Annotated in this window: 52 protein-coding genes; 30 read left to right on the plus strand and 22 right to left on the minus strand. The window is 39.3% G+C overall.

Annotated elements, in window-relative coordinates; translation table 11 throughout:
- The first annotated feature begins 152 nt into the window (after positions 1-152).
- Both B2O97_RS02820 and B2O97_RS02825 read left to right on the plus strand, forming a co-directional pair.
- The gene (locus B2O97_RS02820) at positions 153-902 is read left to right on the plus strand and encodes a hypothetical protein (RefSeq protein ID WP_139145098.1); all 750 of its coding nucleotides are present in this window, start codon (positions 153-155) and stop codon (positions 900-902) included.
- Positions 903-918: 16 nt separating this feature from the next.
- Entirely contained in the window at positions 919-1,860 is a 942-nt protein-coding gene (locus tag B2O97_RS02825; protein WP_070570068.1) for a TIGR01212 family radical SAM protein, read from the plus strand.
- 147 nt (positions 1,861-2,007) lie between these two features.
- On the opposite strand, the gene B2O97_RS02830 is transcribed toward B2O97_RS02825, so the two are convergent.
- The gene (locus tag B2O97_RS02830; RefSeq protein WP_070570070.1) at positions 2,008-2,475 is read right to left on the minus strand and encodes a nucleoside triphosphate pyrophosphohydrolase family protein; all 468 of its coding nucleotides are present in this window, start codon (positions 2,473-2,475) and stop codon (positions 2,008-2,010) included.
- Between the two features lie 94 nt (positions 2,476-2,569).
- On the minus strand, positions 2,570-3,961 hold the full coding sequence (locus B2O97_RS02835) for a pseudouridine synthase (protein ID WP_286766920.1): 1,392 nt from the start codon (positions 3,959-3,961) through the stop codon (positions 2,570-2,572).
- Between the two features lie 242 nt (positions 3,962-4,203).
- Here B2O97_RS02835 and B2O97_RS02840 point away from each other — a divergent pair, with 242 nt between their 5' ends.
- A complete protein-coding gene (locus tag B2O97_RS02840) occupies positions 4,204-5,016 on the plus strand; it encodes a lytic transglycosylase domain-containing protein (RefSeq protein ID WP_070563224.1) in 813 nt (270 codons plus the stop codon).
- 97 nt (positions 5,017-5,113) lie between these two features.
- On the opposite strand, the gene B2O97_RS02845 is transcribed toward B2O97_RS02840, so the two are convergent.
- Together B2O97_RS02845 and B2O97_RS02850 are read right to left on the minus strand one after the other, a co-directional pair.
- Positions 5,114-5,767 carry a LolA family protein gene (locus B2O97_RS02845; RefSeq protein ID WP_070563221.1) on the minus strand — a complete coding sequence of 218 codons (654 nt, stop codon included), beginning with the start codon at positions 5,765-5,767 and terminating at the stop codon, positions 5,114-5,116.
- A 1-nt stretch (position 5,768) separates the two neighbouring features.
- Positions 5,769-8,504, minus strand: a complete 2,736-nt coding sequence (locus B2O97_RS02850; RefSeq protein WP_070563219.1) for an FtsK/SpoIIIE family DNA translocase — start codon at positions 8,502-8,504, stop codon at positions 5,769-5,771.
- A 275-nt stretch (positions 8,505-8,779) separates the two neighbouring features.
- Here B2O97_RS02850 and B2O97_RS02855 point away from each other — a divergent pair, with 275 nt between their 5' ends.
- Positions 8,780-9,289, plus strand: a complete 510-nt coding sequence (locus B2O97_RS02855; RefSeq protein WP_070563216.1) for a GNAT family N-acetyltransferase — start codon at positions 8,780-8,782, stop codon at positions 9,287-9,289.
- 121 nt (positions 9,290-9,410) lie between these two features.
- On the opposite strand, the gene tyrS is transcribed toward B2O97_RS02855, so the two are convergent.
- On the minus strand, positions 9,411-10,694 hold the full coding sequence (gene tyrS, locus B2O97_RS02860) for a tyrosine--tRNA ligase (protein WP_070563213.1): 1,284 nt from the start codon (positions 10,692-10,694) through the stop codon (positions 9,411-9,413).
- A gap of 103 nt (positions 10,695-10,797) precedes the next feature.
- Between tyrS and B2O97_RS02865 the strand changes: the two genes are divergently transcribed.
- Together B2O97_RS02865 and B2O97_RS02870 are read left to right on the plus strand one after the other, a co-directional pair.
- A complete protein-coding gene (locus tag B2O97_RS02865) occupies positions 10,798-11,481 on the plus strand; it encodes an ACP phosphodiesterase (RefSeq protein ID WP_070563210.1) in 684 nt (227 codons plus the stop codon).
- Between the two features lie 80 nt (positions 11,482-11,561).
- Positions 11,562-13,256: an amino acid permease gene (locus tag B2O97_RS02870; protein WP_070563207.1), complete on the plus strand. Its 1,695-nt coding sequence runs from the start codon at positions 11,562-11,564 to the stop codon at positions 13,254-13,256.
- Positions 13,257-13,345: 89 nt separating this feature from the next.
- Here the strand turns inward: B2O97_RS02870 and rlmF are convergent, their stop codons facing one another.
- Positions 13,346-14,257 carry a 23S rRNA (adenine(1618)-N(6))-methyltransferase RlmF gene (rlmF, locus tag B2O97_RS02875; protein ID WP_070563205.1) on the minus strand — a complete coding sequence of 304 codons (912 nt, stop codon included), beginning with the start codon at positions 14,255-14,257 and terminating at the stop codon, positions 13,346-13,348.
- 77 nt (positions 14,258-14,334) lie between these two features.
- Positions 14,335-16,281, minus strand: coding sequence for a KUP/HAK/KT family potassium transporter (locus B2O97_RS02880; protein ID WP_046671947.1), 1,947 nt, complete (start codon positions 16,279-16,281; stop codon positions 14,335-14,337).
- Between the two features lie 259 nt (positions 16,282-16,540).
- Here B2O97_RS02880 and B2O97_RS02885 point away from each other — a divergent pair, with 259 nt between their 5' ends.
- Positions 16,541-16,975, plus strand: a complete 435-nt coding sequence (locus B2O97_RS02885; RefSeq protein WP_070563202.1) for a T9SS type A sorting domain-containing protein — start codon at positions 16,541-16,543, stop codon at positions 16,973-16,975.
- 106 nt (positions 16,976-17,081) lie between these two features.
- On the opposite strand, the gene ispG is transcribed toward B2O97_RS02885, so the two are convergent.
- Positions 17,082-19,097 (minus strand): (E)-4-hydroxy-3-methylbut-2-enyl-diphosphate synthase, encoded by a 2,016-nt coding sequence (ispG, locus tag B2O97_RS02890; protein WP_175441961.1) that lies wholly within the window; start codon positions 19,095-19,097, stop codon positions 17,082-17,084.
- Positions 19,098-19,142: 45 nt separating this feature from the next.
- Entirely contained in the window at positions 19,143-20,090 is a 948-nt protein-coding gene (locus B2O97_RS02895) for a LiaI-LiaF-like domain-containing protein (protein WP_070563198.1), read from the minus strand.
- 246 nt (positions 20,091-20,336) lie between these two features.
- On the opposite strand from B2O97_RS02895, the gene B2O97_RS02900 reads away from it, so the two are divergent.
- The 3 genes from B2O97_RS02900 to B2O97_RS02910 all read left to right on the plus strand — a co-directional run bounded on the left by B2O97_RS02900 (position 20,337) and on the right by B2O97_RS02910 (position 22,852).
- Positions 20,337-21,071, plus strand: a complete 735-nt coding sequence (locus B2O97_RS02900; RefSeq protein WP_046671950.1) for an MlaE family ABC transporter permease — start codon at positions 20,337-20,339, stop codon at positions 21,069-21,071.
- 9 nt (positions 21,072-21,080) lie between these two features.
- Positions 21,081-21,839 carry an ABC transporter ATP-binding protein gene (locus B2O97_RS02905; RefSeq protein ID WP_070563195.1) on the plus strand — a complete coding sequence of 253 codons (759 nt, stop codon included), beginning with the start codon at positions 21,081-21,083 and terminating at the stop codon, positions 21,837-21,839.
- Positions 21,840-21,946: 107 nt separating this feature from the next.
- Positions 21,947-22,852 carry a class I SAM-dependent methyltransferase gene (locus tag B2O97_RS02910; protein ID WP_070563192.1) on the plus strand — a complete coding sequence of 302 codons (906 nt, stop codon included), beginning with the start codon at positions 21,947-21,949 and terminating at the stop codon, positions 22,850-22,852.
- 79 nt (positions 22,853-22,931) lie between these two features.
- Here B2O97_RS02910 and B2O97_RS02915 read toward each other — a convergent pair whose 3' ends face one another.
- The 3 genes from B2O97_RS02915 to B2O97_RS02925 all read right to left on the minus strand — a co-directional run bounded on the left by B2O97_RS02915 (position 22,932) and on the right by B2O97_RS02925 (position 27,527).
- Complete coding sequence (locus tag B2O97_RS02915; protein WP_159333400.1) at positions 22,932-24,710, minus strand: hypothetical protein; 1,779 nt, start codon at positions 24,708-24,710, stop codon at positions 22,932-22,934.
- Positions 24,711-24,793: 83 nt separating this feature from the next.
- Complete coding sequence (purU, locus tag B2O97_RS02920; RefSeq protein ID WP_286709747.1) at positions 24,794-25,636, minus strand: formyltetrahydrofolate deformylase; 843 nt, start codon at positions 25,634-25,636, stop codon at positions 24,794-24,796.
- A gap of 37 nt (positions 25,637-25,673) precedes the next feature.
- The gene (locus B2O97_RS02925; RefSeq protein WP_070563183.1) at positions 25,674-27,527 is read right to left on the minus strand and encodes a DNA topoisomerase IV subunit B; all 1,854 of its coding nucleotides are present in this window, start codon (positions 27,525-27,527) and stop codon (positions 25,674-25,676) included.
- Positions 27,528-27,694: 167 nt separating this feature from the next.
- On the opposite strand from B2O97_RS02925, the gene B2O97_RS02930 reads away from it, so the two are divergent.
- Both B2O97_RS02930 and B2O97_RS02935 read left to right on the plus strand, forming a co-directional pair.
- On the plus strand, positions 27,695-28,849 hold the full coding sequence (locus tag B2O97_RS02930; RefSeq protein WP_286766921.1) for an SPFH domain-containing protein: 1,155 nt from the start codon (positions 27,695-27,697) through the stop codon (positions 28,847-28,849).
- Positions 28,850-28,872: 23 nt separating this feature from the next.
- Complete coding sequence (locus tag B2O97_RS02935; protein WP_286766922.1) at positions 28,873-29,982, plus strand: zinc finger domain-containing protein; 1,110 nt, start codon at positions 28,873-28,875, stop codon at positions 29,980-29,982.
- Positions 29,983-30,054: 72 nt separating this feature from the next.
- On the opposite strand, the gene B2O97_RS02940 is transcribed toward B2O97_RS02935, so the two are convergent.
- The 4 genes from B2O97_RS02940 to B2O97_RS02955 form a co-directional block, all read right to left on the minus strand.
- Positions 30,055-31,050: a hypothetical protein gene (locus tag B2O97_RS02940; protein ID WP_120333221.1), complete on the minus strand. Its 996-nt coding sequence runs from the start codon at positions 31,048-31,050 to the stop codon at positions 30,055-30,057.
- A gap of 34 nt (positions 31,051-31,084) precedes the next feature.
- Positions 31,085-32,194, minus strand: coding sequence for a hypothetical protein (locus B2O97_RS02945; RefSeq protein WP_088162938.1), 1,110 nt, complete (start codon positions 32,192-32,194; stop codon positions 31,085-31,087).
- A gap of 10 nt (positions 32,195-32,204) precedes the next feature.
- The gene (locus tag B2O97_RS02950; protein ID WP_139144923.1) at positions 32,205-32,951 is read right to left on the minus strand and encodes a hypothetical protein; all 747 of its coding nucleotides are present in this window, start codon (positions 32,949-32,951) and stop codon (positions 32,205-32,207) included.
- Between the two features lie 238 nt (positions 32,952-33,189).
- Positions 33,190-33,687 (minus strand): cupin domain-containing protein, encoded by a 498-nt coding sequence (locus B2O97_RS02955; RefSeq protein ID WP_046671961.1) that lies wholly within the window; start codon positions 33,685-33,687, stop codon positions 33,190-33,192.
- 197 nt (positions 33,688-33,884) lie between these two features.
- On the opposite strand from B2O97_RS02955, the gene B2O97_RS02960 reads away from it, so the two are divergent.
- From B2O97_RS02960 to atpG, 9 genes are all read left to right on the plus strand, one after another.
- A complete protein-coding gene (locus tag B2O97_RS02960) occupies positions 33,885-36,110 on the plus strand; it encodes a helix-turn-helix domain-containing protein (RefSeq protein ID WP_070563165.1) in 2,226 nt (741 codons plus the stop codon).
- An 83-nt stretch (positions 36,111-36,193) separates the two neighbouring features.
- Positions 36,194-36,409, plus strand: coding sequence for an AtpZ/AtpI family protein (locus tag B2O97_RS25215; RefSeq protein ID WP_070563162.1), 216 nt, complete (start codon positions 36,194-36,196; stop codon positions 36,407-36,409).
- Positions 36,406-36,792 carry a hypothetical protein gene (locus tag B2O97_RS02965; RefSeq protein WP_046671964.1) on the plus strand — a complete coding sequence of 129 codons (387 nt, stop codon included), beginning with the start codon at positions 36,406-36,408 and terminating at the stop codon, positions 36,790-36,792. The genes B2O97_RS25215 and B2O97_RS02965 overlap by 4 nt, the downstream gene beginning before the upstream one ends.
- A 106-nt stretch (positions 36,793-36,898) precedes the next feature.
- Positions 36,899-38,095, plus strand: coding sequence for a F0F1 ATP synthase subunit A (atpB, locus tag B2O97_RS02970; RefSeq protein WP_070563159.1), 1,197 nt, complete (start codon positions 36,899-36,901; stop codon positions 38,093-38,095).
- 34 nt (positions 38,096-38,129) lie between these two features.
- On the plus strand, positions 38,130-38,318 hold the full coding sequence (atpE, locus tag B2O97_RS02975) for an ATP synthase F0 subunit C (RefSeq protein WP_021188666.1): 189 nt from the start codon (positions 38,130-38,132) through the stop codon (positions 38,316-38,318).
- Between the two features lie 96 nt (positions 38,319-38,414).
- Complete coding sequence (locus B2O97_RS02980) at positions 38,415-38,915, plus strand: F0F1 ATP synthase subunit B (protein WP_070563156.1); 501 nt, start codon at positions 38,415-38,417, stop codon at positions 38,913-38,915.
- Positions 38,916-38,944: 29 nt separating this feature from the next.
- A complete protein-coding gene (gene atpH / locus B2O97_RS02985) occupies positions 38,945-39,487 on the plus strand; it encodes an ATP synthase F1 subunit delta (protein WP_286766923.1) in 543 nt (180 codons plus the stop codon).
- A 54-nt stretch (positions 39,488-39,541) separates the two neighbouring features.
- A complete protein-coding gene (atpA, locus tag B2O97_RS02990) occupies positions 39,542-41,116 on the plus strand; it encodes a F0F1 ATP synthase subunit alpha (protein ID WP_070563151.1) in 1,575 nt (524 codons plus the stop codon).
- A 77-nt stretch (positions 41,117-41,193) separates the two neighbouring features.
- A complete protein-coding gene (gene atpG / locus B2O97_RS02995; protein ID WP_070563149.1) occupies positions 41,194-42,093 on the plus strand; it encodes an ATP synthase F1 subunit gamma in 900 nt (299 codons plus the stop codon).
- A 70-nt stretch (positions 42,094-42,163) separates the two neighbouring features.
- Here atpG and B2O97_RS03000 read toward each other — a convergent pair whose 3' ends face one another.
- Positions 42,164-43,210, minus strand: coding sequence for a 3-oxoacyl-ACP synthase III family protein (locus B2O97_RS03000; RefSeq protein WP_070563148.1), 1,047 nt, complete (start codon positions 43,208-43,210; stop codon positions 42,164-42,166).
- 78 nt (positions 43,211-43,288) lie between these two features.
- Here B2O97_RS03000 and B2O97_RS03005 point away from each other — a divergent pair, with 78 nt between their 5' ends.
- The 3 genes from B2O97_RS03005 to B2O97_RS03015 all read left to right on the plus strand — a co-directional run bounded on the left by B2O97_RS03005 (position 43,289) and on the right by B2O97_RS03015 (position 46,988).
- Positions 43,289-43,570 carry an ATP-dependent Clp protease adaptor ClpS gene (locus tag B2O97_RS03005; RefSeq protein ID WP_046671971.1) on the plus strand — a complete coding sequence of 94 codons (282 nt, stop codon included), beginning with the start codon at positions 43,289-43,291 and terminating at the stop codon, positions 43,568-43,570.
- Between the two features lie 99 nt (positions 43,571-43,669).
- Complete coding sequence (locus tag B2O97_RS03010; RefSeq protein WP_115046647.1) at positions 43,670-46,111, plus strand: TonB-dependent receptor domain-containing protein; 2,442 nt, start codon at positions 43,670-43,672, stop codon at positions 46,109-46,111.
- A 67-nt stretch (positions 46,112-46,178) separates the two neighbouring features.
- The gene (locus B2O97_RS03015; RefSeq protein ID WP_083295832.1) at positions 46,179-46,988 is read left to right on the plus strand and encodes a 3-keto-disaccharide hydrolase; all 810 of its coding nucleotides are present in this window, start codon (positions 46,179-46,181) and stop codon (positions 46,986-46,988) included.
- A 32-nt stretch (positions 46,989-47,020) separates the two neighbouring features.
- Here B2O97_RS03015 and B2O97_RS03020 read toward each other — a convergent pair whose 3' ends face one another.
- The gene (locus tag B2O97_RS03020) at positions 47,021-47,725 is read right to left on the minus strand and encodes a YjjG family noncanonical pyrimidine nucleotidase (protein ID WP_286766924.1); all 705 of its coding nucleotides are present in this window, start codon (positions 47,723-47,725) and stop codon (positions 47,021-47,023) included.
- A gap of 213 nt (positions 47,726-47,938) precedes the next feature.
- Between B2O97_RS03020 and B2O97_RS03025 the strand changes: the two genes are divergently transcribed.
- The 6 genes from B2O97_RS03025 (at position 47,939) to B2O97_RS03050 (ending at position 52,758) form a co-directional block, all read left to right on the plus strand.
- A complete protein-coding gene (locus B2O97_RS03025) occupies positions 47,939-48,814 on the plus strand; it encodes a sensor histidine kinase (RefSeq protein WP_070563141.1) in 876 nt (291 codons plus the stop codon).
- The gene (locus B2O97_RS03030; protein WP_070563139.1) at positions 48,804-49,511 is read left to right on the plus strand and encodes a response regulator transcription factor; all 708 of its coding nucleotides are present in this window, start codon (positions 48,804-48,806) and stop codon (positions 49,509-49,511) included. The genes B2O97_RS03025 and B2O97_RS03030 overlap by 11 nt, the downstream gene beginning before the upstream one ends.
- Positions 49,512-49,521: 10 nt before the next feature.
- Positions 49,522-50,040, plus strand: coding sequence for a hypothetical protein (locus B2O97_RS03035; RefSeq protein WP_236560284.1), 519 nt, complete (start codon positions 49,522-49,524; stop codon positions 50,038-50,040).
- Complete coding sequence (gene hemE, locus B2O97_RS03040; RefSeq protein WP_070563136.1) at positions 50,040-51,077, plus strand: uroporphyrinogen decarboxylase; 1,038 nt, start codon at positions 50,040-50,042, stop codon at positions 51,075-51,077. The genes B2O97_RS03035 and hemE overlap by 1 nt, the downstream gene beginning before the upstream one ends.
- Before the next feature lie 171 nt (positions 51,078-51,248).
- Positions 51,249-51,788 (plus strand): CopD family protein, encoded by a 540-nt coding sequence (locus B2O97_RS03045; protein ID WP_070563133.1) that lies wholly within the window; start codon positions 51,249-51,251, stop codon positions 51,786-51,788.
- A 76-nt stretch (positions 51,789-51,864) separates the two neighbouring features.
- On the plus strand, positions 51,865-52,758 hold the full coding sequence (locus B2O97_RS03050; protein WP_070563131.1) for a DUF4476 domain-containing protein: 894 nt from the start codon (positions 51,865-51,867) through the stop codon (positions 52,756-52,758).
- A 21-nt stretch (positions 52,759-52,779) separates the two neighbouring features.
- Here B2O97_RS03050 and B2O97_RS03055 read toward each other — a convergent pair whose 3' ends face one another.
- The 4 genes from B2O97_RS03055 to B2O97_RS03065 all read right to left on the minus strand — a co-directional run bounded on the left by B2O97_RS03055 (position 52,780) and on the right by B2O97_RS03065 (position 57,598).
- On the minus strand, positions 52,780-54,213 hold the full coding sequence (locus B2O97_RS03055) for an NAD-dependent succinate-semialdehyde dehydrogenase (RefSeq protein ID WP_070563128.1): 1,434 nt from the start codon (positions 54,211-54,213) through the stop codon (positions 52,780-52,782).
- A 77-nt stretch (positions 54,214-54,290) separates the two neighbouring features.
- Entirely contained in the window at positions 54,291-54,686 is a 396-nt protein-coding gene (locus B2O97_RS25220; protein ID WP_369012010.1) for a thiol-disulfide oxidoreductase DCC family protein, read from the minus strand.
- A gap of 141 nt (positions 54,687-54,827) precedes the next feature.
- On the minus strand, positions 54,828-56,042 hold the full coding sequence (locus tag B2O97_RS03060; protein WP_070563122.1) for a bifunctional 3,4-dihydroxy-2-butanone-4-phosphate synthase/GTP cyclohydrolase II: 1,215 nt from the start codon (positions 56,040-56,042) through the stop codon (positions 54,828-54,830).
- A 71-nt stretch (positions 56,043-56,113) separates the two neighbouring features.
- A complete protein-coding gene (locus tag B2O97_RS03065; RefSeq protein WP_070563119.1) occupies positions 56,114-57,598 on the minus strand; it encodes an LptF/LptG family permease in 1,485 nt (494 codons plus the stop codon).
- Positions 57,599-57,671: the final 73 nt, after the last annotated feature.

The following is a 57,671-nucleotide window of genomic DNA, read 5'->3' on the forward strand; positions in this document are numbered from 1 at the left end:
GTCAAGGGCTTCTTTCGTTTAGGTACTTTCCTTGTGAAGTATCTCGCCTGTTCTAGAACTCCCATATCTAGTTTTTTTGTATATTGCTGTAAATATTACTTACTGGCCGTATGAGAATTTGTTTGATCATCGTCTGTCTTCTCTTGTTGAATGTGAGATCAGGTATTTGCCAAGATAGACAGGATTACATTTTTGTTTCTTATCAAAACTACCTTCCAACCCCGAAGATAGGTATTATCGATTTTTATAGGCAGTTAAATGAAAAATGGAAACGTGATATGGATATGCTTAATGATGAGGCTCATGTTGGATTCGAGGTTTATAAGGATAGCACTATCAGAGTTGTTTCTAGCAATTTTGGTCATGTAGATAAGACTGAAGAAATGAATCAAAAATTTTCGTCCATATCAAAGTGGATACCGGCAAATAAAGATGGTAGATCGACCAATATAGCGCGTGAATATATCATTCATCTTGGGGAAAGGTCCTCTATTGGGGAATTGGGGACATATACGCGGAGTAAGGATACAATGGTTGTCATCGATCCAGGTCATATCCAATTTATTGGCGGCAAATGGTTGAATGCACTGTATTATCAAACACTTGATTATTTTTATACAAATGGCAGGCTAAAAAGAATTGAAATATTGGTTTCAAGAAATAGGAATAGGTTTTATGGCTATTTGTCATTTAAAGAATTTGAACAATTTTTCGTATTCTATTACGGTTTACCTACTTATTATGATAATTCTCCCAGTTTAGCTGTTAAAAGCAGTTATTTTGATTTGGAGAATGCAGTTAAGGATAGTTTGTATAAATTATCTTGGGAAGATTTTCGTGATGGCCGTATCAGTTTAACATTTGATCCTGAGAAAATAATGGTCACATATGATTTTTATTGAGTAACTTTGCAGCGGAATGGGTACATTATTGGACAACGGAATTAAACCGTATAATCATTACGGGGCTTATTTAAAGCAAAAGTATAACGGACAGAAAGTGTTTAAAGTGATTGTGGATGGTAATTTTACCTGCCCCAATCGTGATGGTAGTAAGGGCTATGGTGGTTGTACGTACTGTAATGTAGATTCTTTTACACCGGATACTGCCCGGAAAATTCCTTCTATACGCGAGCAGGTGGAATCGGGTATTGAAAGAGCACGTAATAGCTATGGCGCTGAGAAGTTTATTATTTATTTCCAGCCAAATACAAATACATATGCGCCGACTCATCTACTGAAGATGATGTATGATGAGGCTTTAAGTATTGATCCTGAAAATACTTTGGGTCTTTCTGTGGGTACACGTCCTGATTGTTTGGATTTTGAAAAGATTGCATTGTTGGAGTCTTACACAGATCGTTACGATGTAGATTTGGAGATGGGTATGGAATCTATCTACAATGATACATTGGAGCAGATCAATAGAGGCTGTTCTCACGACGAATTTGTTCAGGCCATGAATATGCTGAAAGATACTCCGTTGGAGCTTTGTGTGCATACCATCTTTGGCTTCCCGTGGGAATCTGAAGAAATGATGTTGAAATATGCAGATGAAATCAACCGCTTTCCACAAATTAAATTTGTGAAGTTGCATCACTTACATATTGTAGAGGGATCTATTATGGGCGTTAAGTTCAAACGTGAGCCTTTTGAACTTTTCTCGATAGAAGGTTATACGGAATTCTTAGCAAAGTTTATTCCTCGATTGCGTCCTGATCTGATCATTCAACGTATTTTCGGGATTGCAGATAAAGAATTGTTAATTGCTCCGAATTGGGGCTTACCGAAATCAGGTATTCAAACATACATCGATAAGGGATTGGAAGCACGTCAGGTCGTGCAGGGGAGTCTTTTTTAGCCGTTCCTAATATTTATACTCTTTTGATAGATCATTGTATGCTATCGCGTTTAATGAATATATTCAGCGCTATAAAAACAGCAAAGGCTTCTCTAATGAAGCCTTTGCTGTTTACCTACAAAAAAAGGGTACGATTACCATCTTTATTTAGCCCTCAACAATTGTTTTTAGATCGGCTGGAGAGTAATTGATGGATTTTAACGTTTTATTGTCAGCTGTTCTGAATACCAGAAATTTGCCATCAACTTCTTTATAATAGGATTCTACACCTTTTAATTTATAGTGCTCCTGTGTAGCGATGGCTTCTGCTTCGTCTTTACATGCTTTGCTCATATTGGAACGTTGAACTTCATCAAAAAGAGCAGAGAATTTATCTTTTAAACCAAATTCTAATACCGCTCCAGCAAGTACATATTGAATGTCACATAGCGCATCTGCAATCTCGACCAAATCTTTATCCCGGATGGCCTCTTCTAATTCTTTTAATTCCTCAGCGATCAACGATACCCGTAAGGCACATCTTTGTTCAGATGGAATAGTAGGCGTGTCTAGGATTGGATGTTGGAATGTTTTATGGAATTCCGCAACGGATGAAAGTGTTTTCGGATCAGTCATATTCTTTGTTTTATTATTTGAAAGAGCAAATATAAAAAATAAAGGACGCTTAACTGAATGACCGTCCTTTATTTTTATTTATCTGCTTAAGCGATTAAATCAGGTGCTTTAACTGCACGATTTCACGCTCTTCTAAATATCTCCAACGGCCACGTGGAAGGTCTTTTTTCGTTAAGTTTGCATAAACCACACGATCCAATTTAACGACTTCATATCCTAATGACTCAAAAATACGACGTACGATACGATTTTTCCCCGAGTGGATTTGGATACCGACTTCACGTTTCGATCCGCCTTGAACATAGCTCAAGTCATCTGGTTTAATTACACCGTCCTCTAATTCGATACCAAAGCTGATTTTGTTAAAATCGCCTTGTGTAAGGCTTTTGTTTAACTCGACATTGTAGATTTTGCTGATGCTGTTGCGCGGGTGTGAAAGTTTTTCAGCAAGACTACCATCATTTGTCATCAAAAGTAGTCCTGTTGTGTTTCTGTCAAGACGACCAACAGGATAGATTCTTTCTTTTGTCGCTTTAGAAACAAGTTCCATTACGGTATGACGCTCCTGCGGATCATCTGTAGTCGTGATATAATCTTTTGGTTTGTTCAACAAAACATAAACATTTTTTTCACGTTTTAGGCGTTCGTTGTTGTAACGGATTTCATCTGTTGCAGGATCCACCTTGGTACCCAATTCCGTAACAGGTTCTCCATTTACCCAAATAACACCAGCAGTGATAAGCTCATCCGCTTTACGTCTTGAACAGATACCAGCATTGGCGATGTAACGATTTAAACGAACTAAGCCGTCATCTTCTGCATCCTCTGCTTTTTTCTTTGGACGTTTAATATATTGTTTATCACCAAAGTTTTTGTTGTCGTCAAAATTTCTACTTTTATCGCCATCAAACTTTCTGTTAGAAGGTCTTGAAGAGTCATTTCTGTCTGAACGTTTGAAACTATCTCTTTTATCAAAAGAACGCTCTGAACGGTCAAAAGATCTTGAGGAATCATTTCTATCTGTACGTTTGAAACTATCTCTTTTATCAAAAGAACGTTCTGAACGGTCAAAAGATCTTGAAGAGTCATTTCTATCGGAACGTTTGAAGTTATCTTTTTTGTCAAAAGAACGTTCTGATCTATCAAATTTATTGAAGGAATCTTTTTTGTCAAAAGATCTTGAAGAATCATTTTTATCAAATGAGCGGCCTCCTCTACCAAAGGATTTTTCTGAATTATCTTTTGAACGGAAGGAATTGTTATCTCCTCGGAAGGAAGGTTTGTCTGAGAATTTTTTAGATCCGAATGATCTGTTCTCACGATTATCATCTTTTCTGAAAGAGCCTCTTTCAGATTGGTCATTCGACCCATATGATTTTTTTCCGAAACTATTGTTCTTATCGCCTCTAGATTTGAAACTATCTGAGTTGCCTCGTGACTTTCTGGAGTTGTCATCACGACTGTTCCTTTTATTGCTGAATGGCATTGTGTTTTGCTAAAATGTGAACGACAAAGTTAGGTATAATTTTGGGTTTTGCGAAAAAATCCTTATCTTTTTGTCTTTTCTTGAATTTGCTGCGTTTTTACGATAACAAAGCCGCTTTAAGTTGTCTAGAATGTAACTATTTGTTTTTTAAATAAATAGTGTTTACCTTTGTACCCTTGAATTTGAACCAAGCTATTTTTTGATCGATTGCAGTCGTGGATAGGGTAGCATTAAGGGAGTGAATGATAAGAAAGAGAGTTTTATGTAGTAGTTTGATTTTGTTTGCTTTATTGCTGTCAAAGTTATACTCAACCCCACACAACAATGCTTCAAACGGCGATAAGATCGTTGAACCGAAGCTCGTAGTAGTTCCCGTTCATCATGGGGATGAAGAAGAAAAAAAAGAAAAAAGCAATTCCTTTGAATCGTATATGAATTCATTGACATTTGCCGAAGATTCATTACCGATGGATCGTCCGCTTGTGGAAAGTAAATTGCGTAAATTTTTCAGTCGATTCTCGTTTAAAAAAACAGGATCGTACGATATGCACAAAAAGGCAGAGACCTACTTGCCTATGATTGCAAAGATCCTTAAATCACATGGTATTCCGGAAGATTTCAAGTACATTCCATTGGTGGAAAGTGGCCTTAGTAAAGCTGTTGTTTCATCGAAGGGAGCTGGTGGCTATTGGCAATTTATGCCGGCAACAGCCCGTTTGTATGGATTAAAAGTCAATGGTACGGTAGACGACCGAAAGGATCTTGTTAAATCTACGCATGCTGCAGCGAGATACCTCAAATACCTCTATGGCCAATTTGGTAACTGGACCTTGGTTGCTGCGGCGTATAATGTTGGTGATGGCAGTTTAAGAGGTTCTATAAGAAGACAAAAAAAGGACGACTATTTTGCCTTGAAATTGAATAATGAAACGGGTTCGTATGTGTACAAACTTGTTTCTATGAAGGAAATTATCGAACATCCACAGAAGCATGGCTATTCACGTTATGCCAATAAAGAAAGTGAGACGTTGGATAAGGAACCGAACATGCTGTAAAATAGTGTACTTCACAATAAAAAGGGCTTTCCACTGCATAGTGGAAAGCCCTTTTTATTTTACTGTCTTTAATCAGACCTGTAGTATTGTTCTATTTTTACCTCAGATCGACGATGTCGAAGCCTTTATAATCATTTTTGTTGAATACGAATAGACTACCGGAAAGCGCCTTATTACCTTCCTGAGAAGTTAATGTATACGTATAGCGATTACCACTTTTATCAAATACGGTGGTATCATAGATCAGACTGCTTGCTTTGTTAATGCGCAGCTTGATCTTTGAATAGTTTTTTTTGCTATCAAGAGGACTTAATTCAACAACACTTAGTGTAAGCCCTTTTACCTTTTCTGTATTGGTCAAGGTATATTTAAAACCGGTGGTATAAAAGCTGAATATATTTGTTGGATTGATCTCGTTGGTCGAATTGCTTGCTTCTGAGATTTCAACTTCTTTTTCCGCTTTCATGATATTCCACTGTGTCTTGGAATCCGATATCAATACTTGATTTTTGGTATTGACCTGGTACTTGTTGTTACTCTTGTCCAGGTATATTGTTCCGGCATCAGTATGCGAGCCGCCATTAGCTTGTTTAATATCTAATGAGAAATTGGCCTGTATTGTTTTGTATGCATTGTACTTTTGGCTTACTTTCGTCAGTAGCGCCTTGGCAGCAGCGTCATTTTGTGCATAACTGTTTTGGCTGTATGCCATGATTAGCAGACCTACAATAAACCATACTTGTTTTTTCATCTTAGTTGTCCTTTCTTAACGTCTCCAAAAATTGTTCTAATGAATACTCATCTGGATAAAGCACTTCGCGGGCCTTACTTCCTTCAAATGGACCTACAATTCCTGCAGCTTCCAATTGATCGATGATTCGTCCTGCTCTGTTATAACCCAATTTTAATTTACGTTGGATTAATGACGTAGAGCCTTGCTGATGCATGACAATCAATCGGGCAGCTTCTTCGAACAACTGATCGCGGTCTTTGGGATCAAAATCTACACTACCAGAACCATCTCCGTTTTCGTCTACGTACTCCGGAAGCATAAATGCCGAAGGATAGCCTCGTTGCGCACCGATGTAATCGGAAATTTGTTCAACCTCAGGCGTATCCACAAAAGCACATTGAATACGTATCAAATCACTTCCAGTCGCTAGAAGCATGTCACCCCGACCGATCAACTGATCTGCACCGCCTGTATCTAGAATGGTCCGTGAATCGACTTTCGACAACACACGGAATGCCAGACGTGCAGGGAAGTTGGCCTTGATTGTACCGGTAATGATATTGACAGAAGGACGCTGGGTTGCAATAACCAGGTGAATTCCTACCGCACGGGCCAATTGTGCCAATCGTGCAATCGGTGTTTCGACCTCTTTTCCTGCTGTCATCATCAAGTCGGCAAACTCATCAACAATAAGAACGATATATGGTAAGAATCGATGACCCTCCTCAGGGTTTAATCTGCGATTGATAAATTTTGCATTATATTCCTTTAAATTCCGTACCTGCGCATTTTTTAACAAATCATAACGTTGATCCATTTCTATACAGAGGGAATTTAAGGTGTTGATTACTTTCTTCGTATCGGTGATAATCGCATCTCCGTCGTCAGGCAATTTTGCAAGGAAGTGGCGCTCTACTTTTTTGAATAGAGAAAGTTCCACTTTCTTAGGGTCAACAAGGACAAATTTTAGTTCGGCTGGATGTTTTTTATACAGTAGAGAGGTCAGAATCGCGTTAATACCTACTGATTTACCTTGCCCGGTAGCCCCCGCAACCAGAAGGTGAGGCATTTTAGCTAAATCGGCAATATACACTTCATTTGAAATTGTCTTACCTAAAGCGATCGGGAGATCCATATCTGTTTTCTGAAACTTCTCCGTAGCAAGGACCGATCGCATGGACACCATTTCCGGACTGGAGTTTGGTACCTCAATACCAATAGTTCCTTTTCCGGGCATCGGTGCAATGATCCGGATACCTAAGGCCGCAAGACTTAAGGCAATGTCATCTTCCAGATTTTTGATTTTTGAAATCCGTACACCTGGTTTTGGTATAATTTCATACAAAGTCACCGTTGGTCCTATCGTTGCCTTGATGCTTTCGATCTCGATGCTATAGTTTCTCAGTGTATCAACAATCCTATTTTTGTTCGCTTCGAGTTCCTGTTGATTGATGGTAATTTTACCACCACCATAGTCCTTCAATAAATCCAATGCCGGATGTTGGTAGCCAGAAAGATCCAATTTTGGGTCATACTGTCCGAATTGGGCCACAAGATCACTGGCGGTAATTTCTTTTTCCTCTTTGATATCTTCGACCACCAGACCGGGTACTGCATCGGGTTCAATAATAGCTTCTGGCTCTCGTTGGGGTTCTGCTTCGATTTTCGGCGCTTGATATTCCTGGATTAACGGTAAGTCTTCGGCTTCAAATTCTTCATTTGGCTGATCAATTGTAAAACTGATTGAAGGTGTATTCTCTGTTCTTTCAAGCGGACTATCGTCGAAGGTGAGCACCACTTTGTCCTTCGGATCAATTTGTACTTCGGGTACAGGGTGATGCGTAAAGGCAGGACGCTGAAGTTCTTCCTGTACCTCTTTGTCCCGAGCAGATTGAAATCGCTCATTGATTGACGTTGACCGTTGGAAAGATTCTCGCACCGACTGGATGGAATCATCTTCAATATGAATTTTGTTTCTAAGATTTTGTGGAGCGTATTCATCCTCATCCTCTTCGTCCGTATCTTCAGAGAATGACTTGGATTTCCTGTTACTGAATAGGACAAATTTAAAATCGAGGTTGTAAAGTAAGATCAATGTCGTCAGGTAGGCAAAAGCCAATATACAGCCAACGCCGACAATGCCAACTTGTGCTTCCAGTAATTTATTGGTCCAAAAGCCAAATTTACCCTCGAGCATATGCGGTGTATCGGCCATAAATCCATGCAGGAAGCCTAAAGTTACCGAGATAAAAACGATAGCAACAAAAGAATAGACTACAGTACGGTACAAAGGAAGTAATGATTTCTTGAACAACAAGCGATATCCTAAAATGAATAATACGGGGATAAAAAGAAAAGATGCGACGCCAAACCATTCGTACATGAATTGGTTGGCTAGCAATGCGCCAAATTTCCCTAGTTTATTATCGACAACGGGTAGATCAACAGCTTCATCATGAATTTCTTCTGCGGATCGGAATAATGTCGACCATCCACCATTGGTTTTTGCAATATAACTTTGATCGTCTTCCCAAGTGAATAAGTAGGAGACGAAAGCTGTAGCAAATGCCAATGAAAGTAAGATCAATAAAATCCCTAATATCTTGACAGCCTTTTGCTGTGCATCAGAATAATCTCTTGGTACACTGTTTTTTTGACTTTTTTCTTTTTTAAATGTTGTCGATTCCTTTTGAGGGGCACGTTTGCCGGAAACTGAATTCCCTGTCTGCCTAAATGTATTTCCTTTATTTGACATTGAAAAGCTCACAATTATACTGCTTACAAACTTAGTTATTTTGATAGTATTTTAAAGATGCTGATCGCCTATTATTTTAAGTTTGTCGTTTTTTATGAATGAATAAATTTAGATGTAGCTAAAAAGCTTGATAGGTATAATGGCTAGCAAATACTATGCCCTGCAAGTGGGGTGGGCTAAAGAATATGGGATATGGCTAAAGATTGTTTCTGTTTTTGCCTATTCTTTAGAGTTGCTCTAAAATATGTAGTTTTACGAATAAAATAAGAGATAGCATGAACAAGTTTGAAATACGAAAAGCGACATTAGCTGATAAAGGACGGATTTGGGAAATTATACAACAAGCAATTGCCCTCAGGAAAGAACAAGGTAGCCGACAATGGCAAGATGGTTATCCGAATGAAGATGTGGTTCAGTCGGATATTGATAAGGGCTACGGGCATGTCGTTGAAGTGGAGCGTAGGATTGTAGGTTATGTTGCTATTATTTTTGATGTCGAACCTGCATATAATGATATTGACGGAAAATGGTTAAGTGATGGTTCTTATGTCGGTATACACCGACTGGCCTCGGCGCAGGATCCGCATATGAAAGGTGTGGGGACGGCTATTATGTCCGGGGTGGAAGAGATAGCCATCGATCATGGCGTTTATAGTATTAAGGTGGATACTAATTTTGACAATGGGGGTATGCTGCATGTGTTCGAAAAGTTAGGGTACCGCTATTGCGGGGAAGTACATTTTAGGGGAGCGTCACGCAAAGCATTTGAAAAACTATTAAAATAACCGAACCGATTTCTTCTGCGGAGGAAGAATAACATTGGATTTCATAAAAAAGTCCCTTTTACTTTGTTCAAAAGGGACTTTTTTATGTTTATGGATTATTAAATCAGGATACTGCTGATCATTAATCTGCAATAATCAAGTAGTAATTCTTTTTACCGCGTTGTGCAACAATATATTTATTGTTTACAAGGTGATTGTCCGTAATCGAATCTTCAATATCGGTTGCTTTTTCTCGGTTGATAGAAACGCCGCCGCCCTGAAGCATTTTGCGGGCTTCACCTTTTGACGGAAATACCTGTGTCTGAACAGCTAGTAAATCAAGAATATTGATGCCTGCTGCGAGATCTGCTTTAGCGACCTGAAACTGCGGAATGCCTTCAAATACCTCTAAAACTGCGTCGTGATCTAAGTTGTTTAAGAATTCTAAAGAGCCATTTCCAAAAAGAAATTCAGAAGTTTTGATCGCAGTTTCGTACGCTTCTTCGGAGTGGGTACGAATGGTGATATCTTTTGCCAGTGCTTTTTGAACTAAACGTAAGTGTGGCGCTGCATCATGTTCTGCAATAATGGACTCAATTTCTTCCTGAGGTTTGAGTGTAAAAATTTTGATCCAGTTTTTAGCATCATCATCTGACGTATTCAACCAAAATTGGTAGTACTTATACGGAGAAGTTTTTTTTGGATCTAACCATATGGCACCAGATTCGGTCTTTCCAAATTTCTGGCCGTCGGCTTTTTTGATTAATTGCGTCGTGATGGCATAGGCTGTTCCCTGATCTTGGCGACGGATCATTTCGCTTCCTGTTACGATGTTACCCCATTGGTCCGACCCGCCCATTTGAACTTTACAGTTGTGGTGCTTCCAAAGATAGTAGAAGTCATATCCTTGAATCAATTGATAGGTAAACTCTGTAAATGAGAGACCATTGTCGCCTTCCAGACGTTTTTTTACAGAATCTTTTGACATCATATAGTTAACGGTAATCATTTTACCGATATCACGAATAAAATCCAAAAATTTAAAATCTTTAAACCAGTCGTAATTATTAACCATTTGGGCGTCATTTTCCCCTTCTCCAAATTCAAGAAATTTGCCTAACTGCTTTTTCAGACAAGCGACATTATGCTGTAAGGTAGCTTCGTCCAACAAGTTACGCTCTGCAGATTTGAAAGAAGGGTCTCCGATCATGCCTGTTGCTCCTCCAACCAGGGCAACTGGTTTGTGGCCTGCATTTTGGAAATGGATCAACGTCATGATTTGCGTCAAGTGTCCTACGTGTAGAGAGTCGCCTGTGGGATCAAAGCCGATATAACCAGCGACTTTTTCTTTATTCAGTAAGTCTTCAGTGCCTGGCATAATATCTTGCAACATGCCTCTCCAACGTAATTCTTCTACAAAGCTCATTGTTAAATGGATTTAATTTTTTAATTTACAAGATGCAAAGATAGGAGATTAAGCGTATATTGAGCGAATAATTTCCCATAAAAGCACACGCTAATAAGCTGGTATGAATTTTTTATCACATTTCTATTTTGAACGGTTTGCAACTAATCCCGAACGTATGGTGGGTGGATTGTTACCCGATCTATTAAAAAATGCGGATAAATCCTTTATGCTAAAACCGCGTCAGTATGAAGATGAGCTCTTGGACAATCCTTTACTGGAACAATTGTACATAGGCTGGAACCGTCATATCGAGGTCGATCGTCTATTTCACAATTCACCTTACTTTTTTCATCATACACATCAGCTGAAACTAAAAATCCAGTCTAGTTTAGCCGGGCTGCCTATCCGTCCGTCCTTTATGGCCCATATTGCGTTGGAGCTATTGTTGGATCATATCCTAACACAAAATAAAGCGGTCTCCATCGATAAATTCTACGCTGCACTGGTACATGTCAATGAAGATGCTGTTCGGAAGTTTTTGAAAATTAATCAGCTGAGTGATATTCCTAAGTTTGAAAAGTTCTATCATCAGTTTATTGAGTGGGCGTATATTTATGACTATGCACAGGTAGAAAAAATCGCAGGTGCGCTTTTCAATATTTGTAAGCGATTGTGGAAATTTGAAGTTTCAGTGGAGCAAAGACAGCTTCTGACAGAACAGCTGATTTCCTATTTACATACGCAGATGACCGATTATCAAGAAATTTACCAGTATATTCAATATGAGCTGGTGGACTTTAATTAGTCTGTCAGAAAATACCAATAGTATAAGACCTTGAAAATATTTATTTTCGCATAATTTTAAGTATCAAAAACTAAATTTACATGTCACATAGACTTTTTCGGAAGAAAAGTGTTGATCAGATTCTGCATGACACTCAAAAAGAGGAGGGGACGGGCCTTGCAAAGGTATTGGGGGTAACAGATCTGGTTTCGTTGGGTATCGCCGCTATTGTAGGGGCTGGAATCTTCAGCACAATTGGATTGGCGAGTTATGAAGGTGGACCAGCGGTATCACTCCTCTTCGTTTTTACGGCTTTTGCCTGTGTTTTTACGGCATTGGCCTATGCGCAATTTGCCAGTACGGTTCCTGTGTCTGGCTCAGCATATACATACGCTTATGTGGCCTTTGGTGAGTTGTTTGCATGGATTATAGGTTGGGCATTGGTCTTGGAGTATGCTGTTTCCAATACGGTTATTGCCATTTCCTGGTCGCAGTATTTTGTCTCCATGCTGGAGGGCTTTGGACTCCACATACCGGCTTGGTTGTCCATGGCGCCAGGCTATGCTTATGATGCTGTAGAGAAGATGAACCAACATGGTGCGGCTGCACTGACCGCAATCGACCAACATGGTCTGGATGCTTTTAATAATGCACCACGAATAGGAGGACTGCCTATTATTTTCGATTTACCAGCAGGTGTCATTACATTTTTGGTTACTTGGTTGGTTTATATCGGAATCAAAGAGTCCCAGAAAGCGAGTATGATTATGGTTATGATCAAGGTAGCGATTATCCTGGCTGTAATTTTTGGGGGTATATTTTTCATTAAACCTGAAAATTGGACACCTTTTGCGCCGAACGGCCTCAAAGGTGTACTCGGAAGTGTGGCCGCGGTTTTCTTTGCCTTTATCGGATTCGATTCGATCTCCACAACTGCCGAAGAGTGTAAAAACCCGCAGCGCGATCTACCTAAGGCGATGATCTATTGCCTATTGATTTGTACTGTATTGTATGTTGCTATTACCTTAGTCTTGACGGGGATGGTTAATTACACCGAATTAAATGTGAAGGATCCGCTTGCTTTCGTGTTTAAATATGTGGGCTTTGACCATATGGCCGGAATTATATCGGTGACCTCTGTGATTGCCATCACCAGTGCCTTGCTAGTGTATCAATTGGCGCAACCAAGAATCTGGATGACGATGAGTCGGGATGGTTTGTTGTGGAAGAAGTTTGCGACCATTCACCCAAAATATAAAACACCTTCGTTTGCAACTATTGTAACGGGTTTGGTGGTTGCTATCCCTTCGTTATTTTTTAAAATGGATTTCTTTGTGGATTTAACGAGCGTCGGTACCTTTTTTGCCTTTATACTTGTGTGCGCCGGTGTATTGTATATGGATTATTCGGGTTTATCGGCAAAATCCAAATTTAAAGTTCCTTACATCAACGGTAAGTATTTGGTTGGTGCAGGGCTACTGATTGCTATTGTGTTTATTTTTAGCTATGCGCAAGAAACGATACAGGAGTGGAAATCGCTTACCATCCTTGAAATTCTAGAACATAAAATGTTGGTCATCATATTTTGGTTAACTTGGCTTGGACTGGGGATTTATAGCTTTAAAATGAACTTTTCCCTATTGCCTGTCGTTGGTATTCTGATCAATCTGTATTTAATGACGGAGCTGGGGGCAAGTAACTGGATAATATTTGTGATCTGGCTCGTGATTGGATTGGCTGTATATTTTATGTATGGCTATAAACATTCAAAGTTAAATAAACAGGCGCAAGCCTAGTATAGGAGAAGCGTCGTACAGTAATGGATCAAAGAAAAGGAGCTATCTGCATAAAAGATAGCTCCTTTTTTTTGAATATCATGGACTTATTAGAATCTCCATAAAAGGATCCGGCTTACCTTATTACCTTGTTCCATGCGGATCACTTCGGTCTCTTTTACGTTTATTTTCTTTAGTTTGTGTTGTAGAAAGCGAATGTCTTCGCGGTGGGCAACTAATGTTGTGAACCATTTTACTTGATCTTTGTGAAATTGGCTTTCAAAGATCATGCGTGACAAGAACGCTTTTTCACCACCATCGCACCATAACTCGCTTCCTTGTCCAGAAAATGCCTGTGTGACCGGTTTTTCGTCTATTTTAGCGTCTTTGATACCTGTGGTCTTACGGATGGACTGCTGTAAAGCCTCGGTCTGAGAGCTAAAAAATGGGGGATTACAGATCACCACATCATATTTTTCCCCTGGAAGAATAATGTCTTTGAATATGGCCTTCGGATTATTTTGGAGGCGGATCTGTATGCTCTTTTTTAAGCTCATATTTGTCCGTGTTATCTCGATGGCGTTTTTGTATGCGCTCTTGATGATTTCAGACCCTACAAAGCTCCATCCATACTCCTGATGTCCGATGATGGGGTAGATACAATTTGCACCAACACCGATGTCGAGGACGTGGATGTTTCCGCCTTTTGGAATTTCACCATTATTGTCCCTTGCAAGAACGTCTGCGATATAATGAATATAATCTGCCCGGCCCGGAATAGGAGGGCAAAGATTCTCTTTGGGGATATCCCAGTGTTGAATGTGGTAATATTTTTTTAGAAGTGCCTTGTTTAACGTTTTAACAGCATCGGGGTTGTTAAAATCGATGGACTTTACTTTATACGCATTTTCTATAACAAAATCTTTGAGCGAAGGTTCCACTTTGCTCAATTCTTCAAAATTGTAGTTATCGAGATGTCTATTTCTAGGATGTAATTTCTTTTTTGGATTAGCGTCTGCCATGATGTATTATTTGCAACAAAAGTAATGCAATTCTATTGAATAAAAAAGGTGATGCTTGAGCATCACCTTGAGGAGTCTTAATCTTTCCGTATGAGATGGACCTCTGAAGTCTGTGGAAAATTGAGCGGAACCCGTTCAATTGTAACAAAGCTGGAATCTAAACCAAAACCTTTTTCTTCGGACAAACTCATTTTTTTGAGGTAACCATAGATGTCCATAATTACTTTTTCTATCCATGTCATCTGGTTGGTTTTGGAGAGTACTTTTTCCAAAACAACAAACTTAAAGTCACCAGGAATATTGTGTTTACGTAGGGTGTCGTATTGACTGGTGATGTCAATTTCACCTTTTTTCACCATTTCCTCAACTACTTTTCTGAACAGTAGACTGATGCGCTGTTCCTCTCTAAAGCCAAGTTTAAAATCAACCCGTATTAACTTACCCGGGATAAGCTGATCGATTGAATATTCTTTTGTATGTGGATGATCCATCACATCAACGTGGACGAGCCAATATACATCCGCACGCTTTGGCTTTTTATTAATAATTGAATAAATAATTTTAGCCTCTATCTCGGATTTGAAATTTGCACTTGTCAGATAGACCAAATGCGACGCATAGGGAGGGACCGATTTGTCCTCGCTCAATTCGGAGATAATGGGGTAATATTTATTGATGTTAATGAAGTTAACAAAACGATTTTTAATTTTTCGCGCTGTGTACCAGCAATACATTGTTATATATAGCGCAGTGGCAAGCAGAAGAGTCAACCAACCGCCATGGGCTATTTTAACACCATTTCCTATTAAGAAAGTTAGTTCAATAACAAAATAAGCAATCAAAAATACCGCAATTAGTACACGGTTGACTTTTTTCATGGCGAGGAAGTATCCCATTAAAATCGTGGTCATCAATACCGTTAAATTGATCGCAAGACCATAGGCTGCATCCATTCGGCTTGATTCTTCAAAAACCCAGATGACAATCATACAGCCGACCCATAAAATTAAATTGATGGATGGTACATACAACTGACCTTTATGTTCACTGGGGTAGCGGATAGCCACCTTAGGCCATATATTCAACCGTACTGCTTCCGAAATTAGGGTATATGATCCGGATATCATGGCTTGACTGGCGATGACCGCTGCAATCGTCGCGATGGCGATACCGTAGCCTATAAACCAATCGGGCATGATTGAGTAGAACGGATTTTCACCTCCAAGGACACGTCCTTCCTGTGTCAATAACCAGGCTCCTTGTCCGAAATAATTTAGTATAAGTGTGATTTTTACGTAGATCCAGCTGATGCGGATATTGTTTTTACCACAGTGCCCCATATCCGAATACAATGCTTCGGCACCTGTAGTACATAAAAACACGGCACCGATCAGTAATAGCGAATGGGGGTAGGTAATCAAAATATGGAAAGCATAATAGGGGTTGATCGCTTTCATCACTTCTGGTGCGAGGTGAAGATGAGATAAACCGATTACACCAATGATTGTAAACCAGATGGTCATCAATGGGCCGAAAACCTTTCCTACAACAGATGTTCCAAATCGTTGGATAATAAACAATAAGGAAATAATTGTAACTACAATAGGTACTGTAGGTAATCCTGGGAATTTGAGATCCAAACCTTCAATAGCCGAGGATATTGTGATGGCAGGGGTGATCATTCCGTCCGCTAACAAGGTCGCTGCACCGATCATCGCCGGGAAAATTAACCAAGGGGCTCGTTTGCGTACCAATGAATAGAGGGATAGGATACCGCCTTCACCTTTATTGTCTGCCCGGAGTGTGATCCAAACATACTTTACTGTTGTCTGGAGCGTCAGTGTCCAAAAAACACAGGATAGCCCGCCCAAGACTAAGTCCTTTTGAATGGCTCCTTGTCCCATGATTGCTTTGAAAACATACAATGGAGAAGTTCCGATATCTCCAAAAACGATTCCTAAACTGATCAATAATCCGGCGAAACTCACCTTATTGATACTGTTGTGATGACTGTTGTCTGCCATTTATCAATTATTTTATTTCAAAATATACTGCAAAAATATACTTTTTGCCTGTACTTTAAGTAGGTACATTTCCTGCGCCAAATTTTAGCATTTACTTTGACATGCGCAAGAGCTGTTAAAATTTGTTAAAAGAAACTTAGAATGAATCTATTTGCTGAAAAACTTTTAAACAAAATACTAACTTTGTTGTTGATAATTCAAATAGTTAGCGTTATATTTGATTAAACCGTAACCAGTATTTGAAGTCTAATTTAACACTATGGGGAGAAATCTACTTAAAGCAGCTTGTTTAACACTTTTATCCGCACTGACATTGTGTAGCGGGTTGACTCGGGTGTATGCAAAGTCTCCTTATGACCATACTATTTCGCAACATATTTGGGACGGCAGTGAGGCATTCGGAGAAGATAATAACATCAAGGAGACAGAGAAACTTATCAATAATGTGAAGGTTTTCTACAATCCGATTGCTGAACAAATAAATCTTTCTTTTAAATTGGCAAAATCGTCGAGTGTGTCTATCAAAGTAATGGATGCATTGGGCAATGAGATTCTCCAATTAATGAATGGTAATCTGGATTCAGGAATTCAAAATCTTTCCTTTGAGCATGGTGGAAAATTAACGACAGGATTTTACTTTGTACGCGTAGTTGCAGGTTCGGAAACTGTGGTGAAAAGATTTTCTATTCGATAAGAAAGTAACATTTTTCGATAAAAAGGTAATTTGTAATGTACGTTCATTCGTATACATAAAACAGCAAAGGGGNNCCCCTTTGCTGTTTTATGTATAGCTTGATTTGTTAATTTTGGTCTTGTTGTAGTTCTTCGATCCACAGTCCATCATCTTGAATGATCTTGATCAATTCATCTAAGGCATGGGCTGAACTCACATTTTTCTTAACCACCTGCTGACCTCTATATAATGTCACTTTATCAGGGCCCGCCCCAACATAACCATAGTCTGCATCTGCCATTTCTCCAGGGCCATTAACAATACAGCCCATGATTCCAATTTTTAAGCCTTTTAAGTGATTGGTACGGCTTCGGATCATTTGCGTGGTTTCTTGGAGATCAAATAAGGTTCTGCCACAGCTTGGACAGGAAATATATTCTGTCTTGGATATTCTGGATCGTGTCGCCTGTAAAATTCCGAACGAAAGTGAGGCGATATTTTCCAATGCCGTTGCCGGAGAGTCAATCCAAATTCCTGAACCTAAACCATCGATTAATAATGCGCCTAGATCTGTAGAAGCGTACAGCTGTATTTTTGATATCGGTTCTTCGGGATTCATAAAATCACCAATGGGTCCTGAGAATTCTTCCGCCAAATAAGAACGCTTGATAATGACAGGATTGTCAATACCGATTTCCTGCAGATTTCGAAAGAACTGTCTTTGATCTGCCATACCGTGCAAGTAATCGGTTTCTACGATAAATACGACTGTTTTGTCTAGCTGTAAGGATTCAAACAATGGGGTTAATAAATCTGAATTACAGATTTTGACCATATTCAGGACTTTATCCTTATTGTCTGACTTTACGAATTCTTCTAAGGTAAAGAGCGGATGAATATTGGTTTGATCGGTAAGTTTTGACCAGGTATTATAGTTATATACTTGCTTCAGATTTGCCGGCATCGTAAAGGATGGTAAACTGTCTGCGAGATAAACAAAGTCTACAGACTGCTCACCCATGTGGTATTTATCTAATAGGATATCGTAGCGATAACCTACTTTGGTAAGGATCTGAGCGTCCTTTAGATTTTCCTTAGAAATGTCGACCACAACCCTAGGTACCAAAGAGCCGCCGATGAAAGTATTTACTTCTTGGCTGGCATAAGGAATATGTGGTGTCTCCGGAGAGAGCTGAACAATCTTTTGTTTGGGCTGACTCGCGATGTTTGCCTTTCTTTTGCTATATCTATTGACAAGTGCTATAGCGACCGGAGCTTCCCGTTCAGGCTCTTCGGTTAGCGATACACGTACCGTATCGCCCAATCCATCTTCCAACAGTGTTCCGATACCGACGGCAGATTTTACACGACCATCTTCACCGTCTCCAGCTTCAGTTACACCGAGATGTAGGGGATAGTTCATGTTTTCGGAAACCATTTTTTCGACCAGCAATCGATAGGCTTTGACCATGACCTGCGGGTTGGACGATTTCATGGAGATACAGAGATTGTAGAAACTCAGATCTTCACACATCCGGATAAACTCCATGGCAGATTCGACCATCCCTTCCGGAGTGTCACCATAATGACTCATGATTCTATCCGAAAGTGAGCCGTGGTTGGTACCAATACGCATGGCGGTACCATTTTCCTTACAGATATTTACGAGCGGAGTGAATTTTTGATAGATGCGATCTAACTCGCGCTTGTATTCAGCATCGGTATAAGATAGCTGATCAAATTTCTTCTTGTCTGCATAGTTACCGGGATTGACCCTTACTTTCTCGACGATGCGCGCAGCGACCTCGGCAGCATTTGGTGTAAAATGAATATCAGCGACTAAAGGGACCTTATAGCCTCTTCTGCGAAGTTCATCTTTTATGTTAGCTAAATTTTGTGCTTCTTTAATACTTGGAGCGGTAATACGAACGTATTCGCAGCCCGCCTCTACCATTCGAATGGTCTGCTCAACTGAGCCCATCGTATCCATTGTATCTACCGTAGTCATACTTTGAATACGAATGGGATTATCGCCACCCATGGGAATATCACCGATCTGAATTTCCCTTGTTTTCCATCTCGAATAATCTACCTTGGAATTGCAATAGATTCCAGGTAATGTCAACATATTACTTGTGTCCATATCTAACACAAAGTTAGCTTTTCTTGACTAAAAATCGGGTGTCAATTAATATCTTCTAATTTTTATTGACGCGATGCCACCGTTGATATCGAAATCGAATTTTTGAGCGGCAGAGTCGTAATTTGTCGATTTTACTTCGCCTTCACTTTTTAGGAAATCGCCCTCATAATCTGTCGAGGATAATGCATTGTCGCTTGTAATACGACAGGCCGCGTTTTTGGGGATGGAGATTTCAATAGAGGAGGCTCCAGCATCCATAGAAATTTTAGTTGTTGCCAGCGGTTGACCTAATTTTAACTTTAGACTAGTCGCTCCAGCATCGATATCCAATGTTTCTATCTTGTAGGGTGAAAGATCTAACCTGGCATCAATTGCACCTACATCAAAATTCAGATTCCATAGGATGTTGGGGTTTAATGCGATAAACGTATTGTTGTTTTTGCTGTTAAAATCCTTGTTTTTGTATTTTCCCTTTAGGTTGATATCTAATTTGTCTGCAGATTCTCCATGCACAGTTATGCCCAGTAGATACTCTTTTGATGTGTTAAATGCCGAGAAGATTTCTGAAGTAGTGCTACTATCATTTCTTAATGAAGTGGCCCCCAAATCGAGGTTTAGGGTAGCACTATGGATTTTATCATCCAGCGGGACGTTTAATTTTTCTGTTGTATAATTTGTTTTATCGTTGGGATCGTCGACATTGATGTTGACGCCTTTACTTTTTAAAAGCTGTGTTAAAAGTGGTTCCTTTGGTGTCGACAGCCCTATGTAAGTCAAAAAACCTAAAATTACGACGGTAGAACCGATGGCGACAAACTGTCCAATCTGTTGGTCTTTGGGTACCAGCATACGAATTCCGGCAAGCACAATAAACAGCGGCCAGTATCTAAAAATACCTACCCAGTTGAAAGAAATTGTGTTGAGCTGTGATAATAATAAGACAACTCCTATAAAGAGAATGGTGATACCAGTTGTTATTCTTCGTGTATTCATAACTAATTCCGTTTGTTAATATATCTCAAAAGTAAGTCGCTTTGGGAGATACCGTATGAATGTTTAGGCTATTATACATAAAAAATCGGTAAATGTGACTAATTGATCGGTAAGTAATTTCGTTTTTCGTATACTTTTTGGGTTTTTGCTTGTTTATATATTTGCTGGAATTAATTACCTTTAATGGATAGCTTGGCTCAGTATAGCCGTTAAATTGGCGTAATACATTGAAATTAAATAGATAATATGATCTTTCATCACATTGGTGCATATCTCATACTCCTGAAATCAGTTTTTAAAAGACCGGAGAAAGGGCGAATTTATTGGAAGGAAACCGTATTGGCAATGACCGATATTGGTATAGGATCTCTGGGGCTTATCGTTATTATTTCCACCTTCATTGGCGCTGTTATGACCATGCAAATTGCCTTTCAGATGGTATCCGACTTGATCCCAAATTCTATTATAGGTTCGATCAACCGGGATTCAAATATTTTGGAATTAGGACCGACGATCTCGGGATTGGTCTTAATGGGGAAAATTGGGTCGTCTATATCTTCACAGATCGGATCCATGCGTGTTACAGAGCAGATTGATGCTTTGGAAATTATGGGGATCAATGCTCCTGGTTATTTGATATTACCCAAAATATTGGCGGGTATCACCATGATTCCGATGTTGGTGATTATTTCTATCGTGTGCGCTTTAGTGGGCGGTTTGTTAGGTGGATCCCTTTCGGGCGCTGTGACACAGGCGGATTATATTTTAGGAATTCAAGATGGCTTCAACGGCTTCACGGTGACAGTTGCCCTTGTTAAAGCTGTTGTGTTTGGGTTTATTATTACCTCGATATCTGCTTATAAAGGGTATAATGTAAAGGGCGGAGCGTTGGAAGTTGGGCAAGCTAGTACGGAAGCAGTTGTCGTTGGCTGCATAACTATTCTTGCTGCGGATTATGTGATAACCGCATTAATGCTTTAAAAAGATTTTATGATTCAAATCGAAGATATTAACAAGTCGTTTGGGGACAACCATGTGCTGAAGGGTATCAGTGCAAATTTCGAACCTGGAAAGGTGAGTTTGATTATTGGAGGGTCGGGGTCGGGAAAGAGTACTTTATTGAAATGTATCGTGGGCCTACACCAACCGGAAAAAGGAAAGGTAATTTTTGATGGCAAGGATTTTACTCGGATGAATTTTGAAGAGCGTGTTCCTATTCGAAAAGAAATAGGTATGCTTTTTCAAAATTCAGCGCTGTTTGATTCGATGACGGTCGAACAGAATATCATGTTTTCGTTGGACATGTTTACGGATATGTCCAAAGCGGAAAAATTAGACCGTGCAAATCATTGTTTGGAACAGGTTAATCTGGAGGGACGAAATAAACTGTTCCCTGCGGAGCTTTCGGGGGGGATGAAAAAGCGGGTTGGAATTGCACGTGCAATTAGTATGAACCCTAAATATCTATTTTGTGATGAACCCAATTCGGGATTGGATCCGGAGACTTCGATTGTTATTGATGAATTGGTACTAAAAATTACGCAAGAGTTGAAATGTACGACAGTCGTTGTTACACATGATATGAATTCTGTGATGGGAATTGGTGAGTATATTTTGTTTCTCTATAAAGGAGAGAAATTCTGGGAAGGTTCCAATAAGGATATGATGCGGTCGGATGTGGAGGAATTGAACAACTTTGTTTTTGCAAGCCCATTAATGAAAAGTGCGAAAGCTTCTATGGGGCAATAAGGGCTGGGAACATGGCTTTATTGCGCGTAATTTTATGTGTTTGATCTGTGTTAGCATCATGCAGATTTCTTTTATATTGAAATTTAGCTTAGTTTTGTCGGAAAATTTTGATTTTGGCAGCAACAAATATACAACTATTGACCCCACAGCATTGGAAGGACTATGAACTCATTGATTGTGGTGATTTTGAAAAACTGGAACGTTTTGGTGATTTAATTTTAATCAGACCAGAACCTCAGGCTGTATGGCCTAAAGCATTGACTGATGCGGAGTGGAACAAGCGTTATCATATCAAATTCAAAGGTCGTTCGGCTACTTCAGGAGAATGGTTGAAGAAAAATCCTAAGGCCCAAGACCGTTGGCATATCGAATATAAAAATAAGGATGTGGCCATCAAATTTAGATTGGGCTTGACATCTTTTAAACACGTCGGGATATTTCCGGAACAGGCTGTAAATTGGGACTATATTTCGGAATCTGTACGTTCATTTAAGACGGAAAGACCGAAGGTTCTAAATCTTTTTGCATACACTGGTGGAGCATCTTTAATAGCAAAGGCTGCGGGCGCGGATACGACTCACGTAGATTCGATTAAACAGGTTGTTACCTGGGCAAATGAAAATATGGAAATTTCCAATTTGGATAACATTCGTTGGGTGGTTGAAGATGCTTTGAAATTTGTAAAGCGTGAGCTGAAAAGAGGTAATACGTATAATGGGATTATTTTGGATCCACCCGCATATGGGCATGGGCCAAAGGGTGAGAAATGGAAATTGGAAGATCACATTATGGAAATGATGACTGAAGTCGTTCAACTATTGGATCCTAAAGAGCATTTCTTGATTTTGAATACGTATTCATTAGGGTTTTCCTCTGTTATTGTTGAAAATTTAATTAAGACAGCTTTCCCAAAAGTGGAAAACTTGGAAATAGGCGAGTTGTTCTTACAAGCAACTGCAGGACCGAAACTTCCACTTGGGGTATTCGGTAAATTTCGCAAAATAGCGAAGTAAGGCTTGTCAAAAGATTCCTGATAATAACACGGGGCGCTTATTTAAGCGCCCCGTGTTTGTTTAAAGTTATATTAGGAGGTTACATATGGATGTCTTTTAAACGTAGTGATGCCAGTTCAAGCTGTCTGGGTATCGCTGTGCTGATATTTTGTGGAATAAGCGATAAGTGCTGGGTAAGTTCGTTGTAATAAGCTATTCCAGCTTGTAATTGTGCTTTGAATCTAGCTACATATTTTATCTTTTTATCGTTCATGATATTTTTATTGTCTGTGACATATTTTTGAATATGATCGATATACAGGTTGAGTTCGTTGATCATAACAAAAGGTCTGTTGTCATTTTCAAAAACTGATATACGGCCATAGATGTGGTCGATCATTTCCCGCAAAGAATATTGTTTTTTGAACCAGACAAGATTCGGGCCTGGGCAGATGGATACAGCGGTCTGTTCTTTGCTCTTTTGGATATTGTACTTAAGATAAGCTGGTGCTGCGAGCCCTTCACAAAGACAGGTTTTTTCTGTAATGGCGTCAAAGGCTTTATCGTATTCCGCAGCGGACAAATTTTGTTTTTGTAGTTCCTGGATCTTTTGATGTTGATAGACGCGTGATGCAGTGCAGATCGGTTTATCACCAAACTCGGTGTTCGAAATAAGGTATTCTTTTTTACAAGGGCTACCGGGGCGCCCTTTTTTTATACGTTCCAACCGTAGGTACTCTGCGCCACTTTGTCTGAAATTGTTAAAGGGAATTCCCAATGGAGATGCTCCGCTACAGTAGAAGTCTTCTTTCTTGGCAAGTTCCAATGCTTTCAGGGTTTCTTGATCTACTGTGGTTGCTTCGGGAACCATCAGGAATGGGGATCCCCATCCTACGGCATCGAATCCATAATAGTCTAATAAGAACTGATGTTCTGAAGCTGTTCCCACGCCTCCTTGAACTGTATATTTGATGCTGGGAGGAGTTGTTAATGAGCGCTCCTGGGAAACCCAATATGCGTGGTATATCTCGAAAAGTTCGGTTTTCAAACTTTCTTTTTTCTCTTTAAACTCTTGAAGGATTGGTCCCAGAAGAAAACCATCGGTTGCGAAAGCATGACCACCGCAGTTCAAACCGGATTCTATTCTGAATTCAGATACCCATACACCACGCTTAGCGAGATATTTTGCCTGGATGAGCGCCGATCGAAAGTCACTTACTTTCAAAACGACTTTTTTGTCAAATAGACCTTCACTATTGGGGAAGAAAGCCGGTAATTCAGCGAGGTAAGCGTATAGGTGTGGATTCATCCCTGCGGAAAGGATAAGGGAGGAATGCAAGTTGGAATTTGCAAAACCACGTAAAGCTGCTGAAGCATCAGAATAACGCTGATCCAATAGGTTACCATCCTGGTAATTCATTTTATCTACTTTGGACATAATATTAACATCGATGTCTCCCGGTTTGAGATAATTGATCAATAGATCTTGCAGCTCGGTTTTAATCGCGCGATTGGTTTCCATTTCCATCGCGTGATAAATCGGTTTTGAAGGATGTGACTCGGGTAAAAGCTGAAAATATTTGGTAAGTTCTGAATTTTCGGTGAAGGGCTGACGCTTCAAGGCCGCGACTTGCTTATTGACCACAAACTGTACGAGATTGAGATAGGCCGTAATTCTTTTTGCCCGGTAATCTTCTTCTGTTTTAGTGATCGGATGATAGACGATTTGATATTGTCCGCAGTAATAGCGGCGCATGCGCTCGATGAGTTCATCGTCAACAATAGACATTACGGTGGAGATACCGTATTGTGCGACCTTAAGTGCGGAGTCGATGGAGAAAGCTAAGCCTAATACGGGGATATGAAAAGTATGCGTCATTCTTAAATATTTCTTTTACGAAATAATGGAGAATAACGCTGAAAAAAAGTAATGATTGTTTTATCGGGACATGATTGTAATCACTATTCAAATACAATTGTCTTGTAATCGTTGCGCATCACACGATCTTCACTAAGCAGACGAATTGCTCTGCTCAGAACAGCCTTTTCTATTTCTTTGCCGGCAGTTACCATATCTTTTACAGTATAGGTGTGATTGACATGTCGTATATCCTGTACGATGATGGGGCCTTCATCGAGTTGGTCGGTAACGAAATGCGCTGTGGCACCGATGATCTTAACGCCTCTTGCATGAGCCTGCTTGTACGGGTTGGCACCAATAAAAGCGGGTAAAAATGAATGGTGTATGTTGACCAGTTTATTTTCAAAGGTACTGACAAACTGAGGAGACAAGATTCGCATGAACTTCGCCAGAATGATGTAATCGAAATTATAGTTTTGGATTTGTGCGATCAGTTGTTTTTCGAATGTTTCCTTTGTCAGGTTTTCATGTGAGATGCAATGAAAAGGAATATCAAACTTTTCCGTAAAGGAGCGTAATGATTCATAATTACCAATTACGGCCTGTACTTCGGCTCCCCATGTTTCGAAGTGTTGACGTACCAGGATATCGGCAAGGCAGTGATGCTCTTTGGTCACGAGGACGACGATTTTTTTGCGGTTATTGGGGTTTATCTGTATCTGAGCAGATGGGGGAAGTACTTCGGCAAGGGAATCCGAAAGCTGTTTCTGCTCAGGCACGATACCGTTACACACGACACGCAGGAAGAATTTGTTGGCTTCTTCATCCACATATTCACGCATGGTGACAATATTGAGTTGATATTTTGCCAGCGTATTTGAAATGTTGGCGACCAATCCAACGGCATCTTGACATTGGATCAGAATTAAGGTTTGGTTGTGCATGAAAGGTGGTTGTAGGTTGCTAAAAAAGCGGGTTATTTTAACCCGCTTTTTTTGTTAGTTCTTCTTCAAGGTCAACTTCAACACGCAGATTTTCGACAATATGCTTTTGTCGATCTGGTGTGTTTTTGCCCATGTAATATTCTAATAACTGTTGAATTTTATTGTCTTTGGACAAGATAACCGGGTCAAGACGGATATCTTTTCCGATAAATAATCCAAATTCGGAAGGTGATATCTCACCCAAACCTTTGAATCGGGTAATTTCAGGTTTAGCGCCTAATTTTGCGATTGCTTTTTGTCGTTCTTCATCGGAATAGCAATAGATCGTTTCCTTTTTGTTGCGGACACGGAAAAGTGGTGTCTGTAAGATGGAAACGTGGCCAGCTTTGACAAGGTCTGGGAAAAACTGCAAGAAAAATGTCAATAGCAACAGGCGGATGTGCATGCCGTCGACATCGGCATCGGTAGCAATTACGATATTGTTGTAGCGTAATCCATCGAGACCGTCTTCAATATTAAGCGCATGTTGTAAGAGGTTAAATTCCTCGTTTTCATAAACAATCTTTTTGGACATACCGTAGGAGTTTAACGGTTTTCCTTTCAGACTGAAAACAGCTTGAGTCTGCACATCCCGCGATTTGGTAATAGAACCAGATGCAGAATCCCCCTCGGTGATAAACAACGTTGTTTCTTGGTTACGTTCATTTTTATCGCTGAAGTGCACTTTACAGTCACGTAGTTTACGGTTGTGCAAAGAGGCTTTCTTCGCTCTTTCGTTGGCGAGTTTTTTGATACCGGCGATATCCTTACGTTCACGTTCCGATTGAAGAATACGTTTTTGAAGAGCATCTGCCGTAGCCGGATTTTTATGTAAGTAATCATCCAATGCTTTTTTAACAAAGTCATTGATAAATCCTCTTACCGTAGGGCCTTCTGGGCCTACACTTTGAGATCCTAGCTTTGTTTTGGTCTGTGATTCAAAAACGGGTTCCTGCACTTTGATGGCGATGGCACCGATAATTGATGAACGAATATCCGATGCGTCAAATTCTTTTCTGTAAAAATCGCGGATTGTTTTGACTAGTGCTTCACGGAAGGCTGCCTGGTGTGTTCCACCCTGTGTGGTGTGCTGACCGTTGACAAAAGAATAATATTCTTCTCCATATTGCTGGCCATGAGTCATCGCGATTTCAATATCATCCCCCCGTAAGTGGATAATTGGATAGCGCATGGACTCGGCATCAATATTTCGTTCCAGTAGATCTTTTAGTCCGTGCTCAGAAATAAACTTTTGCCCATTAAAGTTGATCGTAAGACCTGAGTTTAGAAAAACATAGTTCCAGATCATATTCTCTACAAATTCGGGACGGTATTTGTAGTTTCTGAAAATAGAATCGTCTGGATAGAATGTTACAGATGTACCATTCCGTTGCGTCGTATCTTTTTGTTCATCATTGACTAATTCCCCTTTAGAGAATTGGGCAATGCGTGTTATATTTTGACGGTATGACTGGACGGTAAACTGACTGGACAAAGCATTTACGGCTTTTGTACCGACACCATTTAAACCGACGGACTTTTGGAAAGCCTTACTATCATATTTACCACCCGTATTGATTTTAGAAACAACATCAACCACAGAACCAATTGGGATACCACGTCCATAATCGCGTACGGAAACTTTATTTTCGTTTACCGTGATATCAATAGTTTTACCGGCACCCATAACAAACTCATCAATTGAGTTGTCAACGACCTCTTTCAATAAAACATAGATACCATCATCATAGGCCGAACCGTCCCCCAACTTTCCAATGTACATTCCCGGACGGAGGCGGATATGCTCTTTCCAATCCAGGGACCTAATGCTGTCTTCGTTATATGTACTCATAAATTAATGTAGAACTTAGCTAACAAAAGTAAAAAAAATAAACTACGATAAGTAGTTTAAAAGGCTAAATTTTTTAGATATCGCTAGTTTGCGTACTGCTGGAGAAAATTGCCGGTTTGCGGGGAAATGTTTACATTTAGTGTAAGTAATTGTAAAGAGAATAATTTATGGGATTATTTGATAAAATCAGGAATGAGTTTGTCGATATTATCGAATGGGTCGATAATAGCACAGATACGATTGTGTGGAAGTTTCCACGGTATCAGAATGAAATAAAAATGGGGGCACAGTTGACTGTGCGAGAAGGGCAGGCTGCGGTATTTTTGAATGAAGGCGTGGTTGCGGACGTCTTTCAGCCTGGTCGTTACGAACTTACGACCCAGAATATGCCGATCATGACAACCCTCAGAGGTTGGAAATATGGGTTCAATAGTCCATTCAAAGCCGATGTTTATTTTGTCAACCTTCGACAATTTGTCAATCAGAAATGGGGAACTAAAAATCCGATTATGTTGCGGGATCCTGAATTTGGTCCCATTCGACTTCGGGCTTTCGGTAATTTCTCTTTTCAGGTGAAGGACGTTACTGTTTTTATGAAACAGCTTGTTGCGACGACGCCTTTATTTACAGTTGAAGATATCACAGAGCAGCTTCGAAACATTGCGGTATCGCGGGGGATGGATGCTATTGCTGAGTCGAAGATACCGGCCTTGGATCTTGCATCCAACTATGATGAAGTTTCGGCCTTGATACAGCAAAAAATTGGGGTTGATTTTGATGAGTTGGGTTTGAGCTTAACGAAGTTCTTAATTGAAAATATTTCATTCCCAGAAGAAGTCGAGAAGGCCCTTGATAAGCGAAGCAGTATGGGGGTCGTTGGTAATCTGGGGGCATATGCCCAATTCCAAGCCGCAAATTCAATAGAGAAAGCTGCTGAGAATCCCAGTAGTGGAGGGATTGTAGGTGCTGGATTTGGTGCTGGGCTGGGAGCAGGAATGGTTGGTCAAATGGGTAATGTATTTCAGCAAAATAGTTTTGATGGGAATAATCCTACTGGTACGGGATCAGCTGCTGCGGCTTCGTCTGCAGGGGCCGTTGGACCTCCTCCATTGCCCAAAGCGGTCGCTTATTACCTGGCCGTTAAAGGTAAACAGGAAGGGCCCTTTGATTCGGAACAGCTGCGCGCTCTGATAAAAGAGGGGACGATGACACTTGCTACCTTGGTCTGGAAAGAGGGACTTGAAAACTGGATTGAGGCTGAAAAGGTAGTCGAATTAAAGGATCTGTTTTCGCAGAACCCGCCACCGATACCAGGAGTTTAGGGTAAAATGCATTACCGAGTTTTATGAGTTTTGAAAAAAAAACCTCCGAAATAGAGCAGGGGTTAAAATGTCAGGGCTGTGGTGCTATTTTGACTTATCAGCCCGGTACGTCCTATTTAGCGTGTTCCTATTGTGGAACCAGGAATGAAATAGCGGATCAGCTACCGGAAGATGGGCATATTGAATCTACAGATTATAAAGTTTTTGGACAAGCAATGGAGGGGCTCGCCGATGAGCGCTATAGCTATTTGGCTGAAGTTGTGCATTGTAGTAACTGTGGTGCAAACTCGCGTTTGAATCCACATGTTACGGCAGATTTATGTGCTTTTTGTGCTTCACCTTTGGTAATTGACCATCAACAAAAGCGTATTGTGAAGCCACATGGTCTTGTTCCCTTTTCCGTTGATTTCAAAAATGCTTTTGGGCTATTGACACAATGGGCGGGTAAGATATGGTTCGCTCCGAATGACTTCAAGCGAATTTTTAATTCAAGAAATGATCGTTTAAAAGGGGTGTATGTGCCATTTTGGTCCTATGATGCAGATGTACAATCTGATTACGTAGGATCACGTGGAGAATATTATTATGTGACGCGTACAAGACGCAATTCCGATGGCGAGACGGAAGAATACGAAGAAAGACGCACAAACTGGTATCCGGCTTCAGGAAGTATCTATAGCCAATTTAAGGATATTGTTATATCGGGATCAACATCTCTTCCCGAAAAGTTTTCTGATAAAATTGGACCTTGGAATTTGGGTTACCTAAAACCTTTCAATGAGCAATATTTAAGTGGCTTTATCGCTGAAACTTTTAGTGTGGATCATGTAAAAGCGGCGGAGACTGCCCGGACTATTATGGATCGGGAAATCGAACGTCAGGTTGAGCATGACATCGGTGGTGATACACAGGATATTGATTCTATTGATAGCGATTTTAAATCCATTAAATTGAAGTACATTCTTTTACCTGTATGGTTATCTGCTTATCAGTACAAAGGAAAGAGTTATCAGATCATGGTCAATGCTTTTAACGGTAAAGTTTATGGACAACGACCTTATAGCTTTTGGAAAATCGCTTTTTTGGTATTGGCGATCATTATTGTGTTGTATCTCTTGAGTTTTATGGGATAACAAAAAAGGTTATAAAAAAAGCGCTGTTCTCAATAAAAGAGAACAGCGCTTTTTTTATGCTAATCGTCTTGACTATTTGTTTAGTGAAAGTAAGAATCCGATCGTGAAATTGGCATCCCAATCAAATACGAAGGTGTCGCAATTGGTTGCATCTTTAATTGCTTTATAGATGTTGACACCGCTTTTTGTTTTTATTTTATCAGCTTTGTAGGATGCTGGATCGTTCAAAACCGTAAAACGCTCTTCACCTTGGCGTGTCTGTGATGCTAGTTCAAAAGGAACCCCGCCTATAATAAAACAAACCTCTCTTTTATTTGAAGGAATTTTCTCGCCTAATTTTTTTACTTCTGTATAGACAGCGTCATCTTTAAGGTCTTTTTCATAATATTTTGCACCAGGTGCTTCTACCGATTTTGTGTCACCGTCAATCCAGGAAATTTTGGTGTTACCGGAGCCAATGTCAACAACAAATGAATTATCTTCGTAAGCTTTCGGCAGGACAGATTTTAACGCTAATTTTCCTTCTTGCTCTGCTGTAACCAAGTTGACCACAAAGCCCATTTTTCTTAGTTCAGCACTGATAACTGAAGTTTTAGGTTCTTTCTGGGCTCCGGAGCTAATGACGAAATGTATGTTTTTGGATTTGACGCCTTTATCGAGCATCATGCCTATATAATCTTTTAGTCCTTTACGGATGTCTTCCGTATTTGCCAATCCTTCGTAGGCAAATGACTTTCCGAAGTCTTTGGAAATGATCTCCCAGCGATTTTCTTTGTCCATATTGACGACAAAGGAATTGAAACCCGAAGCGCCCACTTCAACGACACCCTTGTATTCGCCATCGACTGGTTTTTCGGGTTGATAGTTGAATGAACGAGTCGTTTCTGAGCCTGATGAAGGTGCGGCCGCATGACCATTATTGCTTGTTGAATCCGTTGTTTGGACTGTCGAATTAGCATCAAATTTGCCCGATTGAATGGCCCAATAACCAATTGCGAGAATAGGTAAGGCGATGATAATTGCTTTGATTGGCCATCTTAATCTTGCCCATGTTGATTTTTCTTCCATAATGTTCGTATAATAAGTTTGATTTTAGTTAATATTAATCGAGTAATGTAAATCCTTTATCTACTTTTTCTTCGGGTTTGAGTTCATAGCTGGCATCGGCCATTTGCGTTACGTTTAATACATTTAGATTACGTTCGTCAACTTTGCGGATAAACTCTTCCAGTTCACCTTGAGTAGGCGTACCACCCACGGTGATGTTGTTGTTTTGATCCAAGAAATCAAGATTCGATCGGATAGAGGCAATATTTTGACTGATGGCACCTGTTGCGGCATTCATGGCCTCTTGAAATGCCCAGCCATCTTTAATATTGAACACATCGGCTAGGCCATCGGTGGCATTTTTCATCTTTTGCGTGGCTTCCAGCTTCTTGGAAATAATGGAAATGCTGCTATCTAAAGTGCTGACATAGATACGCGCTGCGCTTTCATTATCTTTTAGGACTTCCAATACTTTTGCAAATTGATTGGCATATTGGACATAACTGCGCGCATTTTGTTCTTCAGATTCACCTTCTTTTCCCAATAGAAATGCTTTGGTACGGGTTTCTTTGGCATCTCTTGCATAAGCATTGGCCTTCTCTGCATTATTTTTGCTCGTTTCCTCCTTTGATTTCTCGTCGAGATTAGCCGCTTCTGCGGTGAAACGTTTCGCATAGGTGTACTTCTCTTCGGCTGTTTTTTGAGCAGTTTCACCGCTTTGAATCATGTCGATCCGGACACCGTCTACATTGCTGATTTTTTCCTTCACACGTTTCAGGGTGTCTTTTGCATCTCTTGATAACAGTTGTAAGGTTTCGATAGGGTTATTTCTAATGATGGATTTTTCACCTTTAAAAAGTAGGACGGTTCCCAATCGGTGCAATAGCGCAATGATCTTTGGCGCTAGCAATAATAAGGTAATCAGGATTATACTGAATATCACAAAAAGAATACTTTTTCCGGCATATTCCAGCATAATCGGTAAGTACTTGAAAAAAGCAAAGGCTCCACCAAGTAAAAGTGCCCAAAAGAAGATCGACGAAGCTGTCTTCTTCGCTTCTGGTGATTTTAATTGTGCAGGCAGATGATCGCCTAGTACTTGAAATATCGGAAGTTGCGTCTTTATCTCAGCTGGAATATTAACATACTGATCTTTTCTTTCCATTGATTTGTTTTTATGTTATTGATTGATTAATCATACGCAATGCAGTGTTGATTTCGGTGACCACTTCATCAACGGCCGCGTTGCCGATGTTTATTTTTTGTTCGATATCTTTAATCCTTGGTTCGTACTTTTCATTAATTTGTGCCAAAGCGAGTTGTTTTTTCTGTAGATCATATTGCAATTTGGCGATATTCTCCGTTATTGTTTTGATTTCAGTGTTCAGATTTGCAATCTCCATGGTTCGGTCCTGTTCAGTCTTTTTCTTTTCAGCCTGTTTTTGTTCCGATTCTTTGGCAATGGTTTCTTTCAATTTATTAGCATAATTTGTGCCAGTTGCTACCAGTTTATCCTTGGTTAACGAACTGTCTACAAATTTCAATGAAGTATAGGCCGCTTTTAATGTGTTTTCCTCTACTTTTCCCATTGCGGCAGCAGCGTTCCATACTTCGAAAAAATCGACACCCTGCTCGTTGAGTTTTTCAAGAATGGCATAGACCTTTAATTTCATTTCTTTGAGATCGGTTGTTCCATCATTGGCTGTTATAGGGATTGGGGGCGGTGTTTTTCCAGTTGGAGCCTGGGCCGTCGGCGATGAATATGCCGGAGGTACATGGGGTCTTTCTGGAGCAGCGTTAGTAGCTGGTGCTGGAGGGGCTTGTGCCGGTGGCGTTTGCTGCGGCTGATCGTCCTCAAAAATTAATTTCTTTAGACTGTTTAATATACTGGATCCTCTTTTAGTATCGTCGTTACTCATCATATCATAGTTGATTATATCTCTACTAAAATAATAAAAATTAATATTCTCTTCTAATGAATTGCGCTATGGAATACCTGAAATGGATACAGGAGGTATAGGAGCTTGGATAGAAGCGATGAAATGGACCTGTAGGGCGAGTGAATCAGCTGCTATCGCATTTTATGTTAGGGATAAAAACAAAGATTCCCAATTGTTGATTGGGAATCTTTGTTTTGGTGGTCATGGTCCTGTGGGACTACTATCTGCCAAAATCATCTTGTACGCGAACAATATCGTCTTCATCAGAAGGGTTGTTGGCATCGGTGTGTTGCCAGATCTCGGCTAGAATACCGAAGCCATCCAATCCAATTAAACGGTGACGCTGTCCTTGGCGTAATCTAATTGTTTCGCCTTCTTTCAAGGTTGAAACAACCGATTCTTCATCGGTGTCAGAAACCATAACACCTACGTTACCTTGGATAACACGCCATATTTCGGCACGACGGTGGTGATATTGCCATGAAAGTCTTTTTTCTGGTGCAACAATTAAAATTTTTGGACTTAATTTTCCTGAGATTCTTAATTCTTGTACATCCATTCCGCCGAAGTACTCATCGGCAAATTCTTGCGCTTGGGATTCGTCGATTACGAAAAATCCTCCCCAAGGGCGTGCAGCATCTGATTTATCAATACGAAAACCTTTGGATGTCAGCATTTCCTGTACTTTTTCAAACAATGCGATTTTATCTATAGCCATATTAAAAATTCTAAAAATTTGTTATTCGTTAATTCAGTTGCTAAATATAAAAAAAATCCATTTAATATTTTAAGTTAACCGTTTTAGCTTAATCTAAATCCTTTATAATGGAGCTGCGTTAGATACCCTAAGCTATACTATATCGCGTGAAGTTAAAAATGAAATTGCTAATTTTGTGATCAATCTAATTTCAGGATATGTCAAACTTTCAAGTCGATCGGGAAAATACTGCATTTATGCAGGCTGTTGCTTTTGTTAACCAAACGAACCAGAATGTATTTATTACAGGAAAGGCGGGTACCGGAAAAACGACTTTCTTGAAGTATATCCGTGAGCATAGCTACAAAAAGATGGCTATTACTGCACCTACAGGTGTTGCGGCGATGAATGCGGGCGGAACAACTTTACATTCTTTATTTTGGCTTCCTTTTGGGACTTTTATTGAAGATTATGAGTTACGTTGGGACGAACAGGATAGTCATATCTACAATAAATCACGTTTATTCAGCACGATTAAATTGACCAAGCAGCGTCGGGCCATCTTGCAGGAGCTAGAGCTTTTGGTGATTGATGAGGTTTCGATGGTCCGTGCAGATACATTAGATGCGATTAATGTAATTCTGCAATCTGTTCGTCGCGATATGCGGCCTTTTGGTGGATTACAGGTGCTGTTTATCGGAGATTTGTACCAGTTGCCGCCAGTTGTGAAAGATGCCGAATGGAATGTTTTGCGGGATCATTATTCTTCTGTTTTCTTCTTTAATGCTAAAATTTTGAGGGATAATCCGCTGGTGATGTTAGAGCTCAATAAAATCTATCGTCAACAAGATGAAGGTTTTATTTCAATTTTGAATGCCATACGAAACAATCAGTGTACAAGTGACATGCTCACGACCTTAAATGGTTATTATCAACAGGACTTTGTTCCAAATGAAGAGGAACAGTATATTACATTGACCTCCCATAATCGAAATGCGGATGAAATAAATGGAGCCAAGCTGGCTTCATTATCGGGTAAAATGTTAAATCTTAAAGCAGTTGTAAAGGACGATTTTGCGCAGGGCTCCTATCCTGCTGAAGAAACGTTGTCCTTAAAGATAGGGGCTCAAGTGATGTTTATTCGAAACGATTCCGGTGATGAACGTAAATATTACAATGGAAAGATCGGTACGGTAAAGGACATCGATACGGTGCAGGGCACGGTAACGGTTACATTTCCTGATGGGCCGGAATCTGTAACGGTAAAAAGGGAGACCTGGGAGAATATTCGGTATAATTACGATAAGGGGCAAGATCAGATTAAAGAGGAGATATTGGGTACATTTTCGCAATTTCCACTTCGATTGGCTTGGGCTATCACTATTCATAAAAGTCAGGGTTTAACTTTTCAAAAAGCGATCATTGACGCAGGGACCTCGTTTGCCGCGGGACAGGTGTACGTTGCATTGAGCCGTTTAACGAGTTTAGATGGACTTGTATTAAAATCCATTATCCCTTCTTATGCCATCCGTACCGATTACCAAGTGGTCGAATTTGCACAGCGTGCTCAGGGGCAGGCGGACGTCAATGAGATTTTGGAGCAATGCCAACGGAATTATCTTGGTCAGATTTTAATGCACGGTTTCCGTTGGGACGGACTATTGGCCGAGACTTCGGAGCTGCTGAAATCACTTGAAGAGCGTAATATTGATGGAAAGGAACAAGCCGTATTATTTTTCCAACAATTGGTCAAACACCTTCAGAACCAAGAGAAAGTTGCACATAAATTTATTGTTGTACTGTATGATTTGTTGCGGGATAAAAACGCAATCGATTATGATGTCATCTGTGAACGTTCTACTGCTGCGGTCAATTGGTTTTTACCGAAAATGGATGTAGATCTGATTGAGGCTTTAACCAAACATATTGAGGAGTACCAGATACGAAAACGTACGAAGAAATATATTGATGAGTTAAAAGCATTATTGCTTGATTACAAGCGAAAACGCGAGCAGTTGCAACATTGTCTACTTATTGCTGATACGCTTTCAAAACGGGAAGATTTTCAAACAGCGATGCTCGATGTTGCTGCTAGTGTGAAGACCAAAGAAAAAGATGAATTGGCTGCGCAAAGTGCAGATGAAGAAGGGCCGAAGAAGTTGGATACAAAGGAGATTTCCTTAGAAATGTTTAAAGATGGTATGAGCATTGCTGATATAGCGGTTAAGCGCGGGATGGTCGCAGGTACGATATATGGACATTTAATTAATTTTGTTGGTACGGAAGTGGAAGCAACAGAGTTGATCGAGCAGGAGAAGTTGGATCGTATTCTTGGTGTTATTCGTGCAAATCCGGATAAATCCTCTTCGGAACTTAAGATGCTTTTGGGCGTGGATATTGATTATCCGGATATTAAAATTGGACAAAAAGTTTTGGGATTGTAGGCAATAAAAATTTATAGCGTATATTTGTAACAAATTGTGTGATATAGTTTGTTGAAAGCCCATTGATAACCTTAAGATTGCTTATGGAAGACAAGAAAGATCCTAACAAGTGGCTTGTGCTGACGACTATTTCAACCCAGATGGTTTTTACCATTTATGTATTTTATTTATTAGGGGATTGGCTGGACGGTAAGTTTCATGCGGAGAACCAACTATGGATGAAGATCTGTACCCTTGGCGGGATTGGAATTTCTCTATATCAAGTCATTAGACAAGTGAATCGATTAAACGATAGATGATAGTATATATAAAGCAGACCCTTATTTTATTTTTTGTAGCGGTTTTGATTTTTGCCGTTCATTTCTTTTTATTAAAATCTTTTGATGGTATTCATTCCTTGGAAGATCTACATTTTCCATTGTATGAAATTTATATTTTTCAACTGATATTATCCGTGATCATCATGGTGGGGATAAGTTACTGTTCGCAGAAATTTCCGCAGTATGTTGGTTTTGTTTTCTTGGGATTATTGACTTTAAAGTTTGTCCTAAATTATGTATACATCCATAATGGGTTGGCAAAACCGCAGGCTGATATTTTAAAATATAACTATTTGATCGTTGTCGTTTTATTCCTTTTTTACGATGTTATATTTGCTTACAAGGCTTTAAACAAATCCTAAGGGAGAAAAACGATAGTTTTTTCAAAAAAATGTAATATTAAAGTAGCTTTTGTGCTTTATATATAGTATTTTCGCAAAAAATTTTAAATAACATAATAGTAGTATCGTGAGTCTTAAAAGAACACTTCAATTTTTAGCAGTTATTCTGTTTGCAGTTGCGCCATTTTTAACAAAGGCGAATGAGAATGCACACGGAGAAAAATCGCAGGCTGAGGAAATCAATAGCCATATTGAGCATCACTTACAAGATGATTATTATTTTAGCTTCTTTTCGGATGAAGAGACAGGTAAACATTATGGTTTTTCATTGCCCGTTATTTTGATCGATAATGGCTTGAAAGTTTTTATGGCTTCAGCATTCGATCACGGTAATAAAGTTGCTGAGGTTGACGGTCAGTATTATGCATTGTACCACGGAAAAATTTATAAGACTGATGCTGCCGGTAATTTGGCTGGTCATGAGTATCGTAAAAATGCTGATGGTAGTTATGTTATGACTATAAATGAAGATGGAAAAGAAGAGAAAAAGGAATTTGAAACTTCTTATGTGATTGGTTCTCATGAAATTCATGATGCTGTTGATTTTCATCCATCTGTAGCGATGCCTTTAGATTTCTCGATCACTAAAAGTGTTGTCGGTTTGTTTTTGGCTGCATTTTTAATGTTTTGGGCATTTATTAGTTTGGCTAAAACGTATAAAAAAGGTGCTAACAATTTGCCAAAAGGTGTTGGACGTGTATTGGAGCCTTTGGTTATCTATGTACGTGATGAGATGGCTATTCCAAACATTGGTCATCGTTACAAGGAATTCATGCCTTATTTATTGTCTGTATTCTTTTTGATCTGGATTTTGAATTTGGTTGGTTTGACACCACTAGGGTTTAACGTTACAGGAAACATCACAGTCACTTTATGTTTGGCTCTTTTTACATTCTTAATTGTCAATATCAAAGCAAACGCAAACTACTGGAAGCATATTTTTTGGATGCCAGGTGTTCCGGTTCCATTTAAATTTGTTTTAGCACCAATTGAAGTATTGGGATTGTTTACAAAACCATTTTCGTTGATGGTACGTTTGTTTGCAAATATTACAGCTGGTCACACTGTCGTAATGGGACTGATTGCAATTGTTTATTTATTGCAACACCAATTGACTGTAGTGGGTAGTATCGGTGTTTCCATGTTCTTGACAATCTTCTTGATGGTTATCGAATTATTGGTAGCATTCTTACAAGCATTTATTTTTACGATGTTGTCATCCTTATTTATCGGTATGGCTGTTGAAGAACATCACGATCATTAATTAGTAAATTTTTTAATTATTCAAATCATACATTATGTACAATTTAATTGGAGCCGGTTTAATCGTTATCGGTGCAGGTTTAGGTTTAGGTAAAATTGGTGGTTCTGCAATGGAAGCTATCGCTCGTCAACCAGAAGCAGCATCTAAAATCCAAACTGCAATGATTATCATTGGTGCCTTACTTGAAGGTTTAGCATTCGGTGCTTTATTATTAGGTAAATAGTCACAACGGTTTTATAATATAACCTGCAACGGTTGGTTGCAGGTTATATTATTCCTGAATCTTAAAAAATAAGAATTATCATTATATAGTATAACAATGGATAAATTAATACATTCGTTTTCGTACGGTTTGTTTTTTTGGATGGTCATCGTCCTTGTGGTTATTATCTTTTTATTAGGTAAATTCGCTTGGAAACCAATTGTTGATGCCCTAGACGAACGTGAAAAAGGTATTGCAGGTGCTTTAGAGGCTGCTGAAAAAGCGAAATTAGAAATGGCTCGTTTAACAAATGAGAACGAACAATTACTAAAAGAAGCTCGCGCAGAACGCGATGTTATCCTTAAGGAAGCAAAAGAACTTAAAGATAAGATTGTAACTGAGGCAAAAACGCAAGCACAGGCTGAAGGTGCAAAATTGATTGCACAAGCAAAAATCGAGATCAACGAACAAAAGAACAAAGCTTTGGCTGAGGTTAAGTCTCAGGTTTCTTCTTTGTCTTTGGATATTGCTCGTAAAGTGTTAAACAAAGAATTTGAGGACCAAGGAAAGCAAGAAGCTCTAGTAGCAGATTTGCTTAATGACGTTAAATTGAACTAATCCGGTCACTCAAATTACGAAATAGAATTATGTCAGTATTTAAAGTAGCATCAAGATACGCTAAGTCATTAATTGACTTGGCTAGCGAGCAAGGCTCACTGGAGACAGTCAAGGCGGATATGGATTCATTAATTGCTGTTTTAAAATCCAGTACAGAATTGCAAGCTGTTTTTGCCAATCCTATTGTTCCTTTGGACAAGAAGAAAAACATATTGGATGCGCTATTTAAAGATAAGATCAATCCCAATATCTTGGCATTCTTTAAGATCATGATCAACAAAGGTCGTGGCGAGATTGTATATGCCACTTCTCAAGAATTTATTCGTGAGTATAACGAGGTAAAAGGAATTGTGAAAGCTACAGTTACATCTGCAGCGCCACTTTCTGAAGCTAATTTGGCAGCGATGAAAGATGTACTTGCGAAGGAAACCAACGCTCAAGTGATATTGATCAATAAAGTTGATCATAGTTTGATCGGTGGATTTGTAGTCAATATCGGCGATCGCCAAATTGATGCAAGTATTGCTGGTAAGTTGAATAAATTGGAAAGATATTTGAATCAGAATAATTAATTTGTTCTGATACTTGAAGTAAAATAAATCAAAAAACCCCTTATAATAATTAAAATGATAGAGGTAAGACCAGATGAAGTTTCGGCAATTCTAAGAGAGCAATTGTCGGGCTTTAAATCAGAAGCCGAACTAGAGGAAGTGGGTACCGTACTTGCTGTAGGTGACGGTATTGCTCGTATTTACGGCTTAACTAAAGTTCAGTCCGGTGAGTTGGTTGAATTTGATAACGGATTACAAGGTATTGTATTAAACTTAGAAGAAGACAACGTTGGTGTTGTACTTTTAGGTCCTTCGGATGAGATCAAAGAAGGAGATACTATTAAACGTACCAACCGTATTGCATCCATCAAAGTTGGTGAAGGCTTGTTGGGACGTGTTGTAAATACTTTAGGTCAACCAATCGATGGTAAAGGACCTATTCAAGGTGATTTGTATGAAATGCCTATCGAGCGTAAAGCTCCGGGTGTTATCTACCGTCAACCGGTAACTGAACCATTACAAACAGGTATTAAAGCGATCGATGCAATGATTCCAGTAGGTCGTGGTCAACGTGAGTTGGTTATTGGTGACCGTCAGACAGGTAAAACAGCTGTTTGTATCGATACAATCTTGAACCAAAAAGAATTCTATGATGCAGGAGAACCTGTATTTTGTATCTACGTTGCCGTAGGTCAAAAGAATTCTACAGTTGCGAATATCGTGCGTACATTGGAGGAAAGAGGTGCTATGGCTTATACAGTAGTTGTGGCTGCATCTGCTGCTGATCCAGCTCCACTTCAGTTTTATGCACCAATGTCAGGTGCTGCTATCGGTGAGTTTTTCCGTGATACAGGTCGTCCAGCATTGATCGTTTATGATGATTTGTCTAAGCAAGCTGTAGCTTACCGTGAGGTTTCTTTATTGTTACGTCGTCCACCGGGCCGCGAAGCATACCCAGGTGACGTATTTTATCTACACAGTCGTTTGTTGGAGCGTGCAGCGAAAATCAACTCTTCAGATGATATCGCGCGCAACATGAATGATCTACCTGAATCGATCAAACACTTGGTCAAAGGCGGTGGCTCATTAACTGCCCTTCCGATCATTGAAACCCAAGCTGGTGACGTTTCTGCATATATCCCAACCAACGTAATTTCAATTACAGACGGTCAGATTTTCTTGGAGTCTAACTTGTTTAACGCAGGTATTCGTCCAGCGATCAACGTAGGTATCTCTGTATCTCGTGTAGGTGGTAATGCGCAGATCAAACCGATGAAAAAGGTATCTGGTACATTAAAGTTAGATCAAGCTCAGTACCGTGAATTGGAAGCTTTTGCGAAATTCGGTTCTGATCTAGATGCTGCTACTAAATCTGTCTTAGATAAAGGTGTTCGTAACGTTGAGATCTTGAAACAAGGTCAATATTCTCCAGTTTCTGTAGAGAAACAAGTTGCGATTATTTATATCGGAACTAAAGGTTTATTGCGTAATGTTCCTGTAAATAAAGTGAGAGAATTTGAAGAAGAATTCTTGACTCAATTGGAACAACGTCATCCAGAAGTATTGTCAGCTTTCAAAGCTAATAAGTTCTCCGATGAATTAACTGCAGTGTTAGAAACAGTAGCTAAGGATTTAGCATCAAAATATTAATAGTAATGAGTATTTGGTATTGAGTCTATTGACTAGGCTCAATACTCAATACTAGGTACTTAATACTTAAAACAAATATGGCAAATTTAAAAGAAGTAAGAAACCGGATTACCTCGGTATCATCAACACAGCAGATCACGAAAGCTATGAAAATGGTTTCGGCTGCTAAATTGAAGCGCGCTACTAACGCTATCTTACAATTGCGCCCATATGCGAATAAACTAAGAGATATTTTGGCGGATGTTTCTGCGAGTGTTGAGGGAAGTAACTCTCCTTTTACAGTGGATCGCGAGCCAAATAAGGTATTAATCGTTGTTGTTTCTTCTAATAGAGGTTTGGCTGGAGCATTCAACGCAAATGTTATCAAAACGACTAATAACTTGATCTTTAACAAATATGCTGAGCAACATGCTAAGGGCAATTTGAGTATCATTGGTATTGGTAAAAAGGGTTATGACTTCTACTCGAAACGTAACTTCAATGTGGTAGCTAATCACTCTGATTTGTTTTCTGATTTAAATTTTGGTTCTGTATCTGTGGTGACTGAATTTATCATGGAGCAATTCAAAGAAGGTAATTTTGATCGTGTTGAAGTGGTTTATAATCAGTTCAAAAATGCTGCAGTTCAAGAGTTGACTGCAGAACAGATTTTACCATTATTACCTGCGGAAGAAAACAAACAACATACGCATAAAGCAAAAATAGAAGCTGAGGTGGATTATATCATCGAGCCTTCCAAAGAGAAGATTATCGAGGAATTGATTCCTAAAGCAATCAAGATTCAATTATACAAAGCTGTTTTAGACTCGAATGCTTCTGAGCATGGAGCACGTATGACGGCAATGGATAAAGCTACAGAGAATGCCGGTGACTTAATCAAATCACTGAAGCTATCTTACAACCAGGCACGTCAAGCTGCAATTACAACAGAATTGACGGAGATCGTATCTGGTGCAGCGGCATTATCAAACGGATAATCCTTTATTTGGAAATATATAAAAAAGGTGATAATCGAAAGATTATCACCTTTTTTATATATGCTATTTTTTACCATCGAATTAAGGCTGAACCCCACGTAAATCCTGCTCCAAAAGCTGCCAAACATACGAGATCACCGTCTTTAATCTTTCCTTCTTCCCAAGCCTCGCATAGTGCTATCGGTACAGAGGCTGCAGTGGTATTACCATATTTCTGAATATTGTTGAATACCTGATCCTCCCTTAATCCAAGTGTTTTCTGTACAAATTGCGAAATGCGAAGATTGGCCTGATGTGGAATTAATAAATCGATATCATTAGTTTTTAAATTATTTTTTGCTAGTGCTTCATGAATAACCTCAGGGAATTTGACAACAGCTTTTTTGAAGACGGCCTGTCCATCCATATTTGGAAACGCAGTCCCATCTTCGAGCATCTCCTTGGTCATCAATAATCCTCCCAATTCTTGGTCCGGCCAATCGGGCATTTTATCCAGCCAAATTCCACTGGATGCACCGGGATAATACATAGCTAGCTTTTCGGCATCGTCTCCGTCTGAATGTAAGTGCGTGCTCAGGATTCCTTTGCCGTTTTCGGCTGTGGGTTGCACAACCACTGCTCCGGCACCATCGCCGAAAATAACAGAAACGGCTCGTCCTCTCGTAGAAAAGTCAAGTGCAAAAGAGTGTTTCTCCGAACCAACCACTAGCACATTTTTGTACATCCCTGTTTTGACAAATTGATCGGCAATAGAAAGTGCATATATAAAACCTGAACATTGGTTTCTAATATCCAGCGCCCCGACCTCCTTCATCTTCATTTCCCGTTGCAGTAGAACGGCGCAGCCCGGGAAATAATAATCTGGCGATAAGGTGGCAAAGATGATGAAGTCGACATCTTCAGGTGTAATATGGGCTCGTTCGATGGCAATTTTAGCGGCTTCGACCCCCATAGTGGTGGTGGTTTCGCCTATTCGGTCTGCATATCTACGTTCTTTAATGCCAGTTCGTTCTTGAATCCATTCGTCACTGGTATCCATAAAGCGTGTTAGGTCATTATTGGTATATACATTTTTTGGAACGTAATAGCCAATTCCTGCAATTTTTGACTGTAACATAATAAATTCCTCTAATTGATTGTATTCTTCCCTTTTATATTATCGTTAATTTAGAAAAAAATATTCTATTTTTGCAGCATGGGTACCCAAACTGCTGAAGAAACCTTTACGTTAGAAGAGATATTAGCCTCTGTGAAAGAGTCTAATCGACTCATTTTGTGGAATGATGAAACCAATACGTTTGAACATGTGATTCATTGTCTCATCTATCATTTACAATATACCGAGAAGCAAGCTGAAAAGATTGCCTGGAAAGTACACACTGAGGGGAAATGTGCTGTATTGGAAGGCACCTATACGGAGATGGAAATCTATCGTAAAATTCTGAAAGCCGAGGGATTGACTGTTTCTGTGGAGTAATTTACTATTCTTTTGTTACCGTAATAATATGGTTACGCTTCAATTTTGTCTATAAGTTTTAGTTTTCTTTGCACTATAACTTATAAACTAAGCTGAAGCATGTTTTTTTACGCTAAATCGTTTAAATCTTTCTTATTTGTATTCTTTTTACCTGTTGTCCTTTTTGCTCAAACAGGTCAAATCAAAGCTATTTTAGTTGATAGCGAAACCTCTAAACCTATTTCATCGGCTAGTGTCGCGCTCTTGGACGCCCATAGTAACGTTCTTGTTAAGGGGGGACAGTCTGTATCCCAAGGATTCCTTTTGTTGTCTGATATTAAACCTGGTAAATATATTGTCCGTATCACTTATGTTGGCTACGAAACACAAACTATAGATAGTATAGCGGTCTTAGGGGGTAAAAGTAAGGACTTAGGTCGAATTGCTTTGAAACCTACGGGTAATATGTTGAATGAAGTTGTTATTGAAGGACGAGCTCCAGCCATGCAGATTGGTATAGACCGTAAAATCTTCAATGTAGGTGAGAGTTTGGTCAGCGCGGGTGGAACAGCGACTGATGTGCTTGCTAATGTTCCCACTTTGCAAGTTGATCAGGATGGATCGGTCAGTTTGCGTGGATCAAGTAGTGTGAAGATTTTAATCGACGGCCGGGAGTCTGCTTTAGCAGGAAATGATGTAACTTCTTTGCTTCAGAGTCTACCTGCCAATTCAATTGAAAAAGTTGAAGTCATCACAAATCCATCCTCTAAATATGATGCAGAGGGCCAAACTGGGATTATCAATATTGTTTTAAAGAAAAATATTCGAACAGGGCTGAACGGATCGATAAATACATCCGCTGGTTCTTATGATAATTATATGGCTGGTATAACATTGAATTATCGTGATCGGAAATTCAATTACTTCGGATCCTATAACTTCAATAAACGAAACATGTTGGGAAGTGGGAAAACGGACAACACGTTTTTTGGTGATAGCACGCGTAATTATAGCGAATCCGAATCGTCAAGAAAGGGCAATAGCCATACGGTAAAAGCTGGGTTTGATTATAATATGTCAGATCGAACTTCATTGAGTTTTTCGGGTAATTTAAGTATACGTGATAACAAGCGAATAGAGGACTTGAATTATGAGTTCTTCAAGCAATCGCAGATGACAGGAACGAGTGTTCGAAATTCAACGCAATTTGAGGACGATCTGGGTTATGAATTAAATGCTGATTTTAAACATCAATTTAAGCGAGAAGGAGAGGAGTTGACGGGGAATGCAAGTTATGGAAGAGACAAGGAAGATGGTACAAATGATTTTTCTCAAAATTATACCGATGGACGGAAGGCCACTTCACGGAAGAATGTTACGTCTGAGGATGGCAAGAATATCAACCTTCAATTAGATTATGTTTTACCTTTCTCTGAAGTAAGCAAATTTGAGGCGGGTTACCGTTCTCAAATCAGAAAGTCATTTGATACCCAGTTTTCCAGATCACTCGATTCTATAGGTAACTATGTGCCAGATTATAGAATCAGCAACGATTTTGATTTCACGAGTACAGTCCATGCGATCTATGCGAATTATCAAAATAAATTAACGGATAAAATTGGCTATCAAATCGGACTACGTGGAGAACAATTTGAGCTGAAGTCTACCTATTTCTCCAAGGATCCAGCTGCTGTGGAAACGGAATCCAATGCTAAACAGAAATTTTTCAGGTTATATCCAACACTGTTTTTAACCTACGATGTTGGTGAAAATGGGGATAAAGTTCAATTTAGCTACTCGCGCCGTGTTCAACGGGCTCGTGGTTGGCAAGTTAACCCATTTTTAAACGTATCCGATGATTTAAATTATCGTCAGGGAAATCCGAATCTGAAACCGGAAGATGTGCACAGTTTGGAAATGAGCTTTGCCAAAACCTTTGGTAAAGTAAACCTCATATCTTCGGCTTATTTCAATCACGCAAGTGAGGTTATTCAGCCATTTGTTTACAAGATAGAGGATGGAAGAACATACAGTAGATGGGAGAATATGACCAGTCGTAATCTTTCGGGTTTTGAGTTTATTTCAAAGATCAACGCAACGAAGGATTTTGACTTTACATTTAATCTCAATTTGATCCACATTCAGTATAATGCAAACCCGGACTATGATATTAAAGAACGAAAGGATTTCGCTTATAATGCTAATCTGACCGCTAATTATCGTTTTACGCCAACATTTTCTGCACAAGTGCGCGGCGAGTATAATTCTTCCCGTGTAATGGCTCAGGGACAGATGAATGCAATGAAAGGTATGGATCTGGCCTTGAAAAAAGATGTGTTTAAGAAGAAAGCTTCAATTATGTTGAATGTTAGAGATGTATTTAATTCGCGGAAAATGAATGGTGTGACAGAAACCTCTCAACTTATATCCAATTTTGAGCACCGTTGGATGAAGCGGATGGTAACTTTATCACTTTCCTATCGGTTTGGTAGCCAAGATTTAAACAAATCAAAGAAGAAAGAGTCAAATACAAATGAAATGGGCGGTGGAGAGGAATATTAAAAAATATTCCTCTTTATACACTCAAATGCTTAAATTTAATTTTAAAACAAACCTAAAACTAAAAAGAATGAAGTTATTAAAAACAGTTCTTGCGGTATCGGTGATTGCTTTTTCAGCACATCTTAATACTGCCGTAGCGCAAGCAAAAAAAGAGGTTCCTGCTTACAAAATCTTAGATTTACCTCGTGTAGATATCAAGAAATTTAAAAAGAATAAAGCTGGAGCCTATGTTATTTTTGATGGTACTTCGCTGGAAGGCTGGAGAGGATATGATAAGACCGTAGTCCCGAAAAGATGGGTAATTAATGAGGGGGCGATCAAATTTGATAGCCAAGCTAATGTTGGTAAAGAAGAAGGCGGAGATTTGGTCTTTGCTCATGATTTTAAGAATTTCGAATTGGAGATGGAATGGAAAGTTGCTAAAGGAGCAAATTCGGGTATCTTCTTTTTAGCGAAGGAAGTGGAAGGACAGCCGATTTATATCTCGTCTCCAGAATGCCAGGTCCTGGACAATGAAAACCATCCTGATGCTAAAATGGGGGTAGATGGAAACCGTAAATCGACTTCATTGTACGATATGATTCCTGCCAAGCCGCAGAATGGTAAACCGTATGGCGAGTGGAATAAGGTTAAGATCAGAGTAAACAATGGCAAGGTCGAGCATTTTCAAAATGGTGTAAAGGTTGTTGAATATACATTATGGGATAAGTCGTGGATTGATTTATTGCAAAAAAGTAAATTCAGTGAAGAAAAATGGCCTTTGGCTTTTGAATTGTTGAGCCATGTTGGTGGCGATAGCAAATCAGGGCTTATCGGTCTTCAGGATCATGGAAATGATGTCTGGTTTAAGAATATTACCGTTAAGGTTCTAAAATAGAAAAAGCAGCTTTAAGCTGCTTTTTCTATTTGCTATAGTATCGATTGTAACTCTTTTAAGTCGATAATCATATGTGATACATCGTCCGGTTTTTCAATAACATTTGGGTTAAAGAAAATGGCATCCATGCCTACATTTACGGCTCCACGGATGTCGGCATCCAGGTTATCTCCAATCATCAGTGATTGCTGCGCCCGAGCTTGAGCAGTCGTCATAGCGAACTCAAATATTCGGGGGTCCGGTTTATTCACGCCGATGACTTCCGAAATAAAAATATGTTTGAAATATTTGCTGAGGTTGCTCTTTTCCAGTTTGGTCTCACAGGCCTCTTTAAAACCATTCGATATCAGGTGAAGATTGTATCTTTCACCCAAATAAGCCAAGGTTTCATGTGCATGTGGAAACAGATTTGTTTTTTTGGGACAGATAGCGAGGTATTCCAGTTCGAATTCTTCAGGAAACAACTCCGGATCGACACCGAGCTCAGTAAAGGTGTCGGCAAAGCGTGCTTTCCTGAGTTCTGGTTTTGATATCTTTCCGTGATGATAGAGCCCCCAAAGGCGATGATTGTTAACCGTATAAGTTTCTATAAAACGAGTGGATGACTCTTGATTGAACAAGTGATCAAACTTGTATTTAAAATATAACTCGTGCAGACTTTCTTCGGCATTTTTATCAAAATCCCATATGGTATGATCCAGGTCGAAGAAAATGTCTTTTTTCTCGTGATTAAACATATACAAAATTAAAACAAATTAATTTTAAATTCCAAGTCAGTTGGGTTAGCTAGTGATGAAATTAAAGGTCACTTTTAGCGCTATCGGGTCTCCGATGGTTTATATGAGTCTGTTTGGTGATTTTAGTCTTATTGCGAATCGGTTAATTTTCTTCTTTGTGTCATAATCCTCCGGATATTTCCAAATACATAGGTGAATACCTATTTTTGTCACATGAAGAAAGCGCTGTTACTCTTTTATTTTCTATTGTTCTATGCGGTTATGCAACTGATATGGTGGGGGGTGATGTTTATTCGTTTTGATCCGAGTAAAAAGAACATGATCATAGGGGAGGGAATATTCTTCTTGATTATTTTCTTGTGGGGTGCATGGCGATTGAAGCGACTGGTTGAAAGGGAGCAGAAACTGTTGCAGCAACAGCAGAACTTTCTTTTGGCTATCACACATGAACTTAAATCGCCGTTGGCTTCTGTCAAATTGTATATTCAAACGATTTTGAGACGTGATCTTGACAAGGAGCAACAACAAACGTTCTTGAGAAATTCGCTGAAGGATATCGAGCGTTTGGATGATCTGGTTGAAAATGTATTGATGACAACCAAGTTGGACAGCCGTAACTACAGTATGCCGAAAGAGGATTTTAATTTTACTGCTTTGGTAGAACAGGTTGTGGATAGACTTCAAAAGAATTCCTGTAGTTCGCAAGTCTTGAAACCTTATTTGGAGTCGGATATCATTATTCATGCTGATAAGTTTGCGATTAGTAATGTGGTTACTAATCTGATAGAAAATGCCATTAAGTATTCACCGGCATGTGCTATGGTGGATGTGAAATTATATACGGAGAATAATAAAATAATTTTTTCTGTTGCTGACCATGGTATCGGTATCAGTGATGAAGAGAAAAAACTTATCTTTAATAAGTTTTATCGCGTGGGAAGTGAGGCAACACGAAAAACCAAAGGTACAGGTTTGGGGTTATATATCGTGAAAACCGTATTGCAGAAGCACGACGCGACCATAAAAGTTAAAGATAACACTCCTAAAGGGAGTATTTTTGAAGTAACATTTGAAAGAAATGCAAAGTAAACAAAGAATATTACTTGTCGAAGATGAAGAACACTTGTTAGAAGCTATCAAGTTGAATCTCGAAATGGAAGGTTACCGTGTTACTACGGCTACCGATGGAAAAAAAGCACTAAAAGTCTTCAAGGAGGAACGTTTCAACTTGGTGGTTTTGGATGTGATGATTCCCGAAATAGATGGATTCCAAGTAGCTGAAACTATTCGACTGCAAAACACTGAAGTTCCTATCATGTTTTTAACTGCGAAAAATAGCAGTGAGGATCGAATTACGGGTCTTAAGAAAGGGGCGGATGATTATTTGGTAAAACCTTTCAACTTAGAAGAATTGATCCTTCGCGTTGGAAATTTGGTGCGTCGTGGCATGAAACCGGATGATTTGAAAGAACTAAATTCTTATCAAATCGGTGATAAAACGATCTATTTTAATTCGTATGAGCTACATCATGCGGATGGCACGATCACTTCTTTGACAAAGAAGGAGACTATGCTGTTGAAACTGTTGATTGAACGACGTAATGAGGCAGTATCACGGGAACAAATATTGGAGACCGTATGGAATTACGATGTTTATCCATCTACGCGTACCATCGACAATTTTATCTTAACCTTCCGAAAATATTTCGAACCAGATCAAAAGCATCCGATTTATTTCCATTCTATCAGAGGTGTTGGTTATAAGTTTACCGACAATAACGCATAGGTAGAAAGAGATGATGACAATCAAGGCTAGAATAGCCGTTATTTTTATTGCTGCATTATTTTTGGGCTATGGCTTATACCAGGGGCATTATCAAACTGCTGTGCTGATAGCGGGTGGAATAGGCTACTTGATTTGGAGTCATTTTAGAGAAGGGTCCGTTTTTTTGGCAACGCAGGCTTTTCATAGACAAGATTATGAAAAGGCAAAAAACTTACTTGCTGAGATAAAGAATCCGGATGCACTTCGTAAAGGCAGGCGCAATTTCTATGAATTTATGATGGGAAACATTGCGCTTAAAGAGGAACGCGTCGATGAGGCTGAATATCATTTTCAGCTAGCTTCGCGTCTGCCTTGGAAAAAAGATAATGAAAAGGGTATGGTTATGATTAATCTAGCAAATATAGCGCTGCGAAAGTTGGATTATGAAAGAGCTAGAGCTTATACAGATGTTGCCAATAAGCTACATCTGACGGCTAGGCAGAACAGCATTATTACAAAAATAGAAAACGAAATTTCAAAACATTTATAGTGAGTACTACTTTACAAAACGACTTATTGATTAGAGCTGCGTTCTCGCAGCAAACGGAAAGACCTCCTGTGTGGATGATGCGTCAAGCTGGACGCTTTATGAAGGAATATTGGGATATCAAGAATAAATATTCCTTTTTGGAGATGTGCAAAACACCAGAAATTGCTGCGGATGTCACTATGCTCCCAGTAGATTTGCTAGGCATTGATGCCGCTATTTTATTTTCTGATATTTTAGTTACAGCTGAAGCTATGGGAGGGGATCTGTCCTTTGAGCAAGGTGTCGGTCCTCGTTTTTCTAATCCTGTTCGCTCTGTAAAGGATGCTGAAGCTTTGTCTACCAACTGTTTGGATAAATTGCAGTATGTTGCTGATGCAATCAAGGTCATTCAACAACGTCTTGACAGCCGCATCCCTTTGATTGGTTTTGCGGGCGCACCATTTACAATTTTAAGTTATTTGGTTGAAGGTGGATCTTCAAAAGATTTTAAGTTAACGAAGTTGATGTTGAACAATCAGCCTGAGTTAGCACATCTGATCCTTCAAAAGATTGCAGATGTAACGGTTGAATATCTTAACATGCAGATTGCAGCCGGAGTAAATGCAATTCAATTATTTGATAGCTGGGCCTTGGCCTTATCTTGGAATGATTATCGTGATTTTTCGCATTATTATAATAAGCAGATTATTGCGAAGTTGAACCGTAAGGATATTCCAGTCATTTCCTTTTGCAAAGGATCTTCTGTTTTTGCACCAATGATGGTCGAAGCGCAACCTGATGTTGTTTCTATCGATTGGAATGCAGATTTAAAAAATATTAAACAATCTCTGCCGCAGGGTATTGCTGTTCAAGGGAATTTGGATCCATTTGTTTTGTATGCAGATAAACCTGTTATCAAAAAGAAGATTATCGAACTATTTGAGCGCATGAGAGGTGAAAATGGTTTTATTTTCAATTTGGGTCATGGTATTATGCCGGATATTCCTTTTGATAATGTAAAATATGCCATTGAGGTTGTAAAGGAATTTAGCTATTAGTTTGCTATCCACTTCAACAACAAAAACGACTTGCCTCTGGCAGGTCGTTTTTGTTGTTACATGCTACAATCTCGTGTTTTTGATAGTGTTCTTTTGTATAATGGATGTAAGATTTGTGCAATTGATGTTTGGACGTATTGATTGCTCTTAACTTTTCTTATTTTTGTACCTATGGTCTATTTATATGCAAAAGCAGTTCATATTATCTTTGTGATTTGTTGGATGTCAGGTCTGTTCTATATGCCTCGACTCTTTATATATCATACAGAAGCTAAGGACAAGAGTCAGGAAGCATTTGATGTTTTGCATAAAGAATTCAGTAAGATGGAAAAATTACTGTGGTGGGTAATTACTACTCCTGCGATGTACATCACAGTCTTTTCTGCACTAGTTATGTTATGGTATTCTCCTGGCTTATTATCCATGGGGTGGATGCATGTAAAACTGACATTCGTTCTGGGAATGATAATTTATCATTTTACCTGCCAGAAGATTATGTTCAAATTAAGCCGTCAAGAATCCAAATTAACCTCAACAAAACTCCGTTTGTTTAATGAGGTCGCGACAGTTTTATTATTTGCGATTGTTTTTACTGTTGTCTTAAAGTCAGCCCTGAATTGGATATTTGGTGTTTTGGGGCTCTTAATTTTATCCATCGCTTTAATGATGGCCGTAAAACTTTATAAGAAGTACCGGAACAAGAAAGCATAACAAAATGTTAAATTCGTCTGGTTTCTTAATCCTTTTTTATGCTGTGTAGTCGAAAGATTATAAATTGAATCGGATTATGTACAGGAAAATTTTGGTGACGGTCTCGTTGCTTATTGTCGCAACGGCTGGGTTCGCGCAGCGATACAGACCTTTTGGAGGAGCATTAAATATCTATTCTACTGATGTTCCATTTTTTCTTTATATCAACAACGTTTTGTATAACAATAGAGCTTCCACGGATATCAGGGTCCCCAATTTGACGAGTCGTCGTTATGATCTGCGTATTGTGTTTGCTGATAGGCAGCAACGAACGTTGAACGGTAGCGGCGTGCAACTTGTCAATAGAAATGGACAATATATGAATGTTGTATTTTCTGTCAGTAGCAGACGTGGAAATAGGGGGATTATCTTGGAGTCCATGAATCCTGTTGATCGGTATAACAACGGTAATTATCGTGAGGATTTACCTTATACTAACCGGGACGGATATCGCAATGAACAAGGTAATGATCGATACAGACAATCAGAAGATCGTGACGATTTGCCAGACAATAATCGTGAAGGATATAACAAAGGATGGAATAATGATCGATATAGGCAATCAGGAGACGATAAGGTTTATCGCGACGGTGTAGCGAATCAAAGAGGATATGCTGAAAATGAAGATAATGATCAGTCTGATAACGGAGTAATGAATAAGACGAATTCTAATCGATTGAACGATCTATTGAATCAGAAGGAAAACGATCAGGATAGGCTTGCTGTAGCTGCTCAGGAATTAAAAAGTATGCGCCTAAGTGTTACTGAAATTGTTGATTTAATGGAACTTTTTATACGAGATGATAATAAACTGGCTTTTGCCAAATATGCTTATCCGACCTGTGTGGATAAACAGCATTATGAGAGAGTAGGGGATGCCTTATCGTTCAGTTCAACCCGGGAGAAGCTAGTGGATTTTTTAAAAAAATAAAAGGAGCATTTTGCTCCTTTTTTATTCACCGCCGAAGCAGATATATTTTAATTCCATATATTCATCCAAACCGTGTTTAGAACCTTCACGACCTACACCAGATTTTTTTACTCCACCAAAAGGAGCTGCTGCATTTGAAATAAGACCTGTGTTAATACCTACCATGCCAGCTTCTAGCTGTTCAGCAACACGAAAACAGCGATTTATATTTGTACTATAGAAATAGGAGGCTAGGCCAAATTCAGTAGCGTTGGCCATTGCTATTCCATCATCTTCTGTTTTGAAACTGAAAAGAGCGCAAATAGGACCAAAAGTCTCCTCGCGGAATATAAGTGCTTCTTTCGGGACGTTGGTCAGGACAGTTGGTTGGAAAAATAGGTCTTTGATGACCTTTCCTCCTGTAGCCAATTCGGCACCATGATTTAACGCGTCTTGCACATGATGCTGCACTTTTTCTAGCCCTTTTGTATTGATTAATGGACCTACCTGGACGCCTTTGTCAAGTCCATTGCCAACTTTCAATTTACTGACAGCATGGCTAAGTTTCATCGAAAACTCATCATAGACTTCTTCTTGGATTAGAAACCTATTGATGGAAACGCAAGTTTGCCCTGAGTTTCTAAATTTTCCGGCAATAGCTCCTTCGACTGCAGCATCAATATCCGCATCGTTAAAAACCAAAAAAGGAGCATTACCACCAAGCTCCATAGACACTTTTTTAATGTTAGAGGCTGATTGTTCTATGAGTGTTTTTCCGACTTCGGTTGAGCCTGTGAAAGATAGTTTTCGTATGAGGTTGTTCGTAGCGAGTTCTTTGCCGATACCAGCACTATCTTTTCCAGTAATCACATTAAAAACGCCTTTTGGAATCCCAGCATCTTCAGCCAGTTTAGCCAAAGCTATAGCAGAAAATGGTGTTTGAGATGCCGGTTTTAGCACAATGGTACAACCAGATACCAAAGCTGGAGCAACCTTTCGGGTGATCATCGCTAAGGGGAAATTCCAGGGTGTAATTGCAGCAACAACTCCGACCCCTTGCCTAATTGTAAGCATTCTAGTTCCTTTTTTTTGAGAAGGTATCGTCTCACCATAGGCCCTTTTTCCTTCTTCTGAAAACCATTCTACGAAGGAACTACCGTAGTCAACCTCTACCCTCGATTCGCTAAGGGGTTTGCCACTTTCTAAGGTCATGATTTCCGCTAGATCGTCTTTATATTGCTGAATAAGATCGTACCACTTTCGGACGGTGTTGCATCGTTCCAGTACAGTTGTGTTTTTCCAGCTTTTCCACGCCTTGTCAGCATCAATTATGGCTTTAGTACAGTCAGCTACTTTTAGATCTGGCAACGAAGCAATAACTTTCCCTGTTGCAGGATTTACCACATCAAAGGTGTGTTTTGACTTGATAAATTTCCCATTGATATAGGCACTGTCAATTAAAAGTGTATTTTTCATCGATGTAAATTTAATTGTCACAAGTATAATTAGAAGATTTCTGAACTAAACTTCACTTCAATATGATCGTTGTTTGTTCAAATGAATCTCTCTCGCTCAGATTTTGACGGTATTGTGCAAAACTCATTTTTTCCAAACCATCGATAGCGATTTTTAGCAAAATAATCATAGAGCGCATCTCTCCATTTGAGTGGTAAAATCTTCAGTAAATAACATGTCATGTATGGGAAGCCCAATTGCTTACAAATCTTTAAAACAGCTTCACTTTTGAGATAGATACCGGTTGGAGATAGGAAAACAATGGAGTCAGTATTTTTGGGAATATTTGTTAGTGTGGTCCGGGCAAATTCAGACTGCAAAGAACTAAATAAGAATTTCTTTCTGCGATTTATTCTTAATAATAGTTGAACAAAGCGATTACAGATCAAGCAATCACCATCGAAAAAGATGATATATCTCCCTTGTTGTTCCATATTATAAAGTTACTTCTATTTATTGAAAGTACTGCCACAACAAGATCATAAAAGGGAGAGATTTTATCATTAACCGAGTTTAGTCCTCTATGTAAAAAAGGCGGTGTTTCTATTGGAAACACCGCCTTTTTTAATTCCTTTTTATAGGTTTTTCATGATTGTATGTCCCATACGATCCCTTTTGGTTTTTAAGTACTCTTCGTTAAAGGGATTTGCAGTTATTTCAATAGGTACATTTTCTATAATTTCAAGACCATAACCTACTAGGCCAGCACGTTTTGTCGGATTATTTGACATAAGACGCATTTTTGTGACACCAAGATTTCGAAGAATCTGTGCTCCGACACCATAGTCTCTTAAATCTGCTTTAAATCCTAATTGTACATTGGCATCTACCGTGTCCAAGCCATTTTCTTGTAACTTGTAAGCATGTAGCTTATTGATCAGTCCAATACCGCGACCTTCTTGATTCATATAGACAATAACACCTTTCCCCTCTTGCTGGATCATTTCCATTGCTTTGTGCAATTGAGGACCACAGTCACAACGGCAAGAACCAAAAATATCACCCGTAACACAAGAGCTGTGCACCCGCACCAAAATAGGCTCATCTTCATTCCACTCGCCTTTGTAAAGCGCTAAATGTTGTTCGCCAGTGTCTTTTTGTGTAAAGGCTTTCATCTTAAAATCACCAAATTGCGTTGGCATATTAACAGTGACTTCTTCATTGATTAAAGAATCGTGCTTAAGACGGTATTCAATTAGATCTTCAATACTAACGATCTTTAAATCAAATTTTTTAGCAACCTCTATTAGTTCTGGAAGTCTGGCCATTTCACCATCTTCTTTTAGAATCTCAACCAATACACCTGCTGGTTCAAATCCTGCTAATCGAGCCAGGTCAACGGTAGCTTCAGTGTGTCCTGTGCGACGTAATACGCCACCATCTTTTGCTATTAGCGGGAAAATATGTCCTGGTCTACCTAATTCTTCATAATGAATATTAGGATCAATCATTGCTTTAATTGTTTTCGAGCGGTCTGACGCAGAAATTCCGGTTGTACAACCGTATCCCTGTAAGTCAATGGAAACTGTAAAGTTTGTTTCATATACTGCTGTATTCTGTCCCACCATTAGATCCAGATGTAATGCATCTGCTCTTTCTTTTGTAATTGGGGCACACACTAGTCCACGACCATGAGTCGCCATAAAGTTGATGATTTCGGGAGTTGCATTGCGGGCAGCTGTGACAAAGTCTCCTTCATTTTCGCGATCTTCGTCATCCACGACGATTACTACTTTTCCTGCTTGTATATCAGCGATCGCTTCTTCGATCGTGTTTAATTTGAAATCCATTTATTGATATATTGTAATTGGTACAAAGTTAGTGTAGAATCTAAATTTATTTATAATAGCGTTGTCACAATCTAATGTGATTCTTTCAATTTATTCTTTTTTGCAAGCTTTTCCTTAATCCATTTCCAAGCGGCTTCTACTTTTAATTTATATTGATCAATATCAAATAACGCGGAATCTGTCGTTGACTTGTATGTTAGAAAAGCGGCCAATGGTGTTAAGACAATAATGGCCATCCACATGCCAACGGCTGATGATATGGCACCATCTTTAGCTGTTTTTTCTGCTACTGTAGAGATAATGTGATAGATCAGAAAGAAAATGATGGCCATCACCACAGGAAGACCAAGTCCACCTTTTCTGATAATGGCTCCTAGTGGAGCTCCAATTGCAAATAGTAAGAGACAGGAGACAGCTAGGGTAAACTTGCGATGCCATTCAATACGATAACGGATATCTTTCGATTTGTAATCTTTAAATTCAAGTGTACGGCCGTTTAGATCTTCCTTTAAATAATTCAATTGGTTCAGCGCATTCATAGTGATTTGTGCTCGTTGTTCTTGTGGAACGAGATCGGTAAGCAAATTTTTAAAAGGTTTGATCTTAGCCTCTTTGACCTTTGGCTGTCCGGGTTGATTCACACTAAAATATTTCGAATAGATATTATATCGGGTGTCTAATGTACGGACGATTGCCTTTCCCATGCTGTCTATTTTGATATGATTGGAATCGATGTACATGTCTAACTGTTTCAGGTTTAACATGGCATGGTGGCTCTTGAAGAGGTTTTCGTCAGTTTTACCCTGTTGAAAACTTCCCATATCAAACTTTTGCTCTGTTTCCTTAAACTTAAACCGCGTAAATTGCTGGCGTGGATCGTAGGTCTTGGAGTTTTTAGTCCGTGCTTCCTCGTAGCGGATACCATCCTTAAGTTTAAGGATCATATAATTGTTGTCAGGAGAGTTATAGATATACCCTTCTTTGGCCATAAGTACATTATTGGCTGTATTACCGCCACGATGATCATAGATCATCAAGTCATAGAGAATTGTTCCCGCTTTGTTTTTTCCTCTAGCGCGGATTGAGTAACCTGGAATGGTGTTGTTAAAGATTCCGGGTTTGATGAGGAAATCTGCCTTTTTATTACGTACATCAGTAAGTAGCGTACCCATTTTTAGGTTCACTACGGGGAGAATATAATCGGAGAACAGAAAAGAACTTGTTGCGAAAATTGCAACGAGTATAAATAGCGGGGTCATTGCTTTACGTAAAGATACGCCTGCAGCCTTGATTGCAACTAATTCATAGCTTTCACCCAGATTTCCGAAAGTCATAATGGAGGAAAGGAGCATGGATAAAGGCATTGCCATTTGGATTTGAACAACGCATTGATATCCAATTAGCTCCATGATGGTATACCATTCAAATCCTTTTCCAATCAAATCATCAATGTACTTGAATAGGAAAAGCATCAATAAGACAAACATCACAATAAAGAATGTGACAATAAATGGTTTTATGAAAGCTTGAAGAATAAGTAAATGAACCTTTTTCATCCGTGACGCAAAGCAAATTGATGCCTTTACATTAAGGCATCTCCCAACTAAGAAGCTCCTGCTGGAGCCCCTA

Source organism: Sphingobacterium sp. UBA865, assembly GCF_002295765.1.
In the GTDB taxonomy this organism is placed as follows: Bacteria; Bacteroidota; Bacteroidia; order Sphingobacteriales; family Sphingobacteriaceae; genus Sphingobacterium; species Sphingobacterium multivorum.

Coding starts and splice junctions, on each gene's coding strand:
- B2O97_RS03015 (WP_083295832.1), top strand. CDS start 46,179: ATGAAGTTATTAAAAACAGTTCTTGCGGTATCGGTGATTGCTTTTTCA.
- B2O97_RS25220 (WP_369012010.1), bottom strand. CDS start 54,686: ATGGAACAACAAGGGAGATATATCATCTTTTTCGATGGTGATTGCTTG.
- B2O97_RS02845 (WP_070563221.1), bottom strand. CDS start 5,767: ATGAAAAAACAAGTATGGTTTATTGTAGGTCTGCTAATCATGGCATAC.
- B2O97_RS02835 (WP_286766920.1), bottom strand. CDS start 3,961: ATGCCATTCAGCAATAAAAGGAACAGTCGTGATGACAACTCCAGAAAG.
- B2O97_RS02955 (WP_046671961.1), bottom strand. CDS start 33,687: ATGGCTATAGATAAAATCGCATTGTTTGAAAAAGTACAGGAAATGCTG.
- B2O97_RS02850 (WP_070563219.1), bottom strand. CDS start 8,504: ATGTCAAATAAAGGAAATACATTTAGGCAGACAGGGAATTCAGTTTCC.
- B2O97_RS02900 (WP_046671950.1), top strand. CDS start 20,337: ATGATCTTTCATCACATTGGTGCATATCTCATACTCCTGAAATCAGTT.
- B2O97_RS02855 (WP_070563216.1), top strand. CDS start 8,780: ATGAACAAGTTTGAAATACGAAAAGCGACATTAGCTGATAAAGGACGG.
- atpH (WP_286766923.1), top strand. CDS start 38,945: ATGTCAGTATTTAAAGTAGCATCAAGATACGCTAAGTCATTAATTGAC.
- B2O97_RS03025 (WP_070563141.1), top strand. CDS start 47,939: ATGAAGAAAGCGCTGTTACTCTTTTATTTTCTATTGTTCTATGCGGTT.
- B2O97_RS03060 (WP_070563122.1), bottom strand. CDS start 56,042: ATGGATTTCAAATTAAACACGATCGAAGAAGCGATCGCTGATATACAA.
- B2O97_RS03030 (WP_070563139.1), top strand. CDS start 48,804: ATGCAAAGTAAACAAAGAATATTACTTGTCGAAGATGAAGAACACTTG.
- B2O97_RS02905 (WP_070563195.1), top strand. CDS start 21,081: ATGATTCAAATCGAAGATATTAACAAGTCGTTTGGGGACAACCATGTG.
- B2O97_RS02870 (WP_070563207.1), top strand. CDS start 11,562: ATGTCACATAGACTTTTTCGGAAGAAAAGTGTTGATCAGATTCTGCAT.
- B2O97_RS02925 (WP_070563183.1), bottom strand. CDS start 27,527: ATGAGTACATATAACGAAGACAGCATTAGGTCCCTGGATTGGAAAGAG.
- tyrS (WP_070563213.1), bottom strand. CDS start 10,694: ATGAGCTTTGTAGAAGAATTACGTTGGAGAGGCATGTTGCAAGATATT.
- ispG (WP_175441961.1), bottom strand. CDS start 19,097: ATGGACACAAGTAATATGTTGACATTACCTGGAATCTATTGCAATTCC.
- B2O97_RS03035 (WP_236560284.1), top strand. CDS start 49,522: ATGATGACAATCAAGGCTAGAATAGCCGTTATTTTTATTGCTGCATTA.
- B2O97_RS03005 (WP_046671971.1), top strand. CDS start 43,289: ATGGGTACCCAAACTGCTGAAGAAACCTTTACGTTAGAAGAGATATTA.
- B2O97_RS02940 (WP_120333221.1), bottom strand. CDS start 31,050: ATGGAAGAAAAATCAACATGGGCAAGATTAAGATGGCCAATCAAAGCA.
- rlmF (WP_070563205.1), bottom strand. CDS start 14,257: ATGGCAGACGCTAATCCAAAAAAGAAATTACATCCTAGAAATAGACAT.
- atpG (WP_070563149.1), top strand. CDS start 41,194: ATGGCAAATTTAAAAGAAGTAAGAAACCGGATTACCTCGGTATCATCA.
- B2O97_RS02840 (WP_070563224.1), top strand. CDS start 4,204: ATGATAAGAAAGAGAGTTTTATGTAGTAGTTTGATTTTGTTTGCTTTA.
- B2O97_RS25215 (WP_070563162.1), top strand. CDS start 36,194: ATGGAAGACAAGAAAGATCCTAACAAGTGGCTTGTGCTGACGACTATT.
- purU (WP_286709747.1), bottom strand. CDS start 25,636: ATGCACAACCAAACCTTAATTCTGATCCAATGTCAAGATGCCGTTGGA.
- B2O97_RS03065 (WP_070563119.1), bottom strand. CDS start 57,598: ATGAAAAAGGTTCATTTACTTATTCTTCAAGCTTTCATAAAACCATTT.
- B2O97_RS03045 (WP_070563133.1), top strand. CDS start 51,249: ATGGTCTATTTATATGCAAAAGCAGTTCATATTATCTTTGTGATTTGT.
- B2O97_RS02945 (WP_088162938.1), bottom strand. CDS start 32,194: ATGGAAAGAAAAGATCAGTATGTTAATATTCCAGCTGAGATAAAGACG.
- B2O97_RS02980 (WP_070563156.1), top strand. CDS start 38,415: ATGGATAAATTAATACATTCGTTTTCGTACGGTTTGTTTTTTTGGATG.
- B2O97_RS02935 (WP_286766922.1), top strand. CDS start 28,873: ATGAGTTTTGAAAAAAAAACCTCCGAAATAGAGCAGGGGTTAAAATGT.
- atpA (WP_070563151.1), top strand. CDS start 39,542: ATGATAGAGGTAAGACCAGATGAAGTTTCGGCAATTCTAAGAGAGCAA.
- B2O97_RS03050 (WP_070563131.1), top strand. CDS start 51,865: ATGTACAGGAAAATTTTGGTGACGGTCTCGTTGCTTATTGTCGCAACG.
- B2O97_RS02950 (WP_139144923.1), bottom strand. CDS start 32,951: ATGATGAGTAACGACGATACTAAAAGAGGATCCAGTATATTAAACAGT.
- B2O97_RS02960 (WP_070563165.1), top strand. CDS start 33,885: ATGTCAAACTTTCAAGTCGATCGGGAAAATACTGCATTTATGCAGGCT.
- B2O97_RS03055 (WP_070563128.1), bottom strand. CDS start 54,213: ATGAAAAATACACTTTTAATTGACAGTGCCTATATCAATGGGAAATTT.
- B2O97_RS02930 (WP_286766921.1), top strand. CDS start 27,695: ATGGGATTATTTGATAAAATCAGGAATGAGTTTGTCGATATTATCGAA.
- B2O97_RS02965 (WP_046671964.1), top strand. CDS start 36,406: ATGATAGTATATATAAAGCAGACCCTTATTTTATTTTTTGTAGCGGTT.
- B2O97_RS02825 (WP_070570068.1), top strand. CDS start 919: ATGGGTACATTATTGGACAACGGAATTAAACCGTATAATCATTACGGG.
- B2O97_RS02915 (WP_159333400.1), bottom strand. CDS start 24,710: ATGACGCATACTTTTCATATCCCCGTATTAGGCTTAGCTTTCTCCATC.
- atpE (WP_021188666.1), top strand. CDS start 38,130: ATGTACAATTTAATTGGAGCCGGTTTAATCGTTATCGGTGCAGGTTTA.
- B2O97_RS03010 (WP_115046647.1), top strand. CDS start 43,670: ATGTTTTTTTACGCTAAATCGTTTAAATCTTTCTTATTTGTATTCTTT.
- B2O97_RS02895 (WP_070563198.1), bottom strand. CDS start 20,090: ATGAATACACGAAGAATAACAACTGGTATCACCATTCTCTTTATAGGA.
- B2O97_RS03020 (WP_286766924.1), bottom strand. CDS start 47,725: ATGTTTAATCACGAGAAAAAAGACATTTTCTTCGACCTGGATCATACC.
- B2O97_RS02830 (WP_070570070.1), bottom strand. CDS start 2,475: ATGACTGATCCGAAAACACTTTCATCCGTTGCGGAATTCCATAAAACA.
- B2O97_RS02885 (WP_070563202.1), top strand. CDS start 16,541: ATGGGGAGAAATCTACTTAAAGCAGCTTGTTTAACACTTTTATCCGCA.
- B2O97_RS02880 (WP_046671947.1), bottom strand. CDS start 16,281: ATGGCAGACAACAGTCATCACAACAGTATCAATAAGGTGAGTTTCGCC.
- B2O97_RS03000 (WP_070563148.1), bottom strand. CDS start 43,210: ATGTTACAGTCAAAAATTGCAGGAATTGGCTATTACGTTCCAAAAAAT.
- B2O97_RS02865 (WP_070563210.1), top strand. CDS start 10,798: ATGAATTTTTTATCACATTTCTATTTTGAACGGTTTGCAACTAATCCC.